Origin of the sequence: Hymenobacter norwichensis DSM 15439 (genome assembly GCF_000420705.1) — a bacterium.
GTDB classification, from domain to species: Bacteria; Bacteroidota; Bacteroidia; order Cytophagales; family Hymenobacteraceae; genus Hymenobacter; species Hymenobacter norwichensis.
Genome location: NZ_ATVL01000008.1, coordinates 115,343 through 173,013, shown reverse-complemented (window position 1 = coordinate 173,013; position 57,671 = coordinate 115,343). Strand labels below are relative to the sequence as shown.

Below are 57,671 nucleotides of genomic sequence, written 5' to 3'. Positions count from 1 at the left end.
TTATTCGGAGTGGCAGCAGGCTTCCAACCTCATTGGCCAGGCCGCCGCCCTCAACGACATTGGCTTAACGCATTTTCAACTGCGCCATTTCAGCCGTGCTTTGTATTACCTGAACCGTGCCCTTACCGAAGCTCGCCAACTATCCGACAGCACCCGCATTAGTGAAGCGCTGGCCAGTACCGGGCGGGTGTATGATGCGCTGGGCAACTATGAAGTAGCTCAAGGATTTTATGGCCAGGCACTGAGCCAGCTACCCCGTGCCACCTCGCCGACCCGCCGGGCCGAAGGACTGCGCGCATTATCGGTGGCCTACGATTCGGTTGGCAACCAGCCGGCGGCTATTGAAGCATTGCGCCGGGCGTTACCGTTGGCTCGGCAGGGCGGCTCAGCCGTTCAAGTCAGCGGCCTGTATCAGCTCTTGACTTCTATTTACAGTCGTACCGGCGACTTCCAGAACGCTTTACGAACTCAAACTCAGTACACCAATCTTCAGGACAGCGCCTTTGTGGAACAGCGGACGGCGCAAGTAGCTGAGCTACGAACCCGCTACGAAACCGAGAAGAAGGAGCGTGAAATCCAGTTGCTCACCAAAGACCGACAGCTCCAGCAAGTGCGGCTGCAACGGCAGCTGCTAGTGCGCAATGTACTGGCAGCAGGGGCACTGGTGCTCTTAATGGTGGTGTTTGCGTTATACCGTGGCCGGCGTCGGCAGCTCTACAACAACCAAGTGCTGCAACAGAAGAATCAGGCTATCGAGCAGCAGAAGGAAGAGTTGGGCCGCCTTAACCGTACCAAGGACACCCTGTTTTCCATCATCTCGCACGACTTGCGTAGTCCGCTCAGCTCCCTATACTCGCTGTTTTCGCTGATGAACATGGGCACGCTGCCCCCGGAGCGGCTGGCTACCCACTCGCAGCGCCTTACCCGCACCCTCGATGTAACGCTACGTCTACTCGATAACCTGCTCAATTGGTCGGCCTCGCAGATGCAGGGCGACAAGGTGCGGCCCGAAAAAGTCCGGCTTCAACCCATCATTGAAGAGGCTATGGGCTTGCTGGCTGGTGATGCCGAACGCAAATGCATTGCCGTGTTCAGCGACATTCCCACGCTGAGCACCGTACGCGCCGACTTGGACATGCTACGTTTGGTGGTACGCAACCTGCTTGGCAATGCCATCAAGTTCACACCCACAAATGGCCAAGTACGCATCAGTGCGCGGCAGCTTGAAGGACAGCAGCTTTGGGAAATAGCCGTGGCGGATAACGGTGTAGGCATTGCCGCCGACGACCTACCGAAAATATTTGGCGAAACTGGCCTCCACAGCACTCTAGGCACCGCGCTGGAAAAAGGGGCTGGCTTGGGGCTGCGGTTGTGCAAGGAATTTGTGGAGCGCAATGGCGGCAGCATCACTTGCGAAAGCCAGCTCGGCCGCGGAACGACGCTCCGCTTCACGCTGCCCGTGGCCGCGCCAGAAATCCGCCCACTGGTTCCCGTAGAGTCTGCTACTGCTGTTGCCGTCTGATTAGCGTGCGGTTCACAATCCGTTCCGTAACCCGTTCCCGATAGGTTTGGCCCAGCGGCAGCGCGTGGCCACCCACTCGCACCTCTAGGTTGCTCACCGATTCAATCAGCTGGACGTTAATCAGATAGGAGCGGTGGGTGCGCACAAACAGGTCCTTGGGTAGCTGCTCTTCCAGGTTTTTCAAGTTCACCAGTGTCAGGTGCGTCCGGCCGTCGGCGGTGTTGATTTTGGTGAAATCCTTGAGTGCCTCGATGTAGAGCACGTCGCGGTAGTGTAGGCGCACGAAATGCGAATCGGTCCGGATAAAGAAAGAGCCCAGGTCCGATGCCGCATTCTGGACTGCGCCAGCTTCCCTAGGGTGCAGCCGAACGAGGTTGGATATTTTATTTATCGCCTTCAGAAACCGGTCGAGCGTAATAGGCTTCAGTAGAAAGTCAATTACGTCCAGATTAAACGCTTCCATAGCGTATTGCGAGTGCGCCGTCATCAGTACCACCAACGGAGGATGTTGCAAGGCGCGCACCAAATCGAGGCCGCTGAGGTGCGGCATGGTTACGTCCGAAAACAGTACTTGTATCTCATTATCAACTAAATACTTGTGAGCCTCCAGCGGATCCGAGAAGGTTGCTTTGATATCGAGTACATCTGTCATGGTTGCGTAGGCCTGCAACAGGTCTAGCACCAGCGGATCATCATCAAGTAGTATACAGGTAATCTTCATGCGTACGATAAGGCAGTATGGGTAGGGCAGAGGCAGTGAATATAGACAGGATGAGGCAGAAAATCGGTTTTTTGCCTCAACTGCTCGGACTGAGCTGAGCACTAACCTGCAGAAACAGTTGGTTACTGCCCGCTGCATCTTGTTCATGCATTACATAGGGCTGCGGTTGAATTGAATCTGAAGTAGCTATCCGGCGTGGCGGGTTATACAAACAAAAACAGCCTTCCTGTAGATAGGAAGGCTGTTTCGGAAATGGTTGTTTCTCTTCTGGCTGGTTAGTTGCCGCCGGTGTGCACAGCATTGGTTTTCTTGCAGCACTCGGGCAAGCGGTTGTAGGCGCGCTCATCGGCCGGCTGGGCGTCGGCGTCGTAGCCGGTTTTTTGCACGGCAGCGCGCAGGGCCTCGGGAGAGGTTTTATCGGCGCGGTACGTAACGGTCAGTACTTGCGTGGGTACGTCGAGCACGGCGGCCTGCACGCCTTTTTCGTAGGCCAAGGACTTTTCGAGGCGCGCTTTGCACATGTCACACACGGCCGATGTTTTCAGCTTTACTTGTTCGGTGCCAGCAGCTTTGTCTTTCGATTTAGCTACCGTTTGGGCTTGAGTGGCCTGAGCGGTCAGCAAAGCGAAAAAAGCCAGTAGGAAGGTTTTGATGAGTTTCATAATGAAAAAAGTTGAGCGCCGAAGCACTGAAAACAAGTTGAAATAAAGAGACGAAAACTGTGCCGCTTTCAGTTGTTCAGCTTGAAAACTTACTGCCCCAACGAAAACGACGGTACAATGCGTTCCGCGGCAGACAAACGCTACTCGATGCGGAAGCGTAGCCCAGAATAGAACAGGCGGCCGTAGGTGGGACCGTACACCATAGCCGCATCAAAGTTCGAGCTGAACGGCATGGCAGCACTCTGGATAGGGTCGTTCTGGCGGTAGTTGGTTAAGTTCTCCACTCCCACGTACACCTCAAGCCGTTTGAAAGCGCGCGTCACCTGGGTGTTGAGCAGCGCAAACCGCGGTGAGTAGGGCAGGGCAGTTTCGCCGGCACCATGCTGGTGCCCCGTTTCGCCTGGGTGTGGGGCTAGAGGCCGCTGCCCATACGCCTGTAGCGTCAGGTCGGCGCGCCACTTGTCGAAGGCGGTGGCGTAGCCCACGTTGAAAAATACGCGGTGGGGCACCGTCATGGGCCGGCGCAGCAATTGGCCGTCGTAGGTGCTTTTCACGTCCAGGTACTTGTAGGCCACTTTGGCGGTCAGGCCTTTCACCGGCTCGGTTTGCAGTTCCGCCTGGAAGCTGCGCGAGAAAGACCGGCCACCGGGTTCCAGATTGCCAATCAACAGCAAGCTAGGGGCGGTGTACATGTCGGCTACCATTTGGTTTTGAAACGCAGTGTGGTAGTAGTCAGCTACAAACGTAGCGGTGCGGCCAGCCAGCTGGAAGTACTGTGTGATGCTGCCGCCCACGTTCCAGGCTTTTTCGGGCCGCAGGTTGGGCGCAATTACGAATTCGCGGGCACTCAGCAATGAGCCGATATTATCAGCAATGGGGTTGGCCACTCGGAAGCCAGTACCCGCCGCTAGCCGCAATACCGAGTTTTTGGTGGCGTCATACTTCAAATTGAAGCGTGGCGTGAGCTGCCAGCCATATAGGTTGTGCCGGTCGAGGCGCAGGCCGCCCACCAGAATCAGGTTGCGCGAGTTCTGGTAGGTGTATTCGGCAAACGCGCCGGGCACGTTTTCGAGGCGGTTGCGGTGCTCCCTGGCGTAACGCATGGGGGGCGTTTCATTGGCGTAGCTGAAACCGTTGCGGAAAACCTCCTGATAATCGTCGTAGAGGTAGCTCAGACCCGTTCGGTAGGTGTGGGCCGTGGTGCCTAGCACGCTCTGAAACAGCAAAGTAGCCTGCGCTGTGCGCTGGGTGCCATTGTACTGCCGCGGCTCAAATGGAGCCGGCTTATAGGAATACGAGGAAGTGAAATCGTGGTGGGTACCGCTCAGTAGCAACCCCAAGCTCTGGTACGGCCGGCCGGGCCAGGTGTACGACGTTTTGGCGAAGCCCGTGTATCGGTCGGTGCGATTAGTGAAACCGTAGTTGCGCGTGTAGGCATCCGTTTTATTGGCGCGGAAACTGGTCTGGCCACCTTCCCGCGTTTCGCGTAGTGCGCCCAGCCCTATTTCACTTACTATACCTTTGCCCGACAGGTACTTCCACTTGTTGAACACGTTGTACTGCGTAGCCAGCGGCAGATCCATAAACCCGTCTTTGTTCCGGTCAACGCGGCGGCCTAGGTGGTCGGAGTGTAGCAGTATTGCCGTGGATACCTTCTTGCTGACCGGGGCGGCTACGTTCAGGTTCAAATCGAATTTGCCGAGGTCGTTGCCGTAAGCGTTGAACAGCAGCCGCTCGGTTTTATCGGGCTCCTTGAGGCGCACGTTCACTTGGCCGGCAATGCTTTCATAGCCATTCACCACCGAACCCATTCCCTTGATGATGTCAATGCTCTCAATCCAGGTACCCGACAGGTAATTGAGGCGATACGGCGTAGAGAGGCCGCGCAACGCCGGCAGGTTGTCGATGGTAAGCAGGGAGTAGGCGCCGTCTAGTCCCAGCAGCTGAATCTGCTTGGCCCCCGACACGGCATCGGTAGTAGAAACCTCCACGGCGGCGTTGGTTTCAAAGCTTTCGGCTAGGTTGCAGCACGCCGACTTAGTTAGGTCGCGGCTGGTGATGACCTGGCTATTGGTGGGCGTGAGCGACGAGTAGGAGGGCGCCCGGCCTTCCACTTTTACTTCGCCCAAGTCAGCACCCGTCCGCAATGCCACTCGCACGTATGGAGTGCCGGTGGTAGCTACGGCAATAGTATCAGCCTTATAGCCAAGCGCATTGATAACCAAATGGCTGGCTTCGGCGCGGGCCGGCCGCGGTAGGGCAAACGTGCCGGTATTGTCAGTGGTGGCGGCATCGGTGGTGCCTAGCCAGCGCACTACGGCGCCTGGTAGCGGCTTGGCCGCCGCAGCGTCGGTTACTTGGCCCCGAACCGGCGCCAGCAAATCAGCGGAAGATTGGGCAGTAGCCGTAACTGAAGCACTCAGCCCAAGACCGAGTGCCGCAGCCCAACGCGGCCCGAAAAGAGGAGACATAGCAATGGTAAGTTAGTGTTCACTCCAAGTAAAATAAGCTACTGCTTATATAGCACAGCTTCTTTCCCAGCCAAGGCTGGCAGAATGAATTCTAAACCACTAATACTCCGATAAATGTAAGAAGAACCCGGCCCGCGCGTGAGGGCGGCGAGCTGTCCGCGGCGTGCCAGACATCAGCTTGCGCAACCAGCAGAACGGGAGGGAGAGTAGGCCACGACGTAGTAGGCCACCACACGGTTATGAAAGGCGCAGGCAACAGCTTCGCCCACGTCATCTCCGGGGTAGGTGCATCCAGCTTATGCAGGTGGGCACTGAATTCGCAGCACGCAGCTTTCAGCTTGGCTTGCTTGAATGGAGTGTGCTGTTCGGAGGCCGGCTTAGGAACCGGGCAGCGGTGCTGCGGCGTAGTGAAAATCACCGAGGCCGTCCGGCTACCACTCTCCCGGCACACGTGTTGCTGCACCGTCATGCCCACCGAGGCGGTGAGTACGAGCAGAGCCAGCCATACGCTGAACAGCCGATGAGAGAGAGGACGCTTCACAAGACAAAGATACGGATTGAACGATTAGCCAGCAGGTATGAAATCCGGCCGCTACCAGTGCAGGATTTGGAGTTACTGATAACCAACTAACGAGTGGAGAAACAGTGAAAAGCACCGGCTACTTGGCATCGGATTCCGAGGCTGACATTTTGGCAAGTTGTCGATTAGTAGGTATTTTGATGTATAAATTTTAAGCTAAAAATCTTGGAAAAAGGCCTTAATAGCTTGGAAATGGCATTTTAGGAGAGTGGTAGAAAATGGTAAATCGTGGTTGCCTTTTCTGAGGCATTACGTACTTTTGCTAGCATCCCTCCCTACTGCCTTTCCCTAACCCATGAACCTGCTCTCCGGCGAATATGAATGCAAGCTGGACCCGAAAGGGAGGCTGGTGCTGCCGGCCAAGGTGAAAGGTAACCTGCCGGAAGCCTCCGGCAACCAGCTAGTACTGGTGCGTGGGTTCGAGCCTTGTCTAGTGCTGTACCCGCGCGAATCGTGGCGCATCATTCACGACAAAGTGATGGCGCTGGACGAGTTTAACGAGGAGTATCGGCAGTTTCAGCGCAACTTCTTCCGGGGCATGACGGAGGTAGAACTGGATACCATTGGGCGGTTTATGCTGCCCCGCACGATGGTGCGCTACTCTGGCATCGAGAAGGAGGCCATTATTGTAGGGCTGGGCAACCGATGCGAAATATGGGACCCCACCCGTTACGATGAGTACCTGATTAAGGACCAGCAGAGCTTCTCGAAGCTGGCCCAGAAATTTCTCACCACTGAAAATGGCCCAAGCGGCCCCCTAGCCGCATGAGCAACCCCACCGACTACCTCAACGACACTGCCTACCACCGCCCGGTGATGCTACGTGAGTGCCTGGAAGCCTTGCAACTCCAGCCCGGCGGCCGCTATGTGGACGTAACCTTCGGCGGTGGTGGCCACTCGGCCCGCATTCTGGAGCACCTCACCACTGGCCACCTATACAGCTTCGACCAGGATGCTGATGCCGAGCGCGAAGCCGCCAAGCTGGCCCGCCCGCAGTTTACCTTCATTCGGGCTAATTTCCGTGACCTGCACGCTGAGTTGCAGGCCGCCGGCGCCTTGCCCGTTGATGGCCTGCTGGCTGATTTGGGCGTATCATCGCACCAGTTTGATACGCCGGAGCGGGGCTTCAGCACCCGCTTCGATGGGCCGCTAGATATGCGCATGAACGCCGAAGACGGTGCTACCGCTGCCGACATTATCAATGAGTATCCGGAAGCGGACTTGCACCGCATTTTCGGGATGTACGGCGAAGTCACCAACGCCCGCACACTGGCCCAAACCGTAGCTTCGGCGCGGCGCGGCCAAACCATCAGCACCATTGCTGAGTTGAAAAAGGCCATTGCTAGCTGTACTCCGCGGGGCAAGGAAAACAAATATCTGGCGCAGGTATTTCAAGCGTTGCGCATCGAGGCCAACGACGAAATGAAAGCCTTACAAGATATGTTGTCGAATACGGCCAAGGTATTGCGACCCGGTGGCCGGCTAGTAGTGATGAGCTACCACTCCCTAGAAGATAGGCTGGTAAAGAACTTCATGGCCAAGGGTAAATTCTTCGGCGAAGCTGAAAAAGACCTGTTCGGCAATACCAACCAGCCATTCGATGTACTGACCCGCAAGCCGGTGGAAGCTTCCGCTGAGGAAGTGGCCACCAACAGCCGTGCCCGCTCGGCCAAGCTGCGGGTTGCAATTAAGAACTAAGCCATGGCTACCAATACAATAAAACCCGTTGCCAAACAGCCCCGTACCAATGCGCCCCGCGCCGTGGTGCCGGAGTTTGTGGTGGCGCCCGAGCCGGTAGTGCCGCCCGCCCCCCGGCCCGAGCCTGCGCCCCGTTCCCGGCCCGAACCGAAAGAGCCACAAGCTGCCCCCCAGCCTGCCGCCCCTCGTAGCTCTTGGAGCGTGTTCACGCTGCTGGACCGGGTGACGCGCATGGACGGTCTGTTCCGGGAGGGGCTGCCGGTGCGCTATCTGCCGCATGTGCTGTTTGTGATGTTCCTGATTCTACTGTACATCGGCAACACGCACTACGCCACCCGCATGAACCGGGCTATCCAGAAGCTGAAGCTGGAAAACGAGGACTTGCGCGCCGACTACACCACGCTGAAATCCGACTACATGGAGGCCAGCAAGCAAAGCGAAGTAGCCCGTAAGGTGGCCGCTTACGGCCTGGTAGAAAGTTCTTCGCCGCCCTTCCGTATCGAAGTGCCTTCCGGCCGCCTCGATGAAGCTTCCCTGGACCTGGTGCCTATCCTGACGGCCGACTCCTTGGCGGCCCGCGCCCTGCGCGACTCGCTCCGGCACGCCGTGCCCGTGGCGCCTATCGACTCGATGAACATTGAAGTGGGCGCGCCGCCCGTGCCCATTGGCACCGATGCTACGGGTGAACCTGCCACTGAACATTCCACCGCTACGCCCCGTCGCAATGAAAGGAAGCGTTAAAAAATCCATTGTCACGCGGGTGCGGCTGGCGTTTCTGGGCGTTTGCCTGTTCTCGGCTGCTATTGTCTGGAAGATATCCAACATCCAGTTCAAGGAAGGCGAGAAATGGCGCGCCCTGGAGCAGGAGCGGCGCGTGGTGTACCAGCCGGTATTTGCTACCCGCGGCTCTATTGTGGCCGACGATGGCAAGAGCATCATGGCTACTTCGTTACCCTTCTTCCGGGTGGCCTGGGACCCGAGCGTAGTGGACAAGGCATTGTTCACTAGTAAGGTGGATTCGCTGGCTGGCTTGCTCTCACAATTCTTCAGCGACAAAAGCAAGCAAGAATACAAACGCAAACTTCAGAACGCATACAGTTCACATGCGCGGTACCTGCGGCTGAACTCGCGGCAGATTAACTTTCAGGAGAAGAAAGAACTGGCCGCTTGGCCGATATTCCGAGCCGGTAAAAACAGAGGCGGCGTCATTTTCGAGAAGGTGGACAAGCGTTTCCGGCCGTTTGGCGGGCTGGCGCAACGTACCATCGGCTTCGTGAATGAAGATAAGAACGGGGCGGGGCTGGAATTTACCTTCAACCGCCACCTGGCCGGCAAAGACGGGGAAGCCCTATTTGAGCGGCTGCCCGGCGGCAACAAGCCCATCTACGACGGTACCGAAATCAAGCCAATTGATGGCTACGACATCCAAACCACGCTCGACATCAATCTGCAAGACGTAGCCGAAAACGCGCTGTACAAGTCGTTGGTGGACAACAATGCCCAATACGGCTGCGTGATTCTGATGGAGGTGCAAACCGGCGCCATCAAGGCCGTGGCCAACCTGGGTAAGGTGGATGAGGGTATCTACCGCGAAGACTACAACTACGCCATTGCCGACCAGGGCCGTACTGAGCCAGGCTCCACGTTCAAGCTGGCGTCTATGATGGCCATTCTGGAAGACAACCCCGAAATGACCCTCGACGACATGGTGGATACCGGCAATGGCCGCAAGTACATTGGTGGCGCCGTGAAAACCGACTCGCACGGCTATGGCAAAATCACCGTGAAGCAGGTGTTCGAGAAGTCCAGCAACATTGGCGTGGCCATGTTGGTAGACGCGCAGTTTAGCAAGAACCCTAGCAAATACACCGACTACCTGAAACGGTTTGGCCTGCACAAGCAGCTAGGCTTCCAGATGGCCGGTGAGGCGCGTCCATACGTGAAAGACCCGCAGGACCGCTCGTGGAGCCGGACTTCACTCACTACCATGAGCATTGGCTACGAGTTGAAGCTAGCGCCGCTGCAAACTCTGGCCTTTTATAATGCGGTGGCCAACGGCGGCGTGAAAATGCAGCCCATGATTGTCAAGGAAATCAAGCAGGTAGATAAGGTGCTGGAGCACTTCGAGCCGGTGGTACTCAACCCTAAAATCTGCTCCGACGAAACGCTGGCCAAGGTGAAAGCCATGATGGAAGGCGTGGTAACGGAAGGCACCGCCCGCAGCATCCGCTCCCCCGATTTCAGTATTGCAGGCAAAACCGGTACCGCCTGGAAATTCAAGAACGGCGCTTATACCCGCACTTATTCCACCAGTTTCTGCGGTTACTTCCCCGCCGATAAGCCCAAGTACTCGTGTATTGTAGTGGTGGATTCGCCCAAGAAAGGTCGCATCTACGGGGCTGACGTGGCTGCGCCAGTGTTCCGCGAAGTGGCCGATAAAGCTATGGCCCGTGACGCCGCCAGCCAGCGCCCGGTGCTAGCCCGCACCACTTTCAACCGCGCCAAAACACCGGTAGTACAAGCCGGTATGCAAGACGAACTGCGGCTGGTATTCGAGAAGATTGGAGTGCGCAACGAAACCACTGCGCCCGATGAAGATTGGGTGCGGGTGCCCGTCACCACTGCTAATGATACCGACGCACTGGCCCTCCAGCCGCTGACCGTACGCCCCGGCCGCGTACCCGACGTGCACGGCCTGACGTTGCGCGACGCCTTGTTCCTGCTGGAAAACCGAGGGCTGCGGGTGCGCGCGCTGGGTACCGGCCGCGTGAAGGCGCAGTCGGTGGCGGCGGGTGCGGCCGCGCGGCGCGGTACGGTAGTAACGCTGGCGCTGGAACCCATCGGGCAGCGCAGCACCGTTGCCCCGATGCCGCTGGTCGCACCAGCTCCCAGTCAGTTGGTTGAAAACAAGCTGCTGACGCCGGTAGATACCGATCTAGAAGCCAAGACTCGTGAACTAGCGGCTAAGGCCAAAATCAGAATGGCAGCGGTTAAGGGCAATGCTACTTCAACGCAGCCTAAAAAAGCAACCAAGAAGCCCGAGCCGCGCAAGGCAGAAAACAAGCCCGCGACTCCTGCTAAACCCAAGCCTGCAGAATCCAAACCTGCTAAAAGACCAACTCAGATAACGCAGCAAACAACGAACGGCAACCCCAAAAAAGCCTAGAACGCCGCTCTGCGTCTTCTGCGTAAACTTCAGCGCCCACCGTGGGCCTCAACCAATCGAACAGCCTTGTCAACCGATAAAGAAATAACGCTCCCCCTGTTCGCCTTGCTGGCCGATGTTACGGTAACATCCCAGCACGGCCCTACCGATGTGCCCGTGCAGGCTCTCACGCTCGATTCACGGCAGGCGGCGCCCGGCTTCGTGTTTTTCGCATTGCGCGGCGCAGCTACCGACGGCCACTTATTCGTGCCGAAAGCGGTGGAGCAGGGGGCGTCCGTTGTTATCTGTGAGGACCTGCCCGCCGATTTACAAGCTGGCACCGCGTATGTGCAGGTGCCCGATTCGGGGGAGGCTATGGCCCACATGGCGGCGGCTTTCTACGGGCATCCGTCGCGGAGCTTGCAGCTGATTGGCGTGACGGGTACCAACGGCAAAACCACTTGCGCCACGTTGCTGCACAAGATGCTGCGCGAGCTAGGCTACCACACCGGCCTGCTAAGCACGGTACAAAACCAGATTGACGAGCAGGTAATTCCGGCCACCCATACCACGCCCGACGCCATCCGGTTGAATGAGCTGCTGGCTCGCATGGTGGAAGCCGGTTGCACCCACGCCTGCATGGAGGTGAGCAGCCATGCCGTGGTGCAGCACCGCATAACGGCACTACGTTTCGTAGGTGGCATCTTCACCAACCTCACCCACGACCACCTCGACTACCACGGCACCTTCGACAACTATTTGAAAGCCAAGAAGGGCTTCTTTGATATGCTGCCGAAGTCGGCCTTTGCCCTCACCAACGCCGACGACAAGCGCGGCATCGTGATGCTGCAAAACACGGCGGCCCGCCGCGAGACCTATTCGTTGCGAAGCGCCGCTACCTTCCGGGGCAAGTTGCTTGAAAATGCGGTGCACGGCCTGCATCTGGAAGTGGATGGGCAGGAAGTACAGTTCCGGCTGATTGGGGTGTTCAATGCCTACAACCTGCTGGCTGTGTATGGCGCGGCCGTGTTGCTAGGCGAGGAGCCGCAAGAAGTTCTCACGATTCTATCGGGGCTGCTGTCGGCACCGGGCCGCTTCGAGCCGGTGTTGTCGGCGCATACCCACGTCACGGGCATCGTCGACTACGCCCACACGCCCGACGCGCTGGAGAACGTGCTCAACACCATTGCTGACATCCGCCAGCCCAGCCAGCAGGTAATTACGGTGGTGGGCTGCGGCGGCAACCGCGACGGGGGCAAGCGGCCCATCATGGCCAACCTCGCCTGCCAGGGCTCCGACCATGTGGTGCTAACGTCCGACAATCCGCGCTTCGAAGACCCGCTGGAGATTCTCAGCCAAATGCAGGCCGGCGTCAAAACCCAGGACCTGCCCAAGGTGGAAACCATTCCCGACCGGCGCGAAGCCATCCGGCGGGCCGTAGAGCTGGCTGGCCCCAACGATATTGTGCTGGTAGCCGGCAAGGGCCACGAAACTTACCAGGAAGTACGCGGCGTCCGCGCTGAGTTTGATGATAAACAGGTGCTCCGGGAAATGTTCGAGTTGCTGGAAAAATGACCATCGTACACCAAAATCTGCAAAAACACAACGCTTGCTGAGCCTTAAAAAACTGGAACCTTTGCAGCTTGCTTAAATTTCTGACTGCAACCTGCTGACCTCGCGCCATGCTGTATTACCTCTTCAACTACCTGTATAAAGTACACCATGTACCCGGCACCGGGGTGTTTCAATACACCACGTTTCGGGCGGCGCTGGCGGTAGTTACTTCGCTCATTATTGCCCAGTTCTTTGGCAAGCCGCTGATTCGGGTGTTGCAGCGGGCCCAGATTGGCGAAACGGTGCGCGACCTGGGGTTGCAGGGGCAGCTAGAGAAGAAGGGCACTCCCACGATGGGCGGCCTGATTATTCTGCTGGCCATTTTGGTGCCTACGTTGCTCTTCGCCAAGCTCGATAATATCTACATCGTGCTTATGCTGCTCAGCACCGTGTGGCTGGGGCTGATTGGCTTTGTAGACGACTATATTAAAGTAGTAAAGAAAGACAAGGAAGGACTGGCTGGCCGCTTCAAGATTATGGGGCAGGTGGGTTTGGGCCTGACGGTAGGCTGGGTGCTGTTCTTCTCCAACGAGGTGACCGTGCGCCAGTACCTGTTACCTAACGGTCAGCTTTCGGCCGTGGACGCTAGCACCGTGTATCAGGATGTGAAGCTGATGATTACCACGGTGCCGTTCCTGAAAAACAACGAGCTGAACTATGGCGACTTGTTCGCCACAGCTGGCGACTTCTTCAACGAGTATTACGCCTTCTTCTACATCCCGATTGTCATCCTCATCATCACAGCCGTCAGCAACGGCGCCAACCTCACCGATGGCCTCGACGGGCTAGCGGCTGGTACTTCGGCCATCATTGGGACAACGTTGGCGGTTTTCTGCTTCGTGAGTGGTAACGCCTTCCTAGCTGACTACCTGGATATTATGTTCATTCCGAACTCCGGGGAGCTGGTTATCTTCTGTACTGCCTTTGTGGGGGCCTGTGTGGGCTTTCTGTGGTACAATTCGTTTCCGGCGCAAGTATTTATGGGTGACACTGGCTCATTGGCCATTGGCGGCATCATTGCGGTGCTGGCCCTCATCGTGCGCAAAGAGCTGCTGATTCCGGTGCTGTGCGGCGTGTTTTTGGTGGAAAGCCTGTCGGTGATGTTGCAGGTGAGCTACTTCAAATACACCCGCAAAAAGTACGGTGAAGGCCGGCGGCTGCTGCGGATGTCGCCGCTGCACCACCACTACCAGAAGCTCGGCTACCACGAATCCAAAATCGTGTCGCGCTTCTGGATTGTGGGCATCATGCTAGCCGTCTTGACCCTAGTAACCTTGAAACTCCGGTAAACTTCAGCGCCAAGAAACAGGCGTTACGCTTGTAGCGCTTTCTTCTGTTGCGTCCTTTTTCTCAGTTCCACTCTTCCACTTCCTTATGTCGCACATCGTAATTCTTGGAGCTGCTGAAAGTGGAGTAGGGGCCGCGCTACTGGCGCAGGCGAAAGGCCACTCCGTGTTCGTGTCTGATAAAAGCCCGATTCAGGAGCGGTACAAGCAGAAACTGACGCAGGCCGGAATCAGCTTTGAGGAAAACCAGCACACGCTGGAAGAAGTGCTAAAGGCCGACGAGGTTATCAAGAGCCCCGGCATCCCCGAGAAAGCGCCCATCATCCAGGCGTTGCGCGAGAAAGGCACGTCGGTTATTTCCGAAATTGAGTTTGCGGGCCGCTACACCAAAGCCAAGTGCATCTGCATCACGGGCACCAACGGCAAAACCACTACCACGCTGCTCACCTACCATCTGCTGAAGTCAGCAGGCTATAGTGTGGGTTTGGCCGGCAATGTAGGCTACAGCCTCGCTGAGCAGCTCATCGAAGACAAGTTCGACTACTACGTGGTGGAGCTGAGCAGCTTCCAGCTCGATGATACCTACGAGTTTCAGCCCTGGGTAGCCGTGCTACTCAACATCACCCCCGACCACCTCGACCGGTACGGTTACTCGATGCAAAACTATGCCCAGGCCAAGCTGCGCATTATGCGCAACCAGGACAGTGCGGGCTACTTCGTCTACAACGCCGACGACGAGAACATTCAGCGTTACTTTCAGTCGGCGCTACGGCCTGTCCGGCAGCTGCCCTTCAGCTTGCACCGCCGCCCCGACTACCACCTAGCGGCGTATTATACTGCTGAGGAAAGTTTGTGCACCAACCTGAATCCGGGTATTAGCCAAGGTGGGGAGGAGGTAAACGTTAGCGCCTCGCCGCTCATCGGGCAGCACAACCGCCAAAACACGTTGGCGGCCGTGCTGTGCGCCCGGGTGGCCGGCCTTTCCATTGAGCAGATTGAAACCGGACTGGCTACCTTCCGCAACGCCGACCACCGCTTACAACCCGTAGGCGAAATCAACGGCGTCCGGTTCATCAACGACTCCAAAGCCACCAACGTAGAAGCCGCTTGGTATGCCCTTGACGGCATCCGGCAGCCGATTGTGTGGATTGCGGGCGGCACCGATAAGGGCAACGACTACACCACGCTGATACCTTTGGCTAAGGCGCGGGCGAAGTCGTTGATTTGCTTAGGAGTTGACAACGAGAAACTGAAGACCAACTTCGGCGGGGTGGTGCCGCATCTAGAGGAAACACGGAGCGTGGAAACTGCCGTGCGCCGCGCCCTGGAACTGGCCGAACCCGGCGACGTAGTGCTTCTCTCGCCAGCCTGCGCCTCCTTCGACTTATTTAAAAACTACGAAGACCGGGGCTGCCAGTTTGTGACGGCCGTGGAGAAACTGATGGAAGAAACCGGACTGAAAAGCTCCTGACATTTCACTGATATTTGAAAATCACCTTTTCACCCTCTCACTAGTTCACAGATGAACGTTATCAAAAACTGGCTGCGGCAGAACCTGAAAGGTGACCCAGTGCTGTGGGGCATCGTGATTTTGTTCTCGCTCATTAGTATTGCCGTAGTGTACTCGGCTACGGGTACGCTGGCCTATAAGCAGAAGGCCGGCAACACTGAATACTTCCTGCTTAAGCACACCGGCCTGATCTTCGTGGGGTTAGCCTTCATGTGGCTCGCCCACCGCATCGACTACCGCTACTATTCGCGGCTGTCATTGTACGCGCTGCTCATTTCGGTGCCGCTGCTGCTGTTCACTTTCTTTATGGGCTCGAACATCAATGAAGCGTCGCGCTGGTTGACCATTCCGGTTATCAACCAAACCTTCCAGCCCTCCGACCTAGCTAAGCTGGCCCTGATTGCGCACGTGGCTTCTATGCTAAGCCGCCGTCAGCAACACGTGCAGGACTTCAAAACCACGCTGCTGCCCGTAATGCTGTGGGTAGGTTTGATTTGTGGTATCATCATTCTGAGTAATGCCTCTACGGCGCTATTGCTGTTTGCTACCTGTCTGCTGCTCATGTTCATTGGGCGCGTGCCACTCAAGCAAATGGCCGTCATGGTGGCTATTGGCGCGGTAGTGGGTGGAGTAGGTCTGGCTACGGGGCAGCGCATGAAGACGGTAATATCCCGCATTGAAAACTTCACAGATAAGAGTAAGCCGGTGCCGTTTCAGCTGGAACACAGCTACATAGCCATTGCCACGGGCGGTGTCACGGGCAAAGGTCCCGGCAACAGCACCGAGCGCAACATCCTGCCCCACCCGTATTCCGACTTCATTTTTGCCGTAATCATTGAAGAATATGGCATGGCGGGGGGCGTGTTTGTGCTGTTCCTCTACCTGGCCTTCCTCTATCGAGGACTATTGACAGTGGTGAATAGCTACGGCGCTTTTGGGGGGCTGTTGGCTGCTGGCCTCACGTTCAGTCTGGTGCTGCAAGCCATGGTGAATATGGGCGTAGCTGTGGGGCTGGGTCCAATTACCGGTCTGCCGCTGCCGCTACTGAGTATGGGTGGTACCTCCCTCATCTTCACCGGAATCAGCATCGGTATTATTCTGGCCGTAAGCCGCGGTGAGCGGGAAATCCGCCCAATGGTGGGGGAACCCGCCGACACAGTCCGTATTCCCAAAGTATCAGCCTACGCCTAGGTCGTTTTTCGTTGTTGTTGGTTGTTGCTCGTGCTTAGGCTGAGTGAAACTGAAGCCAACAACGAAAAACCAACAACGAAAAACGAAATGAAAGTTATCATCAGCGGCGGCGGTACGGGCGGGCATATTTTCCCGGCGGTGGCAATTGCCAACGAGCTGCGCCGCCGGCAGCCCGACGCGGAAATCCTGTTTGTGGGCGCCAACGGCCGCATGGAAATGACGCGTGTGCCCGAGGCCGGCTACCAAATAGTGGGCCTCGACATTACCGGTTTGCAGCGCAGTCTAACGCCGCAGAACCTGCTGTTCCCGATTCGGGTGATGCGGGCGGTACGCAAGGCCGGCAAGCTCATCGAGAAGTTTCGGCCCGATGTGGTGGTGGGCGTGGGCGGTTATGCGTCGGCGCCGGTGTTGCTGGCAGCCACTTCGCGCGGCATTCCCAGCCTCATTCAAGAGCAGAATTCCTATGCTGGCCTCGTCAACAAGCTATTGAGCCGCCGTGTCGATAAAATATGCGTGGCGTATGAAAGCATGGACAAGTTTTTCCCATCCGAGAAGCTTGTACTTACCGGCAACCCCGTCCGCACCGAAATAGCCAGCGGTAACCGCGCAGAGGCCCTGCAATTCTTCGGTTTAAACCCTGATAAGCCTGTTCTGCTGGTGATTGGCGGCAGTTTAGGAGCCCGTACCCTTAACCAAGCCACGGTGGCAGCATTACCACGCCTGAAAGCCGCTGGCGTGCAAGTTCTCTGGCAGACCGGTAAGCTCTACTACCCGGAAGCCGCCCAGCACGCTGCTCCCTTCGCCGCCGATAACCTGAAAGCCCTGGAGTTCGTCCAGCGCATGGACCTAGCCTATGCTGCCGCCGATGTGGTGGTCAGCCGGGCCGGAGCATTGTCGGTGTCGGAATTGTGCCTCACCGCTAAACCGAGCATACTAGTGCCTTCGCCCAATGTGGCCGAAGACCACCAAACCAAAAACGCCATGGCGCTGGTGCGCAAAGAGGCCGCGCTACTTGTCTCGGATGCTGAAGCCCCGGCCAAGCTCTACGACACTGCACTCGCCCTACTACAGAACCCCGCGCAGCAACAGCAGCTAACTGCCAATGTGCAGCAGCTAGCCTACCCGGCCGCCACTACCACCATTGTCGATGAGCTGCTAAAGCTGGTTGATAGTAAGCCCTGAATAGGCCATCAGAAAAGAAATTGCGCTGATAGCTCTGCCAATTCTTAATTGCTAATTCTTAAATTTTACTTGCCTTTGAGCCCCGTCGCCGCATATCCTTACGTCTATTTCCTCGGTATTGGAGGCATTGGTATGTCGGCGCTGGCGCGCTGGTTTCAAGCCAACGGGCACACTGTGTCGGGCTACGACAAAACCAGCACGCCCCTGACCGATGCGCTGGCAGCGGAAGGCATTGCCGTGCATTACGACGACGCAGTAGCTAGTATTCCGGTATCCGTGCGCGAAAACCGGGAACGTACCCTCGTGGTGCTCACACCGGCTATTCCGAAAAACCATCAGGAGTGGGCGTGGCTGCGCGAAAACGGCTATGATATCCGCAAGCGTAGCCAAGTGCTGGGCGTACTCACCCAGGGGCACCGCACAATTGCCGTAGCTGGCACCCATGGCAAGACCACAACCAGTAGCATGGTGGCGCACCTACTCCACCACGCGGGCGTGCCCTGTGCGGCCTTTCTAGGCGGTATCTCCGTGAACTTGGGCTCGAACCTGCTGCTGCCACCCCCCAACCAACCTGATGTACCAATTGTAGTGGAAGCTGACGAGTATGACCGGAGCTTCCTGACGCTGTACCCTACCGTGGCCATCGTCACAAGCACCGACGCCGACCACCTCGACATCTACGGCAATAAAGAAGCCTTGGTGGAGTCGTTTCGGCAGTTTGTGAGCCAGATTCAGCCGGGTGGTACGCTCATCATCAACCACACGGCCGATGCCAGCGTGGCCGCGGCTGTGCCCGCCGGGGTGCGGGTTATCCGCTATGGTCTCACGGCGGAGCAAGGCCCCGAATTATCTGCTTCCGACATCACCGCGCAAGGCAATCAGTTTCGCTTCAACCTGCACAGTCCTCAAGGCACCGTGGCCGACCTAGAGCTAGCAGTGCCGGGCTACCACAATGTGGAAAATATGCTGGCAGCTGCCTGCGTAGCGCAGCTCGAAGGGGTAGCGCCCGAGCCGTTGCAAGCAGCCGTAGCGGCTTATCGGGGAGTGAAGCGCCGCTTCGAGTTTATCGTGACGGCCGGTACCACTGAGCAGCCAAAAGTATATGTGGATGATTATGCCCACCACCCACGCGAAATCGAAGCCTTCTTACGTTCTGTGCGGGCGCTCTACCCAAATCAGCAACTGCGGGTGATATTCCAGCCGCACCTGTTCACGCGCACCCGCGACTTCGCTCCCGGATTTGCGGAGAGCTTGAGCCTCGCCGACGAAGTGGTGCTGATGGACATATACCCAGCGCGGGAGCTACCATTACCAGGCGTAACGTCGGAATTGATTTTATCCCAAATAACGGCCCCGAAAAAGTCGTTGCAGAGCCGGGCAGAAATCCTGAAAAATGCTGCCGATATTTCCAGCTACGACATTTTAGCTACCGTAGGAGCCGGGGATATTGATAAACTAGTACCTGATTTAAAGAATATTTTAGATATTCACTGGAATGAAGCTTAAACGTAAAATTCATAACGTGGTATTTGCTACTGGCAGCTTATTGTTGCTGGGCGGCCTGGCTGTATTTGCCGGGGTGAAGCAGGCGAACCGGCCCGTTGGGCAGGTAATCGTGACCATCAACAATGAATTCAATAATTACTTCATCAGTGAACAGGAAGTAACCAATTTGCTTACCCGTAATGGTGATCGACGCTTGGAAGGCATGCCGCCCGACGAGTTGGATTTGCCCGCACTGGAGGCTCGCCTCAAAGCCCATTCGTTTGTGAAAGACGCTCAAGTCTACCGCGACCTATCCGGCAATATTCACGCGGAAGTACGCCAAAACCGCCCTATCGCGCGCCTGACTCACTCGGATACCCGCCTCGACAGCTACCTCGATGCCGACGGCCACAAGCTGCCGCTGTCCTCGTTGTTTACGGCGCGGGTGGTGCCTGTGGCCCGGCAAGGAGGTGTCCCACTTGCTGCTTCCTTTTTTCAAGACTCCACCGGCCAACGTTACCTTGAACTATTGCGTTACATCGACGAAAAGCCATTCTGGCGAGCCCAAATTGCCGAGGTGTTTATTGGCACCAACGGCAAGGTTTCGTTTACGCAGCAGGTAGGCGACCAACGCGTAGAATTTGGTTTTCCGGAGAATATTTCGGAAAAATTCGCGAAACTGATGGTATTTTACCGCCAAATACCGCCGGCGCTCGGCTGGAATACGTACCACCGCGTCAACGTGGAGTTCAAAGATCAAATCATTTGTGAGTAGATTTTTCTGCTCCTGAGGCTTGAAAAGCCTATTTTTGCCCGTTAACACCGCACTCAACTGCTAGTCCCCCGCCAGCTTTACCCGACCCTTCCCCATGCAACACGATAAGATTGTCGTCGGCCTCGACATAGGAACCACCAAAATTTGTGCCCTAGTGGGCCGCAAAAACGAGTTTGGCAAACTCGAAATACTGGGCATGGGCAAAGCTGTGTCGGAAGGCGTAGTGCGTGGCATTGTGTCCAACATCGACAAAACTGTTGACGCCATCAAGCGCGCCATTCGGCAGGCCGAAGAAATGTCGGGCATCAACATCGGCGTGGTGAACGTGGGTATTGCCGGGCAGCACATCAAGAGCCTGCAACACAACGGCAGCATTACCCGCGCCTCGGCCGACAATGAAATCACGCAGGAAGACGTGGAGCGCCTCACCGGCGACATGTACCGCCTTGTGACCCCGCCCGGCTCCCAGATCATCCACGTAATGCCCCAAGACTACAAGGTGGATTACGAGGAAGGCATCATGGACCCCGTGGGCATGTCGGGGGTGCGTTTGGAAGGCAACTTCCACATCATTACGGCTCAAAGCACGGCCATCAATAACATCAACAAGTGCGTTACGAAAGCCGGCCTGGAAATCGATAATCTGATTCTGGAGCCGCTGTCGTCGTCGATGTCGGTGCTGTCGGATGAGGAGAAGGAAGCAGGGGTGGCGTTGATTGATATTGGGGGCGGTACTACCGACCTGGCTATTTTCAAGGATGGTATCATTCGTCACGCGGCGGTGCTGCCGTTCGGGGGCAACATTGTGACTTCCGACATCAAGCTGGGCTGTCAGGTGATGCAAAACCAGGCTGAGCAGTTGAAGGTGAAGTTTGGTAAGGCCATTGCTGAGGAAGCTTCTGATTATGAAATCGTGAGCATCCCTGGCCTGCGGGACCGGGCACCCAAGGAAATTTCCCTCAAGAACCTGGCCTACATCATCGAGGCCCGGATGGAGGAAATCATCGAGTTGGTGTATGCCGAAATTCAGCGGACCGGCCACGCCGACAAACTGGCCGCTGGCATCGTGCTGACCGGTGGCGGCTCACAGCTTCAGAACCTAGTGCAGCTTACCGAGTACGTAACTGGCTTGGATACGCGCATTGGCTATCCCAACGAGCATTTGGGCAAGAGCAAGATTGAAGCCGTGAAGTCGCCGATGTATGCTACTACTGTTGGTTTAGTGCTGTCGGGCTACCGTTCACTGGATGAGCGCCTGAACCGGGGTTACGAGCAGGAGCAGCAGTATCAGGCACCATCCGTGCCGTACTATCAGGCCCCGGCGCCCGCCCCGGCTCCGGTACCAACGCCGGTTGCCAAGCCTGTAGCGCAGAAGCCGGCTGAACCTAAAGAGCCTAAAAAGCCTTCTGGAGCTGGTAAGTTCTTCCAAGACATCATCAGCCGTACCAAAGGTCTGCTCATCGACGATTTCGACGATACCAAGTATTAAAAGTATCAAGAAGTTAAATGACTGAATTGCTAAATGGTTGTTGTTGAACGACCAACAATTCAGTCATGTAACCATTTAGCAATTCACCTCATGGATTATAAATTCGACATCCCGGCGCAATCCAAGTCCATCATCAAGGTGATTGGTGTGGGTGGGGGCGGCTCTAATGCCGTAAACCACATGTTTGGCCAAGGCATTAAGGACGTGGAATTCGTCATTTGCAATACCGACAAGCAAGCTTTGGCATCTTCGACAGTGCCCAACCGTCTGCAAATCGGGATGGACCTAACCGAGGGCCTTGGAGCCGGTGCCAACCCGGAACGAGGCAAGCAGGCCGCTATTGAAAGCCGCGAACAAATCCGCGAGCTACTCAGCAACGGCACCAAAATGGTGTTTATTACGGCCGGCATGGGTGGCGGTACCGGTACGGGTGCGGCGCCAGTTATTGCCAAAGTAGCCAAAGAGCTAGGCATTCTGACGGTGGGCATCGTGACGGCGCCCTTCATGTTTGAGGGCAAGAAAAAGCGCCAGCAAGCCGAGCACGGCATCAAAGAGCTAAGCGAGAACTGCGACACAGTGTTGGTAATTCTCAACGACAAGCTCCGCGAGATTTACGGTAACCTCCCCATTCGCTCGGCTTTTGCCAAAGCAGATAACGTGCTGAGCACGGCCGCCAAATCCATTGCCGAAATCATTACGGTAACGGCTGATGTGAACGTGGACTTTGAAGACGTGAAAACCGTCATGAAAGACAGTGGCGCCGCCGTAATGGGTAGCAGCATCACTGAGGGGGAGAACCGCGCCAAGCGGGCGGCGGAAGAGGCCTTAGCTTCGCCTCTGCTCAACAACACCGACATTCACGGTGCGCAACGCATCCTTCTCAGCATCATGTCGGGCGACCAGGCTGAGCTGGAAATGGACGAGCTGACGGAAATCACCGAGTGCATCCAAGACAAAGCCGGTCAGAATGCCGAGGTTATCTTCGGGCACGGTATCGACTCTACATTGGGCCAAAGCATCCGAGTGACGGTTATTGCTACAGGGTTTGCCCGCGAAGCGCATACCATTACGGTGACGCCGTCTAGCAGCCGTGAGCCAGAACCGGAAGTTCCTCAGCCCGACCCGCAGATCAATATATTCGACAAAGACCGTCAAGATGCGCCGGTAGTACCGTCGTTCACCAGCAACACTCCACCGCCAGCCCCAGAGCCTCAGCCAGTGAAGTTTGACTTGGAAACTTCGCCTTACACTGGGCCAGTACCACCTGTGGCAGCTCCATCTACACCGGCTCCCGATCCTGTGGTGTATCATGCCCCGCAGCCAGCTGCCCCGCTGCCCGGCCGCCCCGCGCTGGATACCCGTGCCGAGGAGCGTCGTCGCCGCTTGCAGGAACTAAGCAACGGCTTATCAAATGAGGTGATTAAAGACCAACTGGAAACGCCCGCTTATTTACGGCGGCAAGTAAAGTTGGAAAATGTAACGCCTTCTTCGGAGCGTAACATCAGCCGTTTCAACCTTTCCGACGATAACGAGTTGCTCGGCGACAACCGCTTCCTGCACGACAACGTGGATTAAGCAACTGCTCGTAGCAATCAACAAAAAGGGCCTTCAGATATTCTGAAGGCCCTTTTTGTTGATTGCTATTACTCATGTCGCAAGGAGTCTAGTGAGGGAGCAACAGAATCGGAGAGGAGCAGGCCTTGCGGGTTGACTGGTTCTCGGTCGGGGCTAAGCTGGCGTGTAGACGACATAGAGGAGCAAGCCGTTAAGGAAGCTAACAGTGCCAGTAGCAAAGCCCATGTTGGGAAAGGACGCATAGAGCCGAAGAAATGAAGCCAAAACCGGTTCGGCAAGTATGCTGAACAGAACTAGAACGGATTGGAAAAGCGTGGGTCTTTGATGAATGTGGAGTCGGTGAGCGTACGTAGGAAGGCAACTAGCTGCCGCTTTTCAGTGGCCGTAAGCCCTAATGCGCCGAGGCTGCCGTTAATTTGGGGATTCGAGACCAACAAAATGGGGTCGGCTGTATTGGCATCAACATGCTCGTTGTAATGGTCTACTACTTCTTCAAGCGTCTGAAATCGGCCATCGTGCATGTAGGGGGCCGTCAGCGCAATATTGCGTAGCGAAGGTACCCGGAACTTACCCCGGTCGGAGGCAACCCCCGTAACTCCGAAACGACCTAAATCAGAGGATAGCGCCAAGCCGTTGTTGAAATATTGCGTGTTACCACCCGGCGTAGTGAAGCTGGTGGAAGTAAATAAAAACGTGTTGCCATTGTGGCAATGGTCGCAGGAGCCGCCTCGAGCGGATGTGTTGCCTGCCTCACCTGGATGGTTGAAAAACAGTACTTTACCTTTTAGCTCGTCCTGGGTTAGCTTCGGCCCAGTAGGTAATAAGGACTGCTCGTAGCGGGAATTCGAGGAAATAAGTGTCCGCTCGAACTGGGCCAGCGCCTTCAATACGTTTTCCTCAGTGATGGTAGACGACCCGAAAGCCGCCGCAAACAGCGGCGGATATAATGCGGTTTGCTGTAGTTTGGCCACACCGCTGGTTAAGCGCTGGTGCATTTCCACAGGATTTTCGATGGGCACCCGTGCCTGTGTTTCCAAGCCGGTGGCCGCCCCGTCCCAGTTCAGGTTGGGCTCCCACAGCAGGTTCACCAACGACATAGCGTTGCGCTTGTGGGCAATCCCATCAACCCCAATAGCCTTGGCCCGGCCATCAGTGAAGGCCTTGCTCTGCTGGTGGCAGCTACCGCATGACATGGTATTGTTGCTGGAAAGTTTGACTTCGTAGAATAGCTTACGGCCCAAATCCACGCCTTCCACCGTCAGCGGGTTGTTGGTGGGTAGCACAACACTTTGTGGCAACTGCGATGGTAGTTGCAAGTTGTAGGGCGTGGTGGGTGTAACGGCTGGCTCAGAAGGTGGGGGCGTCTTGTCCTCGCAACTTGCTACGCCCAGCATCAGCAGCGCCGAAGCCAATAACGCGCGGTATCTACGGGTAATGCTTAAGGCCATATGGAAAGCAGTGAAAGCGCAGGTTCTAAGATACTGATTCATTGGCACAACAATCACTCCACAATATTCAGTTCTATCTTTCTTACATCCAACTCATTCTTTCAACCTAGGGCTGTTCTTTACTTCAATAGGTAACGGCTCTGCTTAAAGTTGTAGCCCACCGCCAGCACCAAGCGTCCGGCGCTGGCAGGATGGTCGGTGTCGGCGGTATATACCGGGAACTGCACTCTGGTATTCAACGACAGGTTTTTGTAGTATATATCCAGGCCAGGGCCAAGCAGCGCGTTGTTCATGTCGTGTTCCCAGTCAGGTGCTTTCTTCATAGAAAAGCTGTGCCGAAGGGTGTAGCTGACAGTTCTGATTGAGAGGCAGCATGCAACAGATTCGCAAAGGCTGCGGTACCAAGGGCTAGGCTTTCCTCGAAACGGTTGGCTGTCCCTCGCCGGTAGCTGCCATTCACCCTCAGGCCCAAGTCTCGGTAGCTGCCAATGTAGTTGACGTACACGAAGCCATTGGTATTGCCAGTGCCGGGCTGGTTGAGCGCCGGATAGCGCCGCCCCTTGTGTCTCATCGTGCCGGAAGTAGCCGTTGGGTAGCTTAAGGCCACCACCCACAATCAGCGGCTTTGTACCCCAGTCGTTTCAACGCCACTCTAGTTGTCGTAGGGCATAAAGCCCATGAAGCAGCCGCATATGTCGCACGCGCGGCCGCAGCGTTCCGAGCATGAATAAGCTTATCAGTAAAGCTATTTTTCTCACGAATCTCGATTGAAAAAGGGAAGTGTACAGCCTGTAGGCCAACCCAATTGGGCGGCTACCAACCAATAGCCAATACGCCTGTCAATCAAGCTCAAGGCAGCTAGTGTTTGGCTAGCTGCGGGTTGCTCAAAAACTGCTCATCGGTGAGTGTGTGTAGAAAGGCCAGTAAATCCTGCCGTTCCTGTGGGGCCAGCGCAATGCCCGGCTCTAGACCAGAGCGCCGTAATTCCAAATCAAGCGTAGCCGACACAACCATCCCATGATCATAATGGTCGAGTACTGCTTCCAGGGTTGTGAAGCGGCCGTCGTGCATGTAAGGACCTGTGAGAGCTACATTGCGCAAACTTGGCACCTTGAAACGTCCGGCATCTGTACTGCGCCTAGTAATATGTGCTCGGCCTGAGTCCAGCGGAAACTGGCGGTCCAGCCCGTTATTGCGGAACGACTCATCGGTAAATAATTCTCCCGCGTGGCAGGTGCCGCATTTCTGACGCAGTATCGTTAACCCACGCAGCTCACTAGCTGTGAGCGTGCCTCCTGCTTCCTGCCGGACATACCTGTCGTAGCGGGAGTTGCTGGATGTTAGCGCCGCCGTGAACTGCGCTAAGGCCCGCAGAAACTGATACGAATCGATAGGGCCATTGCCGCCGAACACCTGTTTAAAGCGGCGCTGATAGCTGGCATCAGCGTTGAGCTTGCGTAGCACGTTGTCCAATGTTTCATCCATTTCCAACGGGTTGGAAATGGGAGCCCTTGGCATCATTTCAATATGCACAGGGCCTCCATCCCAGAGAAAATTGGGTTTCCAGCGCAGGTTTTGTAAAGCGGGTGTATTGCGTGTTCCTATCCGCGTCTCAACCCCAGTACTCAATTTTTTGCCAGCATCAGCAAAAGCAACGGCCTGCTGATGGCAACTGCCGCATGATATACTGCCGGTACGCGAAAGCCTAGGGTCGTAGAAGAGCGACCGTCCCAGTTCAAAGGCTGCCTGAGTAGGTGGATTTTGTTCTGCTCCATATATCGGAGCGGGAAAGTTTCCCGGCACCTTAGTGCCGGGCACTTCCTGAGTTGATGTAGATTCCATATCGGGCTTGCACGCGAATACAAGCAAGCCCGATAAGAACAGTAGGCATAACTTAAACCAGCGGTAGTTTCTCCACCGAGGCCTTGCCATGCTAGTTGCCCTGAATACGATCGACAACGAACATTCCATTTTCATAGTTCTTGGAAATGTTCACTGCATTCGTTCCTGCTGCCATGAGGTTATTTACTGAGCTAAAACGAATCGGAGTAGAGCCAACAAACATCTTTTGGATGTCGGCCTTAACGTGGATTTCTGGAGTATGGCCCTCATGAACTCGTATTACACTATTGTTCAGCGTTGGGGTTACAGTCCGGACGGCATTCTCACCCTTGCGGAAGCCACCAACATGTAGGATCACGGCACCAGCGCCCGGAGCCTGTGGCGACCGGCCTTCCAGTTTCATGAACACGTACCCAGTATTCCAATCCCAAAACATATTCCCTTTCGATAAAGCGCCTGTTTGAGCGCCTGCAACGTTACGGGCACTATCCACACCAATCGTGAAAGTCAGGCTAGTGTAGTCGCCAGGCGGAACATCAGTTAAGCTGATTTTCTTAGATGCTGGCAGTGCTTGGTCGATCAAATAGTAGCTTTCAGGCTGAGCCCATTCTGTACCGTCAGCTTTTTTGAGCTTGACATTAGAAATAAAATACCGGAAAGCAGTTACCGTAATTTGGTCGCCAGCCCCGGTTGCATAAGGGGTAGCGCTATTTAATTCAAGGGTATTGCTTCCTACCACATTTTCAAACTCGATATTAACCGCAGCAGGATTAGTATTATCGTCGTCGTCACAGGAAGTAACAGTCGCTGATAAACTAAAGAGTGCAAGGAATAAGGCAGTATACTTCAGAAATTTCATGTTCTCGGTTTTTCGAATGAGTAACCAAACCACGTGTATAAACGCACGTGCTAACTGGACGGAACTACCGTCACTTGCTAGTTTAGCAGCGGAGCCACTAAAAGTTAAACTTGAAAAACGGGAGGACGAAAGATGCTTTGCTCCGCTTTAAAGGCGTAGTGTGCTGTTAATGGCTGCGCAAAGCGCAAAGCAGCAAGCTTCATGCTAACAGGAGCTTGCAAGCGCAACATAGTGGGCACTACCACATCATACTTCACTTTCACAAAACCGGCTGCTGGGGACTTGCTTTCCGAATCAGAAGCTTTGCGCAACTGCTTTACTAGGTGGCACTTACCGTTGCAATGCAGGGCTGGATTGGCTTTATTCACGCAAAATAGTTCCGTGATGCGCTCCTTGTGCACTTGGTAGTCAAGCACCACCAGTTCCCGACTGAATGTCTGGAGCAAGAGTAAGCCAACCAAGAAGAATGCTAGAAATCGCGCCACAGGAAGTGAAGAGAGTTGCCTATTACAAATATAGGCCGCTCATCCTGAAAAGATTTAACTGTAACTACATTACGTGCTTTTACTTCTTTATAAACAGCATGTGTAGCTGTTAAAAAAGGAGTAATTGCTGGACTTGCTCTTGTAAAAGCTGCTGGTAAAGCGGGTGGGTTAGTTCACCTGCCTCACTTAAGTGTTTGTCAATAAAAGGCAGCCGGACCCGCGCAGGCATTACGGTGGTTCCTAAGTACATTAACACGTCGGAAAGGTGGCTGAGAGCCAGCAAACCGCCTTGGCCGCCCGAAGAAAGTCCCACCAAAGCGGCTTTCTTGCCTCGTATTCCACCGGGGTAGGGCAGACCATCGATAAACGTTTTAAGGACACCTGGGTATGAACAATTGTATTCTGGCACCACCAATACCAGTTTGTCGGCGGCGGCAGCTAATGCCGCTAACTTGTTGAAATCTTCATCTGAACCCGTATTGTGATACAATGCCGAAACGCTGACGTTGGCTGGCAACAATGCTAGGTCTAGTAATTGACATTCGGCCCCCTGAGCGCGCAACAGCTTTAAGTATAGATCCGCAATGCGGCGGGCGCGTGAATTAGTGCGGTTAGTACCAGCAATGACAGTTATCATGGATGGGTAGAAGAGAGCAGAAATAGATGAGTGAGTAGTATTTGGTTGCTTAACAAACAAAAAAGCGAAACGGCAGGCCGTTTCGCTTTTTTGTATTCCAGATAATTGAGCAGCTAGGCTAGATTGTTGGAAGTAGCCTTAGCCGACAGGAACTCACGGTTCAGGATAGCAATGTTTTCTAGGGAGATACCCACTGGACACTCCGCAGCACAAGAACCGATATTGGAACAAGCCCCAAAACCTTCTTTGTCCATTTGGGCCACCATGTTTTCCACGCGAGTTTTGCGCTCTACGTTACCTTGAGGTAGCAAAGCCAACTGGCTTACCTTGGCACTCACGAACAGCATTGCTGAAGAGTTCTTGCAAGATGCTACGCAGGCTCCACAAGCAATACAAGTAGCAGCTTCAAAGGCACGATCAGCAATTTCTTTCGGAATTGGAATTTCGTTGCCGTCGGGAGCACCACCAGTGTTTACGCTTACGTAACCACCTGCCTGAATAATTCGGTCGAAGGCCGAGCGGTCTACGCTCAAATCCTTGTTTACTGGGAAAGCATTGGCACGCCAAGGTTCGATGGTAATGGTGTCACCGTCAGAGAACTTGCGCATATGCAACTGGCAAGTAGTAGTGCCAGCTTCCGGGCCGTGGGCTCGGCCATTGATAAACAAGTTGCACGATCCACAGATACCTTCCCGGCAGTCGTGGTCGAAGGCCACCGGCTCGTCGCCTTTGCGAAGCAGATCCTCATTAAGAACATCGAGCATCTCCAAAAACGACATGTCCGGAGAAATATCGCGCACTTGGTAGTCTACTATCTGGCCGTTCGTGTTGCGGTTTTTCTGCCGCCACACTTTCAGCGTAAGGTTCATTGGTTTGGCGTTAGGGTTACTTCCGGCCATTGTATTTTCTGAATTATGAATTATGAATTAAAAATTATGAATTGAAAACATGAATTCTCAGCAGGTATCAATAGAGCTGACTCAGAATCCATGTTTTCTAATACATAATTCAGTTTTACTTGTAGCTACGCTGCGTGAGCTTCACGTTCTCGAAGGTCAACTCTTCCTTGTTCAGAATCTCAGGCTGGTCTTCGCCATTAAACTGCCAAGCCGCCACGTACGCATAATTTTCGTCGTCGCGAAGCGCCTCACCTTCTGGCGTCTGGAACTCCTCGCGAAAGTGACCACCGCAGCTTTCATTGCGGTTGTAGGCATCGTCAATCATCAGTTCGCCTAGCTCTAGGAAATCGGCTACGCGGCCTGCTTTCTCCAGTGCCTGGTTCATCTCACCTTCAGTGCCAGCCAGCTTCAAATCACTCCAGAATTCGCGGCGGAGCTTCTGAATTTCTGCTTTTGCGTGCCGCAAGCCCTCCGCACTGCGCGCCATACCGCAGTATTCCCACATAATGTGCCCGAGGTGCTTGTGGAAGTCGTCGGGAGTGCGGGTACCGTTGATGCTCATCAGCTTGTCAATCCGGGCGCGTACCTGTGCTTCGGCCTCAGCAAAGGCTGGGTGCTGCGTGGTAACCGGCGTAGGAGGCGTTTGGGCTAACTGGTCACCAATGGTGTAGGGCAACACAAAGTAGCCGTCGGCCAACCCTTGCATCAGAGCCGAAGCACCTAGACGGTTGGCACCGTGGTCAGAGAAGTTGCACTCACCGGTAGCATACAGCCCTGGTACAGTGGTTTGGAGGTTGTAATCAACCCACAGGCCACCCATGGTATAGTGCACTGCCGGATAGATGCGCATCGGCTGCTTATACGGGTCTTCGCCGGTGATTTTGTCGTACATGGCAAACAGGTTGCCGTACTTCTGGCTCACTGATTCAGCACCGGTGCGCTTGATAATATCGGCGAAGTCGAGGTACACTGCCAGACCCGAAGAGCCCACGCCGCGGCCTTCGTCGCACATCTGCTTAGCGTTGCGCGAAGCCACGTCACGCGGCACAAGGTTACCGAAGGCGGGGTACTTACGCTCCAAGAAATAGTCCCGATCCTCTTCGCCGATGTCGGTAACTTTCACTTCACCCTTGCGCAGACGCTCAGCCAGTTCCACTGTTTTTGGAACCCATACGCGGCCATCGTTCCGCAGCGACTCTGACATCAAAGTCAGCTTCGACTGGTAGTCGCCGGATACGGGAATGCAAGTAGGGTGAATCTGGGTGAAGCAGGGGTTGGCGAAGTAAGCGCCTTTCTTATGAGCGCGCCACGCGGCCGTAGCATTGCAATACTTGGCGTTGGTGCTTAGGTAGAACACGTTACCGTAACCACCGGTAGCCAGCACCACGGCGTGAGCAGCATGTTGCTCAATCTCGCCGGTGATAAGGTTGCGGGTGATGATGCCACGAGCTTTGCCATCAACGATAACCAAGTCCAGCATTTCGGACCGGGTGTACATTTTTACCTTACCATAGGCAATCTGGCGCGAGAGGGCCGAGTAGGCACCCAGTAGCAACTGCTGTCCGGTTTGGCCGCGGGCGTAGAACGTGCGGCTTACTTGAGCACCACCAAATGAGCGGTTGGCCAACAGTCCGCCATATTCGCGGGCGAAAGGCACACCTTGGGCCACACACTGGTCGATGATGTTTACTGATACTTGCGCCAGACGGTACACGTTGGCTTCGCGGGCACGGTAGTCACCCCCTTTAACAGTGTCGTAGAACAAGCGGAATACAGAGTCCCCATCGTTCTGGTAGTTCTTAGCGGCATTAATACCACCCTGCGCTGCAATCGAGTGCGCCCGACGCGGTGAATCGTGGTAAGTAAAGGCTTTTACGTTGTAGCCTAGCTCTGCCAGCGAAGCGGCGGCGGCGCCACCCGCCAAGCCAGTACCTACCACAATGATGTCGTATTTACGCTTGTTGGCAGGGTTAACCAGTTTTACATTGAACTTATGCTTCTCCCACTTTTCGGTTAGTGGGCCTTCGGGAATTTTAGAATCCTGAAACATCAGCTGGGCAGATTAGGACTTGAAGATGAAGAAGTACAGCGGCATAGCAGCAAATCCAGCACAAACGATGATGGAGAAAGCATAGCCAACCGCCTTTATAACAGGCGTGTACTTGCGGTGGTTCAGACCGAGGGTCTGAAATCCACTGGCAAAGCCGTGGAGCAAATGGTAGCACAAAGCTATTTGCGCCAATACGTAGAGAGCCACGTACCACCAAGTCTGGAAGGAGGTCATCACCACCGCGTACAGGTTCTTGTTGTTTTGCGAGTCGAAGGGCAGCGGCTCGTAGTGGTAGCGGTAGTAGAAGTTGTAGAGGTGCACAATCAGAAACACTAGAATTACGGAGCCCAGTATGCCCATGTTCCGTGATTTCCAGTCGCTGTTTTGCTCGATGTGACTAACCACATATTTCTGGTTGCCTCGTGCTGCTTGGTTGCGCCGCGTCAGAACCACTGCTTCGTAGATGTGGAAGGCGAAGCCAGCTACCAGAATGATTTCAGCTACCCGAATCATCGGGTTAGTGCTCATGAAATGCGAGTAGGTATTGAACGCCAACCCTCCGTCGCCCTTGAACAACTGGAAGTTGCCAATCAGGTGTACAACGAGAAAAGAGCAAAGAAAAAGACCTGTAATGGCCATTATAATCTTGCGGCCAATGCTACTGGACAGCGTGTTGTTAATCCAACTCATAGAAGCGCGAATGGGAGTTTAAAAGGGTCATTTGACGCAGCCAAAGGTACATGCCGGTCTACTAGGAAACAATCCAAATAAACTTCGGGGTTCAGTCGTTCATTCTCATGAATCAATCTTTCGGATACACCGTTAGAGATACACTGCATTCTCCTGACTGATACTAACCTGCGGGTCCGATTATTGTTAGGTCAGAAGTAGGTTTCTCTTGCTGCTCCTAGTCTCTTCCTTTTTCGCTGCTCCTATGTTGCGTTCACTACTTCTGGCTTTGGTCCGGCGCGGACCGCTATTACTGTTTCTTGTGGGGCTGCTCAGCCTAACGTTTCAAGCTCAGGCCACTCACCTACGAGCCGGCGACATTCAATCAAGAATTGATGAGAATAACCCTCGCCGGGTATATTTTAGAATGATTTTGTATGCCCGCGACCCGGCCACCTGTGGCGGCTGTCCTGGCCAGGATCAGGTGAACATCTATTTCGGGGATGGTACTTGCGCTATTGAGGCTATTGATGCCAATGTGCTTTACGCGCCCGATATCCGGCGTTATACCTATGATTTCGAGCATACTTATAACGCTAACGGGCGGTATTTAGTCAGCTTTATTGGCGAGAACCGCAACGGGGCAGTGCGCAACATGATTGACCCAGCTAGTCAGTCGTTTTACATTGCTACCAGCATTGTTATCGACCCTGGTCAAGGCGTAAACCGTTCCCCTATTCTTACGCGTCCGGCAGTGGATAACGCAGCCGTTGCTGAGGTGTTTCAGCATAACCCCGGCGCCTACGACCCTGATGGTGACTCACTGGTATTCGTGCTGGCCCCTAGCCGGCAGGCTGGTACAATTGGAGGTGTTTCAAATTGTACGCCTGCCCCGTCGCCAGTACCAGGGTTTCGCTATCCGAACAATCTAGGTACTGGTAATGGAAGCCAAGTAGCCTTCAGTGGACCACCAGTAGGCGTGCCAGGAACCGCTTCTATCTTTGAGATGAACCGACGGACCGGGCAGATTGTGTGGAACTCGCCGGGCACGGTGGGCGAGTACAACTTCGCTTTTGTGGTGCGCTCATACCGGCGCACGGCCTTCGGCTACCGGCTCAACGATTCGGTGATTCGTGATATGCAGATTGTGGTGCGGCCGACCACTAACCGCCGGCCTGAACTCAGCATTCCGCCCGATTTGTGCGTGGTGGCCGGTACGCTCGTCTCAGCTACGGTGACGGCCACCGACCCCGATGCCAACCCCATTACCCTCTCGGCCAACAGCGGCATTCTGCCCCCGGCCACGTTTACGCAGTCGTCGGCAGGGCCGCCCACGGCGCGGGGTACATTCCAGTGGACGCCGGACTGCAACGACATTGGCGTGCAGCCCAAGCTGGTGGTCTTCAACGCCGTGGACCAGCCCGCCGGCGGGGCTAGCGGTGTGGCCCTGACCGACTTGCGGGTATGGTCTATTACTGTCATTGGGCCGGCTCCGCAGAACCTGCGCGTGCGAGCTGGCACCGGCACGCCCCGCACGGCCATCCTGGAGTGGAACAGTTACCTGTGCCGCAAACCCGGCGCCCAGATCCGCATCTACCGCAAAGAAGGGGCGTCGAGCTTTAGCCCAGGGCCGTGCCAGACGGGCATTCCGGCCAGCAGCGGCTTTGTACAGATTCAAGCGCTGACCTATACTGGGACTACAGACATAACCACTTTCACCGACGACAACGGCGGCGCGGGCTTAGACCGGGGTAAGGAGTACTGCTACCGCATCTATGTCGAGTTTCCGCTGCCGGCCGGGGGCCAGAGCATTGCTTCCAATGAGGCCTGCCTCAACTTTACGGGTCGTGCCTTGGTCCTGCGGCGGGTGAGGGTGGACCGCACGGCTGTTAGCAGCGGGCAGATTACGGTGGAATGGACCAAGCCCAAGAGCACCCCACCTTTTGCCGACCCGCAGCAGTTCCGTCTCTCACGGGCTGTGGGGCAGACTACAACGGGCCCGTTCACGCCCATTGCCACCATTCCTTTCAGTAGCTCCACCAGCGACACGACCTACGTCGACCAAGACCCAACGCTCGACACACAGAATCGGTCGTACAGCTACCGGGTGGAGTTCCTGAGCCAGAGCCAAGTGCAGGAAACGGCGACGGCAGCCTCCAGCGTGCGAGTAGAGGGTACGGCACTGCCTTCCACCTTGGCGGGCACCCAGAACGCCATTGCTTTAATCTGGACGTACAACGTGCCTTGGAACAATACGCTGCGCCCGACCACTATCTACCGCAAAGGGCCAAATCCGCTACCTACTGACCCGTTTGTGGCTATTGCCACCGTTACGGGCACGGCCACCGGGGGCAGCTACCGCGACGAAGGCACGGCTACGCAACGGCTGCAGAAAGGCGCCACGTACTGCTACTATGTAGAGACCAACGGCACTTACAACGCTCAAAAGCTGCCGAGTGATTTGCTCAACCGCAGCCAGCAGGTGTGCATTGCCGTGCGCAACATTCCGTGTGCGCCAGTGCTGACGCTCACGCGCCCCAACTGCGACAGTCTGGCCAGCCGCTTGTTCGAGTTGCCGGCCACGCCCATCAGCGGGGCTGTGTACACTAACAACCTGCGTTGGACGCTGGGCACCACGCCCGCCGATTGTAGCCGGGCCATCCGGTTCTACAACATTTACTACGCCCCCAACGACCAGGATTCCTTGCGCTTCCTGACTCAGGTGCCGGCCACGCAAACCAGCTACGCGCACACCAACCTGCGCCAGGAGGCTGGCTGCTACGCCGTGCAAGCGGTGGATTCGAGTGGTACGCTCAGTGCCCGCAGCAACGTGGAGTGCAAAGACGATTGCCAGTTGTTCTTGCTGCCCAACATCTTTACCCCCAATGGTGATGGCAAGAACGACACCTTCCGGCCCAAGGTCTTCACCCCGATCCGGCGCACGCACTTCACGGCCTTCAACCGCTGGGGCGTGAAAATCTACGAGAGCAGCGCCGACCCGCTCATCAACTGGCCGGGCGGGGGCAGCCGCACGGAGGGCAGCGGCGGGGCCTCGGTAGTGGAGGGCATGTACTTCTACCAGGCCGAGGTGGAGTTTGGCGACGTCAACAACACCAAGCGCACCTACAAAGGCTGGGTGCAGATTACCCGCTAGGTAAGTAGAGAAAAGTGCCAATAATGCAGTGGAAAGGATACTTTCAAATAGCTTAGTTAGCAGAACTACAAATAAAAAAGGCCTCCTTAAAAAGAGGCCTTTTTTATTCGAGTTGAAGTTTTTAAGGTGGAGTATGTAGAGGCAAAAAGCCGATGCGCAATTTGGGCAAGGCTGCCTGATGAATTGAATAACGGGTATACCTTGTACGTAGGCGCTTGAGATTAAGGTGAAATTGGCCGTTACATTCGGTTGCTGGCCTCGTTGGCCAGCGTATTGCGAATGGCCGCCACCAAAGACCCGTGGAGGTGTTGCCACTGCACCGGAGTGAGTATATGAGAAGTTGTAAATAGCTCTTCTTCTAGAACACTCAACTGGTGTAGCAACTGAATGCGTTGTGGTAAGGTCAGGTCATCGGGGTAGAGGGCCTGTAAGGCTGTGATAGTTCCAGAGAGTAACTCCCGTAGTAGCCGTTGGTCGGCGTCTATATGCGGTTCAAGTGGTTCAAGCTGCTGCTGAATCTGCTGGAGATGGGCAACTATGGAACTGGGCATTGGCATACAGAAAAGAAAAAACGGCAATATAATAGTAACGTGATGCTTGCGGCCACGTCAGATAGAGGCGAAGCTGTATGCTCTAAAGCTACAAAGTCTTCAAATACACTTTTGAAGGTGATGTTGGGTTGGAATCCACTTAATAAGGAGTGTGATAAAAAAAGTACAGCGTATATAGCTACGCTCTGAACTGCATCCGCACCAGCAACGAGCTGTATTCTAGCTAATACTGAGTCGCGCCCAAACCTAGCATTTAGGGCTCATCATCTGTAATTCAGAAGTATATATCTGTACTAGGTATACGACAATATTTCTGCAATAAAGCAGTTTAGACGCGTATTGTATTAACTAGATTGTGTTGGCCTAAGCAGTTAGTTATGCGCGCTATTTCTTTCAACCCAGTAATGTTGGCTGCCGTCTGGGCGAGCCGCAAAACCGTAACCCGGCGTCGTTTTCCGTTAGACTTGCTTCTTCAGCAAGAACCTGAACGTTACCGGTATGATGGGCTAGCAGAGGAGGGCGCGGTATTTATTGACTTGCGTGCCAATCCCGTGTCTAGGCTGCCACCCGTTCCGTGCCCGTTTGGCCAGCCGGGTGAGCAAGTGTATGTAGTGGAAGATCCGGGCCTTATACTGGAAATACGTAGCATCCGAGCCGAGCAAGTGCAGGACATTACCGAGGAAGATGCTCTGGCAGAAGGCGTGCATCAACAGGAGAAAGATGGCCATCTGCAATGGGGTGGGGTAGTGCCTGATCCAGACAGGGTAGGGCAGTTTCACTGGTCCAGCAGACCACTAGTAGCTTTTCGAGTTTTGCTCGACTCTATTTATCCAACTGCTTGGGAGCAAAACCAGTGGATGTGGGTCGTGACGTTTACACAGGTTTCCGTGTAACTCCTTTCCAACAACTAAATCTAAGGGAAGACAAAATAGCTTGGTTAGCCAGAGCTATTCTCTATTACTGCTCAGGCTACCAGCTAACGGCCTACGCAGCTGGCTCTATATGGACAAGAACGTCATAGACCGACGGCATGGCTTGGATGATGGTGGCTTTTACCTGGTGCGCAATGTCGTGACCGGCACGTACACTGATGTTGCCATCGACGATGACATGCAGGTCGGCAAAGTACTCGAAGCCCATTTTGCGTACAAAGCACTTCTCGGTGGCCAGTACGCCCGGCACGCTTTCGGCCAACGCACGAACATCCTGGGTCCAGGTTCCTTCGGGAGCCTCGTCCATAATCTCGCCAAAGGCCGGCCGGAAGATGTGGTAAGCGTTGTAAACGATAAAGCCGCACGCGACTAGGGCAGCCCAGTCGTCGGCACTTTCGTAGCCCGGTCCTCCAAGCAGAGCAATGCTAATGCCTACGAAGGCCGTGCAGGAAGTAATGGCATCGGCGCGGTGGTGCCAGGCATCGGCCCGCACGGCGGCGCTATCCACTTCCTGGCCGACACGTAGTACACGTCGGTAGAGGTATTCCTTGAGAAAAATAATTACGGCCAGCACGCCCAGCGTGAAGGAGGCCGGTAGTTGGTGGGGCGTCTGAATGCGCAGAATGCTCTCGTGCGCAATGTAACCAGCCGCAGCCAGCAACGCTCCTGCTACAACCAGCGCTGCCAGCGGCTCGGCTTTGCCGTGGCCGTAAGGGTGGTTTTCGTCGGGCTCACGGGCGGCAGTGCGTAGCCCCAGCCACACAATAAAAGAACTGATAATGTCGGTGCCAGACTCGATGGCATCGGCTACCAGAGCGTAGGAGTGACCCAGAATTCCGGCTGTGCCTTTGCCGAGCACCAAGGCCACATTGGCAATGATGCCCATCATGGCCGATTCCTGGCCGCGTTCGGCTCGTTGGCGAGTGGTGGGAGGTGACTCCATAGAGGCAAGCAAGGGAATAGCAGGGCGGGCAAAGGTCGGAAAAAAATGTGGCGACTGAGAGGCTGGGCAAACCTAGAATACCTGAGCGAAATGGGTAAAGGGTGCCGTTGGCTCCTGGATAAGCAAATTTCGTCGGCGCACCTATGCAAACACCTCCACGTAAGGTGGCCAGTGGACAGCTTTCAAATCAAGGATTCCTTCGACTCCGTGAAGCTTGATAGAGCATCGAAGTGGTAAGCTGGCCTACCTAGTAGCACAGCACCTTATACCTTGCATCATGATTCAGATTTACGATGATGGGAAGGGCAAGGCAGATTCTTTCGAGGCAACGCTCATCGACCCGGAGGCTTTAGGAATACAGCCCGTCTACGGCCTTGGTGCTTCCCCTCAAGTAGCGGTTGAAAATCTAAAACAGGCTATTCAGCAGCGGATAGCCTTGTTGCAGGGTATCGACTATAGTGAAAGCAACTGGCTGAACGAAGGATAAGAAAGCTCTGGCTTGCGTTGGAATTGAGGCGGTTCCGGTGCTTGCTGTTACTAACCTGAACAGCCGATTTATCCTTAATTCCGAACTGTATGTTTGGGGCTGCGAAGTGCAAGCACGAGGTTCGTATCTTGCCACGTATTAGCATCTGCCATATTTCCGCGGCTTCTTTTTACATTCCAATAAAGCCGCATGTACTTTTCCGGCGCACTCTTGTTTTTCGAGCAGGTTGTAGTTGGTAGTCACCTTTCCTAATTGGTTCATGATTCGATCTGTCATTGCAGCAACGGGCAGCTGCATTCCGGAAAAGTTACTTCGTAATGAGGAGTTCTTATCCGCCCGTTTTTTCAGCAAAGAAGGTGCGGCCATCGAGCAGGAGCCAGCCCTACTGCTCGACCGGTTTCGCGCCATCACTGGTATTTCGGCGCGGCGCTATGCGCTGCCTGAGCAAACCGCTTCCGATTTAGGGATGCTAGCCGCGCAACAGGCGCTGCACAATTCCGGTATCGACCCGGAAACGCTAGATTACTTGATTGTAGCGCACAATTTTGGCGATGTGCTTGATGGTAGTAACCGGGTCGACCAGGTTCCGTCCTTGGCTTCTCGCATTAAAGCGCGCCTGGAAATTCAGAATCCTAATTGTGTGGCCTATGATATGGCCTTTGGCTGTCCTGGGTGGGTGGAAGCCCTCATTCAAGCCAACTATTACATCCGCTCCGGCGACGCAAAACGGTGCCTCGTGATTGGCACCGAAACCTTGTCGCGCGTAGTAGATCCGCATGACCGGGATACACTCCTCTTCAGCGACGGCAGCGGCGCCGCTGTACTGGAAGCTCGCCACGACGGTACGGCCGGCATCTTGGCTCATCATACCCAAACGCATGCCCACCAGTATGCCGGCCTGCTGCAAATGGACAAGTCGTATAATCCTGCTTACAGTGGGGCCGACCGATTTATGAAAATGGAGGGCCGCAAGCTCTATGAGTTTGCGTTGCAGCACGTTCCGGGCGTAGTGAAAAAGGCGCTCGACAAAGCGCAGGTCCCGCTTACTCAGATTCGGAAAGTACTGATTCATCAGGCCAACGAGAAGATGGACGTGGCTATTTTGGAGCGGCTCTTTCAGCTATGTGGAGAAGGCCGCCCCGACCCGTCACTCATGCCAATGACCATCTCGTGGCTAGGCAACAGTTCCGTGGCCACCGTACCCACTTTGATGGACTTGCTGTTAAAGGGGCAGCTAGATGGGCACCAAGTAGAGCCAGGTGACCATGTGGTACTAGCGTCAGTTGGCGCCGGTATGAATATCAATGCTGTTGTATACCGCTTTTAAGCGCGTTGCTACGAGCTGAAGTTTTGCTAAAACCCCGGTGCTACTGTCACCGGAGAGTTACTAACGGTGACTCTCCGGTGACAGTAGCATCTTGTCTTCCGGCACCGCTACCATTACCGTTCTTGCACGTTGCTTAACCATAAGGAACGAACCTGCTGGTATTGGTGAACCGCTGCCGAGGTTAGGGGCCTGACAAGCTCTTACCAAGGCAAAGGAGCAGTGGAAGAGGAACTCGTGCCGGTGGGGCCATCGGCAGGAAGTAGTGCCAGCCGGATGGCCTCCGCTGCTCCCTGCTCGGGCGTGTCTGTGCCAGCAAAGCCGTTTAAGTCAGTAGCCGTATAGCCGGGGTTAGCCGAGTTTACTTTGATAGCCGTATCCCGTAGTTCGTAGGCGAGCTGTGCCGTGAGCATGTTCAGCGCGGCTTTCGAGGCGGAGTACCCCAGTAGGCCCCAGTCGTTCTGGCCGCTGAGTGTTATCGAGCCTAGCGGACTCGATATATTAACAATTCGCCCCGCCGCAGACTGTTTCACAAGTGGTAGAAACGTTTGAGTGACGGCCAGCGTGCCCAAGAAATTGGTCTGAAGTACTTGCTCTACACTATGTACGTCGGCGGTGCTCGGCGAACCGTCGCCGGCTACGTTGATGCCCGCATTATTCACCAGAATATCGAGGTGTCCTTCTTCGCGTTGCAGCTGTGCCGCTGCTGTATTGAGCGTTGCTTGGTTGCGTAAATCCAATTCGAGGAAGTGGACAGCGCCAAGGGCCGCTAACTGCGCTACAGCTTGCTGGCCCTTGGTAGCCTCGCGGGCTCCCAGATACACCCGGCAGCCTGCCTGTAGCAGCCCCCGTACAATCTCAAAGCCGATGCCTTTGTTGGCGCCAGAAACCAGCGCAATTTTCTTGTTTGCCATGTGTTGCCATTGGGTTTGATCTCCCTACTTAGGGAGGTGATTACGTGTGCCCAAAGGTCAGGGAGATAGGCAGGCACCAGACTTCGCCAATCAACCCATCTGTTTTAGATTTCAAACATATCAGGCTCCGAATACAGCCAAATGCCGAAAGTCTCCTGGCGTTTGGCCGGTGTACCGCTTGAAAAATGTGCAGAAATGGGCAACGTCGGCAAAACCTAGGCTATCGGCAATTTCTGAAATACTCCAAGCTGTTTGCTTCAGCAAGATCTTGGCTTCCTGTGTCAAGCGCTGGCCAATGAAAGCGGTGGTGGTGTAACCCGTTGTTTCCTTCAATACCCGGTTGAGGTGATTGACGTGCACAGCTAGTTGGTTGGCATAGTCGGTGGCGCTGCGTAGGCGTAGCGGCGGTTGCGGGCTCTGGCGCGGAAACTGTTGCTCTAGCAACTCCATGAATTGGGTGGCCACTCGTTCAGAAGCACTGTGCGTAGCCAGCGGGGCAGGAACTGGTTGCAGCTTCTGCACCACATGAATCAGCTCCCAGAGGTAAGTGCGTAGCAGGTCGTGCTTATAGGCGTAGCCCGACACGAGTTCGTGCGCCATCTTCTGAAAAATAGCTTCCATGGTCGCGCAGTCAGCTTCGGCCACTTCCCACACCGGGTAAGCTCCGGCTTGAAAAATTGGTAGTTCTGCCAGTACTACTCCAGTCCGGGCAGGAAGTAGAAACGCATCGTCGAAGAGGCAGCAATATCCCGCGGGCGTTTCGGTGAGGGGCAGCCACCGGTAGGGCAAGCGCGGCGTCACCAGAAACAGGGTAGTATTGCCGAGGTGTGGCGCTTGGTCGGCATACTCCACTTGACTGCGTCCCCGGCAGAGCGTTATTTTATAATAGGCTCGCCGTTCAAACGTCATCGGGGGAGCCAAAGGAATATCTGCCAACGAGAAGACATTGAAATGCCCCACGCCCTGCGCCATACCCGGTGGCGGCAGCACTCCACCAACCGACTCAGCACCCGGAGCACACGCATCGTAAAAGGCAGCTAAGGATTTCGGTTTCATATGGATACTTGTACGAATCCTGCGCAACATATAGGTAGCGGTGCTTGCTGCTATATATCAGTGCAAACAAGGGGGGCGGTCTAGTTGATAAAAACCATCTTTGGTAGAAGTTCTACTACGTTTTCAAGGAGAATGTCGTCGGAAGCGGAGCCTACCATGAGGTTAAATTTGTCGGGCTCGGCTTTCCATTCCTGCTTGCTGTTGTAGAAAGCTAGCTTATTTTAGTCGATGGTGAAGGTGAGCGTCTGGGTTTTGCCGGGCTTGAGGCTGATTTTCTGGAAGTCCTTTGGCTCTTTGAGTGGTACGAAAGAGTTGGAGTAGGCACGCCATAAGGATTTAAGTTGGTCGGAGGGATAGTCTGTAGGACCACAGGACAGGCATAGCAATGCCTTAGCAGGTAATAGCGCACATTTCATGATGATCTTTATCAAGCCAGCGCCGCTGCCCAGTGCGCCTTACTCTGAGGTAGTGCGCTTAACTGAAAGGAAATGGATAAGCTCAAAAGAGCTGCTCAGAAGCAGAGCTACTAACAAGTAGCGCTTATTTGACAGCGAAAGCCAACAGGATGTAAGTCTCTTGCTCAAGTACAAGGTGGCCAACCACTTCTAACCCGAGCTTTTGGGTGTGTAAATGGAGAGAAGTGACATTGCGTTCTGCAATAAAAGCAACTCCAACTTCATAGTGGCTAGCGAGCATTCGTTGCGTAGCGTGGAATAGCTCTTGTAACAAGCCCTGACCCCGATACGGCGGTAGCACCAGTATTGGGCCATAAAAAAACCAGCGGTAGGTAGTTATGGCTTGCTGCTGGAAAAATAGCCCTGGCAGTAAAGCAATAATTTCCTGGATAAACGGGGGATACTGCTCGGCGGGTAGGTGAGAGTTGACCACGAAGCCAGCTACTTCTTCTTGGTACATGGCAATTATGCCCGGTGCTGAGGCAATTCTCTCTGCTAGCGTAGCGGCTGTGAATCTGCCGGTAAGAAAGCCGCTTTGCCGAGCTGCTTCGTCGAGTTGCTCATACGTATGTTGATTGGCTAACGCTGCCAGTTGCGGTGCGTCGGCTATACGAGCCTGCCGAAGGGTGAACGTATGCATAGGTAAAATCAAACGGGAACATGGCCTCTGCTGTTGAACCAAACTTATACGAGTGCTTTCGTTCGCTCTACAGTAAGCCGTTTGCTTTTCAGGGAGTAACTACTTGCAGGCTTCAGAGCCTACTTCTTGGTGGTTCTAATACACTAGCTATTCGAGTAGGGGCTAGGCCGGTTCGTGCTGTAGTAGCATAAGCTATTTAGCTCACTATTTACTATAGTAAAAGTAAGCGTGTAAATAACTTGATAGGTCTCTGTCTGAGCTTCTTAGCTTCCTTCTTCGAAACGAGAAATAGCCAGTTTGTGCCACTTATATAATACCTGCTAGAAACGACGAATGCACTGTGTTTATGCAAGTTGAGCGAGCGTCCGATGGATAATTAGGCCTGTGCTAATATACATCAAAAGCCATATTTTATCATTGACAATCAATATTTTAAGCGAACAAAATACGCGTGTCTACCGTCTTTATCTAGGCCTCCTGAGTTCAGGGGCTTTCGAGTTAGTTCCCACTAGGTGAACCTTGCCACCCTCTTCCTTTCTTTCCTACCTATGAAAAACATTCTTCTACCGCTTTCCCTGCTTGCCAGCATTACCGCTGCGCAAGCCCAATCCGCCAACGGAGGCGGCACCCGCTTCGGCCTTAAAGTAGGGGTAGTAGCCGCTACGTTAGCCGGCGACAACAAAGACTTCGAAGGTAATGTGCAAAACCGCTTTGGCTTCCAGGCCGGCGTTACAACCACAACGACTTTAGGCGTGGGTGGGCTGTTTGAGTTGCACCCGGAGTTGCTGTATTCTCAGCGCGGCTATCAGATTGAGGATGTGTCCAAGACAACGTATCATAACATTGATTTGCCCCTCTTGGCCCGCATCAACGCTGCTGGTTTAGTGTTTGAAGCCGGTCCGCAAATAGGATACTTATTCGCGCGGAAAACAAAGTTTGAAAATTCGTCCATGGCTGACGTTACCACTCGAGGCCAACTCAATAAGCTGCAGTTCGGCTACATTGTAGGGGTGGGCTACCAGCTAGAAAGCGGCCCGAATGTTGGTATCCGCTATAATGGGGGCATCACCAAACTTTATGACGGAGATGCCGCGTTGGCAGGAGGAAATAGTATCCGCAACTCGGTGTTTCAATTTCAGTTGGGCTTCGCCTTCCCAGGCAGCAACTAATCCGCTACGCTTTCATATGAAAAGCCCCACCTAAATTATTTAGGTGGGGCTTTTTTGTTTTCATAGCAGCGTGTGTATTCAATGGCGTTGTGCAGGTAGCCGGATATGATGCGCGGACGTACTTGCGCAAACGGTATTAACCTAAATCTGGCTTACACTCATAAGGCCGCTAAGCTTCCGGCAATTAGCATTAGTAACAGCAGCTACGCCCGGCGGATGCTCTTTAAGAGGGTATATAGTGTGGAGCCAAACTTATCGAGCGGCGTGCTGGTGGGCGGCGCTTACGTAGCGCTGAAAGCAGACACAAGCCGGATCTGTACACTGATACCAATGCTGATGCGGAGCCGCAACCAGCTTGCGAAAGGAAATGCACTGCGCATCTAGGCAGCGGTGCCAGTGCAGGGCTGCCGACGGCACAGCATGCCCAATAGTGGAGGATAGATAATCCAGGCGCATCACAAGATGGAAAAGCTTGGGAGAAGATAGCAGGAAGTTGCAGTAGCAAACATAGAATAATTTGTAATATATATCATTGTAATTTTATAAAAAAATTAAATAATACAATTGATTATCCACTCTAACTATCCAGCGAAAGAGCAAGTGTTTATTAGCTGGCAAAATGTTTTACTAGTTTTCTATGTACAATCACACATGTATGTAGGGATAGGCAAATGCTTCATCCTTTATTCAGATAAGGCGCTGGTTTGACGCTACACGGCGTATTCTTATGGAATACTAACGGTTTTTGTAGGTGTGCAATAGTTTTTTCATGCCAGTTGCTAGCTGGTCAAGTTGCGCCAGCATCTGGGTGGCTTGTTGGTGATGGTTTGTATTGGGGGTAGTCCAGGCCAGAAACTGCTTTATCTCGGTTCGAGAGTAATGCAGCATAGTTGTGGCATTCTGGATAAATTCTTCTTCTGGGTCCATCATATAAAACGCTATGTCTGCAGGGGCGGATAGGCACAGACCAGCGTGTGAGTGAGCGTATTTCTACGCGAAATTCAGGCAAGTGATACCTCTTGGCGCAAGAAAATAAACCTTACGTGGTAGCAGAGCAAGCTTTTACCACAACGATAGTAAGGCCTACAGGCCTGCCTTGGTAGCCGACCCCTTCTCCTGCTCCACACAGAGAGTAAACGCAGCAATTTCGGGCTGCATAGAGGCATCCTGACTCGAAGTAAATTTGCTTATAGAAAAGTATAGGCCGCAGCAAGTAGCTGAGCACTAAAACCATATATGCTCTATCTGTGGTGGAGAAGCCTTACAAGTAAAAGGCAGTTCGTTACTGCTTGTTCTGCGCTTGGCGTAACCACGCCTGGGCTTCTTCAATAGCCGAAAACTGGCGTATCTGCAATTGGTTGCCTATACCTACATGCATTGCCTCGCCGGAAGTAGCAGCTAGTGCTTCAGGGCTGATAACCTGCGCAAAATGCGTGAGGCCCTGCGCACTAGCCCTCGGAGCCCAGTCCTTAGCAATCCATTCCACCGCATGGTCCCATGGGCCTAGTACGTGGCGGTTATCATTAAGCAAATAAGCGCACTGATGTTCGCGCAGTGGGTGTAAGCAGGCATCGGCTCCGGCAATGATGCCAATATAGGTCTGGATGCCAAGCCAATTATTGTAGACCCAGTGGTTGGCCGCATCATACTCAATGGTGAGGTACACGTGACCGAAGCCGTTAACTAATTCAAGAGGCATGTGGGAGAAACGAAAGACAGGTTACGCCAGCTGATAAATAAAAAAAGCGTGCAAAGAGCTGAGCCGTAGGCGCACAAAAAGAGAATAGTACGTAGCATAACCGATTTAGATTACGGCATTGACTATCAAATGCGGATTATTCTATGTGGGCATGGCTGCATCCTATAAGGCAGCGGCCTCGTTACGTTAACTTTCCAACTACAGCAACCGGCCCCACCATGATGCTAGTAAGCCAGCTCATTAAATCAGTGCGCTCCGGCTTGAATCAGACGTCCGACGATTGCATGCATAACAAATACTCTCTGCTAGGATCTGCGAGTAAGAAGCAAATCGGTAAAGACTCATGGGGAATAAACAGAAGCTTTGTATAAAGCGCTTCTTTCAGGCTTACTTATGCAACCTGTATAATACTTTGAGCCTCTTACTTGTACACCTCTTACATTCTGCTAATTATGAAAAACGCACTCCTGTTGTTCCTTTCGATAGCTACATTAGGTTCCTGCCAAAAAGATGAGGTAGTAGAAACTCAGACTACAACCTATCCTCAAACGTGGCAGCTAGTTAAGTCTACATCTGGTTGGACAAATACCATCCTCACGGGCGCGGCCTTGCCTTGGCAGGAGACGTATGTTTTTCAGGCTGATAGCACTTTCACCAAAACGCGCATCCAAAACGGACAAGCTGTAGATGCGCACGGTACGTTCTCCGTGCGTACTTCCACGTCTGGCCAGTACTCCATTCTCACGTACAACGCGACTAACAGTTTAATTGGCACTTGCACGCCAAGCCAGTTGAAGGAGTACCTGTTTGTCAAACCAAACGATACGCTGGTTAATTCGTGGGAAGCTTGTGATGGTCCCCGCCTCGAATACGAGAAGGTTGCGCAATAAGTACTGCGTATGCATGCGCCTTTTGTTGCCAGTTAGGGGCTATTTAGGCCGGGGCGGTTATAAGGAAGGCACTGCTTATACCAATTGTCTATAGCCGCAGGTAGTGCCTCTGACATCCAGAAAATAACCCCGCAAGGTGTCGCTGATAACAAAATCAAGTTATTGTATTCCAGAGTAGTACACTCCTTCGGGTGCCAGTGATTATGGCTAAGAGGTGAGTGTAAAAGGGCTGTATATAGAGTAAGAAGCGGGAAATGAGTAGAAAGATGAATGGTGCTTACTATTTTGGGCTGTTCCTGCCCAGGCGCTACGTTAGCTAGTTTGGATACAGCTATAAATATCAGAATACCAGTCAGCTAGCTGCTTCAATGAGTAGTAGATCCGCTTGCTAGACGAACTAATCCTAAAAGTAAAAGCCCCGCAACTGCTAGGTTCCGGGGCTTTTCATAAGCTCATCTTCTAAGCAACGCTTTAGTAGCAAACCTGCACTTTCTGTTGAATAGATCCGGTAGGGCTAGTTACTTCTACTACATATAGGCCAGCGCGGTGTGTGCTTAAGTCTAGCGCCAGCGGGTTCGTTCCCGGCCAGGTGTGTTGGGCAACCACTCGGCCTGTTGCGTCGAACACCCGTACTTGGGCGGGAGCACTGAAAACGCGCGCTGTGCGCAGTATGGTCTGCCCGTTCTCGGTTGGGTTTGGCGCCAATGTCAGGCCAGCTTGCAACGCGGCCTTTGTGCCGCGTGCGCTCAGTACTTGGCTAGTAAATTTATTGACGCCATCACCTCGCAGGCCAATCAGGCTAGGGGCAAAGCCTCCAGACCAGCCCACCGTCGAGCTCAAGAATTCCACCGGAGCATGGCTAAGAGTACTTTCCAAGGCTACCCAGGTTTGGCCGTTGTTGCTGGTATAGGATGAACCCTGGTCGTTGTTGCCCAAGTTGCCGCCCACCGACACATACTGATTGGTGCCTGGCACAGCCGAAAGACTATTGCCGTGCAAGGGGCCAGCGTAGGTTACCGGCGTCCAGGTCGCGCCCCCATCCGTGGTGCGGTAAAGCAAGTGGTTGGTGCCGTTGTCGTCGAGGAAGGACATAAGTCCATTTTGTGCATCACGGAAGGCTAGGCCCGTAGGATCTTGCCCTGTAGGGGTGGCACTGACCGTCCAGGTAGCACCCCGATCCGTAGAGCGGTACACGCGGCCCTTAGTAGTAGCTAGCCAGATCGTATTACCCACAACGGCCGGCCGGATGCCCACGGGATACTCATTGAGCAAGGCTTGGGGTAGCGTCACGGGCGACCAGGTTGCACCGCCATCCGTGGTGCGATACACCTCGGGACCGGACGATTGAGTGAGCGGGGCTCCAACCACCACACCATCCGTAGCGGAAAAGAAATGCACGACTTCGGCGTAGCTATCAGCATTGAAGAAAGCAGTGCCCCGGCCCTGCACAGTCCAAGTCTGACCACCGTTGGTGGTGTGCAGAATACGGCTGCCGGCGCTATCTACAGGCACAGTAACCACCCAGGCTGAGGTAGCCGAGAGAGCACTCAGCCCTGTAATGGTTTCGCGCTGGTTAGTGCGGACGGGCACATTGCGCACCGTCCAGGTCTGGCCACCATCGGTGGTGAGGCCTAGCTGCGGAGCCACATATTGCGTCAGACCATCTGTTGCCGTCCAAACAGTGGTAGCATCTACTACATCGAGGTAGGCAGGGATGGAGCCTGTATTGGCGAAGGCAATGGGTTGATTTACCCATTGGGCCTGGGCGGTGAGGCCACTCAAACTTAGCCCCAGCAAGGAAAGGAGAGCTGATTTCATAGAATGTGATAGGAATAAAAGAGTTGTGTTGGCGGCCGGTTGACCGTCGGGAAATAAGAGGGCGGCATAGCGCAAAGGGTTGTATAGCCAAAAACAAATACAGGCTTACGAGAGAGTTATAAGCAATAACTCTCTCGTAAGCCTGATTGCTAAGGGGAATCCCCACGCATTGTAGTCTAGCTCATTTAGGTACCACCGGCTCAGCGGCCTTGATGGAAGATGGGGCAGCAAAAACCAGCCAGTTGGATTGCCGGTGCGTTTCTGTCCGTCGGTGGCCGAGCTTTACCGTTTGCTTGCCGGTTTTATACCAGCCTTCATCCCAATCACCCATGTCCAGATATAGCGCATTATAAGCGCCAAGCTCCCGTAGGTCTTCTGCAAATTGGTGCATAGTAAGCAAGTCCGACGCGCTTTCGGCCACGGCAAACCGATGATCTGTTAATTCAACTATGGCCCGGCGTTGGAAAAGGCTGCCTCCAACTGCTCTTTGATTTCTCCCGCGAAAGACCAACAACTCCTGAAGGAGCACGGTGCCTCGGCGCGCACTTACCTGCTCCAATTCGTGAAGCGGAGGACACTGACCTTGGGATACTTGAGAAATTCGGCAAGAATCTCCTGCAAGGGTGAGCACGCCGTCCAGAAAGCCTACTGTAGCTTTTGCTTGCCGGATAACGCCATTGTAGACCAATAGGTCCAGCGGCTCGCCGGTTTGCAAATTCGTGTACGCCGCCGCCACACTAAGTTGGTTGACTTGGGTTGCCGGATTAGGACGAGTGGTTACAATATCTAGGGCAAGATGCTGCGGAAAAAACAACGAATACACCGCACCCTTGCGGGTTATGAGGCGCTCAGCGCGTACCTGTTGGGGTGCCGGCTCGCTACAGGCCACAACGACAAGTGCCAAGCCAAGCAGCAGGCAATTTTTTAGGTGGAGCATTATCGAAGAAAAGCTAACTACTCAGGCGTAATTAATATCAGATACTTGGCAAGCGTCCTGTGCTGAGTGCGACAAGAAAAGGTCTCCCTAGTTCAGAAGGCGTGTTCTTGTAGTAGAAGCGAGAGTTGAATTGGTTGCTACGAAATGCTACAAAGCCAAAGGCCGTTTCTGCGCAGCAGAAGCATATTTACTTCAAAAGCGGGGCTGTGCATAATCAAACTGTAAAAGAAATCCGGCCGGTTGCTCACTGCCAGCTTGAATGTCTTGTAAGCAGTGAACAACCGGCCGTGGGGTGAGTCTGCTTTTTTACGAAGATGGCTACGTAGCCTGGTGGCTGAGTAGCCACTGCTGGGCGGCCGACAGTTCATAAAAAGCCCGCAACTGCAAACCCTCCCGCATACTCAGCCGCATGGCCTCTTCGTACACGGCGGCCAGTGATTCGGGATAGAGGACCGTGGCCATGTGGGTTAGGCCTAGCTGCATGGCCCGGGGGCCCCAATCGGCTACCACCCACTCAACGACCTCATCACTCCAAAAGCCATATACCTGGCGGTTATCATTAAGCAGACAGCAGCAGAGATGTTGCTCAAGCAGCAGCAAGCAGGCGGTGCAGCCCGCAACTACGCTGGCGTAGGTTTGTTCGCCCTGCCAGACGCAGTGCACCCAGTTGTTATCGGCATCATAAGCGAGCGAAAGATAGGGTTGACCCTGAGTGTTGCGTAAGGTAGTTACCAAAGGCGTGGGGCTATTACCCCGTGCAGTAGTTGGCGCACGGTATCGTAGGATTCCTGCACCATAAAATTTGGATATTCCTTCTCTAGAAAGCCGTTGAAGCTGAGCAGCGTATGCTCTCCAGCGGGCGCAATGCGCACCACGTAATCGGTGTTGATAAGCTGTGGCTGGCCGCCTTCTAGGTGAGTTACTTCAATAAATCGGGTCATGGTGAGGTGGGAAGTGGCTGAGAGGGGAGCGAGGCAGATGGAGCGTAAGATACTATAAGTTGCCAAATGACACGCAGGTCTTTGCGGAGGCGCAAGCCGCGGATAATGGGCCCCAACCATACGCGGGCCAGCAGTAGCAGATGGTCTTACGGTGGAGCTAGCGCAGTTCCTACGGCGTCCGGCGCTTGAGCAGGTAGCACCAGGTATTGCTGTTTTAGAACCTTGTTGGGTAGCTCGCATCGACAGCATCTACAGGCACTTAGTCATGGTAGGAGAGTTGGGTTTTGACAATGATTACTACGGCCCATCCTTGCAGAACCATAGCAATCAGCGGTAGAATTACTTTGCTTATCGGTTCTTTGAGAGAAGCTACATCCTTCAAACCGAAAAAGATAGTTGGGACTGTCAAGAGAACGAACAGGATTCGGACCCAGCTATAGCCCGATCGTATTCCGAAGGCTAATACCACGTTAAGAGTTATGGTTCCTGTGAGGCCAAACAATAGCCATAGAATACTTTTAGGCTCACTGAGATGAGTAATAGGCCAATAGATCAGCCTTTGAACCACGTAAAGGGCGATGCTAACGAAGATCAGATTCGACGCCTTAACGTCATGCTCACGAATAGTAACTGGCATGTCTAGTTTAGGCGGTTATGATTGGCCTGAGCATGTGCTGCTTGCTTGGTATGAATGGACTTGGGTACCCAAAGACTCAGTAGGATGAGCACACCAGCTCCAAGTTGTAAGATGTGCTGCGAAAAGAAGTCGAAGGTCTTGAGGGTGGCATCGGTAGGGATGGAGTCGATATTGCTAAGTAGGAACTGCACTAACGACAGCCCATATAAGGCTAAGAATAGATTTTTTACTGCTCGCACTCCCTTCCGGATGTAGTAATACATCACTAGTATGAGGGGGCTGAAAAGGCAGAGGATGAAGTAATCTTTCGTTTGCAAGCCACTGGCGAAATAGCCTTTGTGAAGCAGAAAGTTCATCTGCAGACTAAGCCCAAAGCCAAGAAAAAGCAGGTTGGAGGCCCAGATATCGTATTTGTGCTGCTGACGAGTTTCCATCAAAATCTAATTCGGCCGATTATGTTCCACACGGAGCAACAGGTAGGTGCTACCGAGTGTAATGCTCTTCGGCATCCGTGTAGGGCGTATTGGGCGCGCTCTTGTTGATGTTTTTGAAGCGTAGGGTGAGGGTGTGTTCGCTCAACTCCGTGATGGTGCATTTGACCTGCGTAGTACCATAGGTAATCTGGTCGCCTTGCCGCACGTAGGTATGCTCACCCCAGGAGCTGCCATCACGGCGCCCGTAGTAATTAAGCGAATCGGCCGTGATGACCATGTAGTAGGTCATGTCGGGGCGGTTCACTTGCGAAATGAGTTGCCCGGTAGCCGAGTATTCAAAGTCGTTGGACTGTTGGGATTCCCAGCGGCCTAGTAAACTGGGGTCGGCTTGTGGGTCCTCTTTCTTGCAGGCAACAATAAGCAGCGATAGGCCAAGTAAGAGAAGTCGTGACATAGAATAAGGGGCATCCGTTGCTGCCCGCGTAGGTAAATGGTTGATTTAAATCTAGTTCGGTCGGTTATGCCTCACCCGCCGCAGCTCAGCCACTGGAGCGGCTGAGCTGCGGCGGGTGAGCAGGTCTTTGACGATAACGAATATGGCTCCAAATCTGAATGCCATAACTAGTACCAGAAGTAGTATATGGAGCGGCGCAAGCTCGGTTCTATTGATCTGAAGCGTGACTATCGTTACACTATTAATCAGCAAGATAAAGAAGAGCGAACACAAGTAAAGTTGCCCGTAGGAGCACGCCACCCACTTCACCGATACTGTGGATCTGCAATGCCTCTACGTCGGGACCCACGTGGTAATAATCCAACCCGACTTCAATCAGTTAATCGTGGGGTAGTGAATAGGGTGAAAAGCCTCCGGTGTTACTGCGGCACCCAGGGGTGAACTATTGCGCCAGGCGGCCGACTACTACAGCGAGCGGCTCAGCGAAAATGTCAAGCAGGGACTGCCCCGCAAGAAAGCCTAGGCCGCGGCGAAAAGGGAGGCATACGTGCACGGCCGTAGGTTCCTCGTGCCGGTAGTGGTAGAGGAAATTCGAGCTTGCAGGTTGATGGGCTGAGTGTGCGCAAGATTAGCGCGGCAGCTGGAGTGCCGGTCGGTACCGTACACAAATACTTGGTTAAGCTGGTGAAGGCCGTAGTATAGGAATTTTATGTTCTTTCGGGGCGCTGTTGGTGAGGTGAGCTTCGAATTATTTAACTCCATATTTAATTCATTATCAGTTCCATAAAACTCTATATAAGTAGGCGTCCGCCTGGCGTCTGCTCTTTTACTCCAGACTCAGGTGATGGCCCAGGCTCCTCCCGACCTCACGGTGGAAGTGATGACGAGAAGCACCGGTGTAGGGCATGTAAATTGGGAGGCATCCACCTTACGCAGCTCGGCGGCCACACACGGGTTCCCGGGAGGGAACTTCCTGCTTGACCAAGTAGTTGAGCGAGGCGCTCAGGCTGTTGCGGTAACTGTTGTAGGTCTAAGCCTCGATGCCCCGCTTGCTCGGTGCGTCGAGAAATGCTGTAATGTGCGCCAGCGAGAGGTATTTGAGCGGCAGAGTGGCAAACGCTTGTTTTCGCAGATTTTGCCCAGGGGCACTTGGTAAAACGCGTTACTTACGCCGGCGGCTACCTTGCGCGTCACTACTCACTCCACGGCCTCAAGCAGGGTGATGCTCAGATGTACAGCGGGCGTCTCGCCAGCTATGTAGCCCTCGTCGAGCAGCCGCTAGATTTTCGTCATTTTTTCCGCTCCCGTAGCGTGGTGTACTTGTTCATGCCCGTATACTGCTTGCGCACAAAAGCATTCTTGTCGGTATACCAGATCCGCTAGTCGATTTACCACTGTTTGCTCATGTCGCCATCGGCGTCAAAAAGCCGGTTTTAGTACTCAGGCGAAAACATGTTGTTGTGATAAAACAGTTGCTAACAATAAAAAACGGCCTCTCCGCAATGGAGAGGCCGTTTTTGCAAGTAGCGGGGACGAGAGTTGAACTCGTGACCTCAGGGTTATGAATCCTGTGCTCTAACCAACTGAGCTACCCCGCCGGGTTTTTGGTGCCGCAAAGGTAGTAACTATATTTGTTCTGGTGCAAGTACTGCCTTGAAAAAAACCCGTGTATATTGGCTGCATTCTGACAGTTTTTATCTGTTAGAGAGTGCCTATTCTAGTTCGTACAGCTTATGTCCCTCTCCGCTACCCGTCGCAAACACCGGTTTACGGTGGAATTTCCAGTCAATGCGTCGCCTAAAATTCTGTATCCCTACTTGGCATCGGCTTCTGGCCTGTCGCAGTGGTTTTGCCAGGATGTAAAAATCGACGAAGATCACCGCTTCAATTTCATCTGGGACAACCAGCCCCACTACGCCGAAATGAACTCGCACCGCACCAACCGCTCGGTGCGCTTTGTTTTTCTCGACGCCAACAAACGCCACACACCCGACGCCAATTTCCTTGATTTCAGCCTCGAAGAGTCGCAATTAACCCAAGAGGTTTATGTGCGCGTGATGGACTACTCCGAGGAAACCGATGAGGAAGAGTTGCAGGAAATGTGGGACAGTCTTGCGCAAAAACTCCGGGAACAGGTAGGCGGCTAATTTCGTTTTCCGCTACAGGCAGGGAACACACGCGAAACACAGTGTACCTTCGTTTCTTGGTTGGCGTCTGCTCCGATGGCTCGCCCTGCCGGATAGGGCAGTTTGTAGCGTAACATGAAAAAACTCGATAAGCTGATTTTGCAGGCCTTTGCGGGCCCGTTTCTGCTCACGTTTGCGGTGGTGCAGTTTATTCTGCTCACTCAATACATGCTCAAATACCTCGACGACCTAGTCGGGAAGGATTTGGGCTTCGATATTATTGGGCAGCTGTTGTTCTACTTCAGCGTGCTGATGGTGCCCGTTTCGATGCCCTTGGCGGTGCTGCTTTCGTCGCTGATGACGTTTGGCACCCTAGGCGAGCACCATGAACTAACGGCCATTAAAACCTCGGGTATTTCCCTGACGCGCATTCTGCGGCCAGTCTTGATAACAAGTATGCTGCTGGCCGTTTTCGCGTTCTGGTTCAACAATAATATTGTGCCCAAGGCCAACCTGCGTGCGTATAGCCTGCTCTGGGATTTGCGCCAGCAAAAGCTCGCTCTCGACATTCGGCCTGGGGTCTTCTACAATGGTATTCCCGGCTACACCATCAAGGTGAACGATAAGCTAGGAGAGGATGGGGACATTTTGATGGGCATCATGATTTACGACCACACCCAGGGCTCCGGCAATATGCGCGTGATTCTGGCCGATTCGGGTCGGATGTTCACCCGGTTTGGGGGGCAGTATCTTGGGCTAGAACTGTTTCGGGGGCAGAGCTACGTAGAGCAGCCCGATGCCAACAGCCGTGCTGGCGCCAGCTTTATCCGGCAGGCATTCAGCCGCAATATGATTACGTTCTCGCTGGCTTCCTTCGACCTAAACCGGACTAAGGAGGAGCTGTTTGAGGACAACAAGATGATGAAAAATGTGGGCCAGCTGCATCATTTCATCGATTCGCTTCAAATCCGCTTGCGTACTGAGCAGCACCAGGTACCTCGGATGGTGTCGCCGTATTATACATACCTGCGTTTTGATACCACCGGCCGTACCGCTAACCACCGGGTAGAGCAATGGCAGGTGCCTTCTAGTAAGCTGCCGGTGGTGAGTGTGAGTACTGTGGAACAGGCTGCTAACCGGGCGCGCAACGTGCGTGCCTTCGCTGGTACTACTGGAGAACGGCTGGCCAATCTGCAAAAGGAAACCGGTAACTACCGCATCGAAGTGTACCGCAAATACGTGCAGTCAGCGGCTATTTTGCTGATGTTTCTAATAGGGGCACCGCTGGGCGCCATCATCAAAAAAGGCGGCTTAGGCGTACCTATCCTAGTGTCCATTTTGTTTTTTATCATCTACTATATCTTCTCCATCATCGGCGAGAAATATGGCCGGGAAGGGGTGATGCCTGTTGACTTTGGCATGTGGATGTCCACTATCATTCTGTTGCCGTTTGGCTTATTTTTCCTCTACCAGGCCCGTAACGATTCGGGTCTGTGGGAATGGAATCTGTGGGGCAAGCTGCCAGCCAAGGTGCGTTGGCCGTTTCGTGGGTATAAGCGGAGCGTGTGAATTGTGAATTGCCGGTTGCCAATGGTTGCCCAAGCTGGCAACCGGCAACTCACAACCGATAAGTGAAACTTGCAACTAATTTTGTACCTTTGCGGCCACCTCGAGGTGCGGGGTGAAATTTCTTTTCATTTTTATATCTAAGACGGGGGAAACCTATCTGCCGATGAAACTTACCACCGAAGCAAAACAGGCTATTTTCGAGAAAAACAGCCTGCAAAAAGTGGCCACCGATACTGGTTCGGCCGAAGCACAAATTGCGTTGTTCACGCACCGCATCACGCACCTCACGGAGCACCTGAAAGTTAACAAGAAGGACTTCTCAACCCGCTTGGGTTTGTTGAAACTTGTTGGTAAGCGCCGTCGGATGCTGGACTACCTCCAGCACCGCGAAATCAACCGCTACCGTGCCATCATCAAGGAGTTGGGTATCCGCAAGTAACCCGCCCCATTGGAGCAGGGAGCCTTTCCTCACCGGAAGGTTCCCTGCTCTTTTTTTGCCGGTTCGGGTACCTTTCCCAGTACTCAACTGTTATATTCCAGAGATTAAGTTTCAGAGCAAAGCGGGGCCGTTATAGGCCCTGTTTTTTCGGCTGCTCGCCCGCTGTCGCTTCCAAGCAAATAGAAGATGTCCAACTACAACGCGGTTACTAAACACATTACCCTGCCGGATGGCCGGCAGATTTCCATTGAAACCGGCAAACTGGCCAAATTTGCCGATGGCGCCGTAGTAGTGCGCCTCGGCGACGCTATGCTGCTAGCCACAGTGGTATCGCAGCCAAGTTCGCGCGGCGACGTGGATTTCTTGCCGCTATCGGTTGACTACCAGGAGAAGTTTGGTGGTGCTGGTAAGATTCCCGGCTCATTCCAACGCCGCGAAGGTCGCCTGTCCGACCACGAAATTTTGGTATGCCGCATTGTGGACCGCATTCTGCGCCCGATGTTCCCCAAGGATTATCACTACGAGGTGCAGGTGCTGATTTCGTTGATTTCGGCCGATAAGGATGTGCAGCCTGACGCATTGGCCGCACTGGCTGCGTCCGCTGCCATTACTATTTCTGATATTCCGTTTGCTGGCCCGATTTCCGAAGTACGGGTGGCCCGCATCGACGGCAAACTGCAAATCAACCCCAAAACAGCTGACATTGCCCGCGCCGACATCGACCTGATTGTAGGTGCCACGGCCGATTCAGTGGCCATGGTGGAAGGGGAGATGAACGAGGTAAGCGAAGAGGAAATGGTGGAAGCCATTGCCTACGCCCACGAAGCCATCAAAGAGCAGTGCCGTGTACAAAGCGAGTTGGCTGCTGCCGTGGAGAAAGCGCAAATCAAGCGCGAGTACCCAAAATACGAGGAAAACGAAGACCTCAAATCCCGCGTTACGCAGGGCATCTACGACTTAGCTTACAAAGTGGCTCAGCTGGGTGATACTAGCAAAGCTGGCCGTAAGAAAGGCTTTGGCGGCGTGAAGGAGCAGTTCCTGCAACAGCTGATTGCTGAGCAGCCTGAATTGGATATGAAGCAGTTCGGCCGTTACTACTCATCAGCTGAGAAGAAAGCTATCCGCGACATGATGATCAAAGAGCGCACGCGCCTTGATGGTCGTAAGCTCACTGAAATCCGCCCAATCTGGTCGGAAATTAACTATCTGCCCGGTGCGCACGGTTCGGCTTTGTTCACTCGCGGCGAAACCCAGTCGTTGACTACGGTGGCGCTAGGTACCAAGCTCGATGAGCAAATCATCGATTCGGCCATGCAGTCGGGCTACAGCAAGTTCATGCTGCACTACAACTTCCCGGCCTTCTCGACTGGTGAAGTGAAACCGAACCGTGGCCCTGGCCGCCGCGAGATTGGCCACGGTAACCTGGCCCTGCGCTCTTTGAAGCGCGTTCTGCCCTCCGACGAAGAAAATCCTTACACCATCCGTATTGTGTCAGACATTCTGGAGTCGAACGGCTCTAGCTCGATGGCCACAGTATGTGCCGGTTCGCTGGCGCTGATGGATGCCGGCGTGAAAGTGCGGGCGGCCGTAGCAGGTATTGCCATGGGCTTGGTGCAGGACAAGGAAACCGGTGAATACGCCGTATTGAGCGATATTCTCGGCGACGAAGACCACCTCGGCGACATGGACTTCAAAGTAACCGGCACCGAAAAGGGTATCGTAGCTTGCCAGATGGACATCAAAATCCAGGGCCTGAGCAACGAAATCCTGACGGCGGCGCTACACCAGGCACGTGAAGGCCGTCTGCATATCCTGCGTGAGATGGCCAAAACCATCAACGCACCGGCTGCTGACCTCAAGCCGCATACGCCCCGCTCGCACAAGATGCTCATCGATAAAGAGTACATCGGTGCTGTTATCGGGCCCGGCGGCAAGGTGATTCAGCAGATTCAGAAGGACACTAATGCCACGGTTATCATCGAGGAGAAGGACGAGAAAGGCCACGTGAGCATCTACGCTTCCAACAAGGAAGACATGCAAGCGGCCATCAGCCGGATTCAGGCTATTGCCGCTACACCAGAAGTAGGCGAAACCTACAAAGGTAAAGTGCGCAGCATTCAGCCGTACGGTGCTTTCGTGGAAATTATGCCGGGCAAAGACGGCCTGCTGCACATCTCGGAAGTGTCGCATGAGCGCCTCTCGGCGCTGGAAGGCGTGCTGGAAGTAGGGCAGGAAATTGACGTAAAACTGCTCGATATCGACAAGAAAACGGGTAAATACCGTTTGTCGCGCAAGGTGCTTTTGCCG

At 54.1% G+C, this 57,671-nt stretch carries 53 protein-coding genes and 1 tRNA gene (2 of these 54 running past the window's edge); 25 read left to right on the top strand and 29 right to left on the bottom strand.

Translation table 11 applies throughout. The annotated features are described in order from the left end of the window. Positions 1–1,522 carry the 3' portion of an ATP-binding protein gene (locus G536_RS0111820; RefSeq protein ID WP_169515083.1) on the top strand. The gene continues 353 nt to the left of window position 1, outside the view, so the window shows 1,522 of its 1,875 coding nt (coding positions 354–1,875); the start codon falls outside the window, past its left edge; its stop codon occupies positions 1,520–1,522. Here G536_RS0111820 and G536_RS0111815 read toward each other — a convergent pair. From G536_RS0111815 to G536_RS0111800, 4 genes are all read right to left on the bottom strand, one after another. Continuing rightward, a complete protein-coding gene (locus tag G536_RS0111815; RefSeq protein WP_022823807.1) occupies positions 1,503–2,243 on the bottom strand; it encodes a LytR/AlgR family response regulator transcription factor in 741 nt (246 codons plus the stop codon). The two genes, G536_RS0111820 and G536_RS0111815, sit on opposite strands and share 20 nt — an antisense overlap. Positions 2,244–2,518: 275 nt before the next feature. Then, complete coding sequence (locus tag G536_RS0111810; protein ID WP_022823806.1) at positions 2,519–2,905, bottom strand: heavy-metal-associated domain-containing protein; 387 nt, start codon at positions 2,903–2,905, stop codon at positions 2,519–2,521. 140 nt (positions 2,906–3,045) lie between these two features. Then, positions 3,046–5,376 (bottom strand): TonB-dependent receptor, encoded by a 2,331-nt coding sequence (locus G536_RS0111805; RefSeq protein WP_033370100.1) that lies wholly within the window; start codon positions 5,374–5,376, stop codon positions 3,046–3,048. 91 nt (positions 5,377–5,467) lie between these two features. Next, positions 5,468–5,917, bottom strand: coding sequence for an HYC_CC_PP family protein (locus G536_RS0111800; protein WP_157530588.1), 450 nt, complete (start codon positions 5,915–5,917; stop codon positions 5,468–5,470). 334 nt (positions 5,918–6,251) lie between these two features. Here G536_RS0111800 and mraZ point away from each other — a divergent pair, with 334 nt between their 5' ends. The 13 genes from mraZ to ftsZ all read left to right on the top strand — a co-directional run bounded on the left by mraZ (position 6,252) and on the right by ftsZ (position 22,906). Beyond that, entirely contained in the window at positions 6,252–6,725 is a 474-nt protein-coding gene (gene mraZ / locus G536_RS27555; RefSeq protein WP_022823803.1) for a division/cell wall cluster transcriptional repressor MraZ, read from the top strand. After that, positions 6,722–7,654 (top strand): 16S rRNA (cytosine(1402)-N(4))-methyltransferase RsmH, encoded by a 933-nt coding sequence (gene rsmH, locus G536_RS0111790; protein WP_022823802.1) that lies wholly within the window; start codon positions 6,722–6,724, stop codon positions 7,652–7,654. Before mraZ ends, rsmH begins: the two co-directional genes overlap by 4 nt. Positions 7,655–7,657: 3 nt before the next feature. Continuing rightward, positions 7,658–8,395, top strand: coding sequence for an FtsL-like putative cell division protein (locus G536_RS32750; protein ID WP_022823801.1), 738 nt, complete (start codon positions 7,658–7,660; stop codon positions 8,393–8,395). After that, complete coding sequence (locus tag G536_RS27545; RefSeq protein ID WP_022823800.1) at positions 8,379–10,820, top strand: penicillin-binding transpeptidase domain-containing protein; 2,442 nt, start codon at positions 8,379–8,381, stop codon at positions 10,818–10,820. Before G536_RS32750 ends, G536_RS27545 begins: the two co-directional genes overlap by 17 nt. Positions 10,821–10,886: 66 nt before the next feature. Then, the gene (locus G536_RS0111775; protein ID WP_022823799.1) at positions 10,887–12,374 is read left to right on the top strand and encodes a UDP-N-acetylmuramoyl-L-alanyl-D-glutamate--2,6-diaminopimelate ligase; all 1,488 of its coding nucleotides are present in this window, start codon (positions 10,887–10,889) and stop codon (positions 12,372–12,374) included. A gap of 107 nt (positions 12,375–12,481) precedes the next feature. Further along, the gene (gene mraY, locus G536_RS0111770) at positions 12,482–13,702 is read left to right on the top strand and encodes a phospho-N-acetylmuramoyl-pentapeptide-transferase (RefSeq protein ID WP_022823798.1); all 1,221 of its coding nucleotides are present in this window, start codon (positions 12,482–12,484) and stop codon (positions 13,700–13,702) included. Positions 13,703–13,787: 85 nt separating this feature from the next. After that, positions 13,788–15,170, top strand: a complete 1,383-nt coding sequence (murD, locus tag G536_RS0111765; RefSeq protein WP_022823797.1) for a UDP-N-acetylmuramoyl-L-alanine--D-glutamate ligase — start codon at positions 13,788–13,790, stop codon at positions 15,168–15,170. Positions 15,171–15,221: 51 nt separating this feature from the next. Continuing rightward, entirely contained in the window at positions 15,222–16,400 is a 1,179-nt protein-coding gene (locus tag G536_RS0111760) for an FtsW/RodA/SpoVE family cell cycle protein (RefSeq protein WP_022823796.1), read from the top strand. An 87-nt stretch (positions 16,401–16,487) separates the two neighbouring features. Further along, on the top strand, positions 16,488–17,582 hold the full coding sequence (gene murG / locus G536_RS0111755) for an undecaprenyldiphospho-muramoylpentapeptide beta-N-acetylglucosaminyltransferase (RefSeq protein ID WP_026880084.1): 1,095 nt from the start codon (positions 16,488–16,490) through the stop codon (positions 17,580–17,582). Positions 17,583–17,657: 75 nt separating this feature from the next. After that, complete coding sequence (gene murC / locus G536_RS0111750) at positions 17,658–19,088, top strand: UDP-N-acetylmuramate--L-alanine ligase (protein ID WP_033370166.1); 1,431 nt, start codon at positions 17,658–17,660, stop codon at positions 19,086–19,088. Then, positions 19,078–19,842 carry a cell division protein FtsQ/DivIB gene (locus G536_RS0111745; RefSeq protein WP_022823793.1) on the top strand — a complete coding sequence of 255 codons (765 nt, stop codon included), beginning with the start codon at positions 19,078–19,080 and terminating at the stop codon, positions 19,840–19,842. Before murC ends, G536_RS0111745 begins: the two co-directional genes overlap by 11 nt. Before the next feature lie 94 nt (positions 19,843–19,936). Beyond that, complete coding sequence (ftsA, locus tag G536_RS0111740; RefSeq protein ID WP_022823792.1) at positions 19,937–21,331, top strand: cell division protein FtsA; 1,395 nt, start codon at positions 19,937–19,939, stop codon at positions 21,329–21,331. Between the two features lie 90 nt (positions 21,332–21,421). Then, positions 21,422–22,906, top strand: a complete 1,485-nt coding sequence (ftsZ, locus tag G536_RS0111735) for a cell division protein FtsZ (RefSeq protein ID WP_022823791.1) — start codon at positions 21,422–21,424, stop codon at positions 22,904–22,906. Positions 22,907–23,199: 293 nt separating this feature from the next. On the opposite strand, the gene G536_RS0111730 is transcribed toward ftsZ, so the two are convergent. The 10 genes from G536_RS0111730 to G536_RS0111685 form a co-directional block, all read right to left on the bottom strand. After that, positions 23,200–24,354 (bottom strand): cytochrome-c peroxidase, encoded by a 1,155-nt coding sequence (locus tag G536_RS0111730; protein ID WP_022823790.1) that lies wholly within the window; start codon positions 24,352–24,354, stop codon positions 23,200–23,202. 119 nt (positions 24,355–24,473) lie between these two features. Beyond that, positions 24,474–24,677 carry a hypothetical protein gene (locus tag G536_RS0111725; protein ID WP_022823789.1) on the bottom strand — a complete coding sequence of 68 codons (204 nt, stop codon included), beginning with the start codon at positions 24,675–24,677 and terminating at the stop codon, positions 24,474–24,476. Continuing rightward, entirely contained in the window at positions 24,674–24,925 is a 252-nt protein-coding gene (locus G536_RS0111720) for a hypothetical protein (RefSeq protein WP_022823788.1), read from the bottom strand. The genes G536_RS0111725 and G536_RS0111720 overlap by 4 nt, the downstream gene beginning before the upstream one ends. Before the next feature lie 287 nt (positions 24,926–25,212). Further along, a complete protein-coding gene (locus tag G536_RS0111715; protein ID WP_022823787.1) occupies positions 25,213–26,196 on the bottom strand; it encodes a cytochrome-c peroxidase in 984 nt (327 codons plus the stop codon). Positions 26,197–26,287: 91 nt separating this feature from the next. After that, on the bottom strand, positions 26,288–27,055 hold the full coding sequence (locus G536_RS27540; RefSeq protein WP_022823786.1) for an MbnP family protein: 768 nt from the start codon (positions 27,053–27,055) through the stop codon (positions 26,288–26,290). A gap of 104 nt (positions 27,056–27,159) precedes the next feature. After that, positions 27,160–27,501, bottom strand: a complete 342-nt coding sequence (locus G536_RS27535) for a hypothetical protein (RefSeq protein ID WP_022823785.1) — start codon at positions 27,499–27,501, stop codon at positions 27,160–27,162. Positions 27,502–27,649: 148 nt separating this feature from the next. Next, on the bottom strand, positions 27,650–28,177 hold the full coding sequence (locus G536_RS0111700) for an NADPH-dependent FMN reductase (protein ID WP_022823784.1): 528 nt from the start codon (positions 28,175–28,177) through the stop codon (positions 27,650–27,652). 113 nt (positions 28,178–28,290) lie between these two features. Continuing rightward, positions 28,291–29,046: a succinate dehydrogenase/fumarate reductase iron-sulfur subunit gene (locus G536_RS0111695; protein ID WP_022823783.1), complete on the bottom strand. Its 756-nt coding sequence runs from the start codon at positions 29,044–29,046 to the stop codon at positions 28,291–28,293. A gap of 145 nt (positions 29,047–29,191) precedes the next feature. Next, positions 29,192–31,126 (bottom strand): fumarate reductase/succinate dehydrogenase flavoprotein subunit, encoded by a 1,935-nt coding sequence (locus tag G536_RS0111690; protein ID WP_022823782.1) that lies wholly within the window; start codon positions 31,124–31,126, stop codon positions 29,192–29,194. A gap of 12 nt (positions 31,127–31,138) precedes the next feature. Beyond that, entirely contained in the window at positions 31,139–31,816 is a 678-nt protein-coding gene (locus G536_RS0111685; RefSeq protein WP_022823781.1) for a succinate dehydrogenase cytochrome b subunit, read from the bottom strand. Between the two features lie 244 nt (positions 31,817–32,060). Here G536_RS0111685 and G536_RS0111680 point away from each other — a divergent pair, with 244 nt between their 5' ends. Beyond that, positions 32,061–34,949 (top strand): T9SS type B sorting domain-containing protein, encoded by a 2,889-nt coding sequence (locus tag G536_RS0111680; protein WP_084708590.1) that lies wholly within the window; start codon positions 32,061–32,063, stop codon positions 34,947–34,949. A 239-nt stretch (positions 34,950–35,188) separates the two neighbouring features. Here the strand turns inward: G536_RS0111680 and G536_RS0111675 are convergent, their stop codons facing one another. Further along, complete coding sequence (locus G536_RS0111675; protein ID WP_022823779.1) at positions 35,189–35,500, bottom strand: hypothetical protein; 312 nt, start codon at positions 35,498–35,500, stop codon at positions 35,189–35,191. A 377-nt stretch (positions 35,501–35,877) separates the two neighbouring features. Here G536_RS0111675 and G536_RS0111670 point away from each other — a divergent pair, with 377 nt between their 5' ends. Next, positions 35,878–36,393, top strand: a complete 516-nt coding sequence (locus G536_RS0111670; protein ID WP_022823778.1) for an ASCH domain-containing protein — start codon at positions 35,878–35,880, stop codon at positions 36,391–36,393. A gap of 91 nt (positions 36,394–36,484) precedes the next feature. On the opposite strand, the gene G536_RS0111665 is transcribed toward G536_RS0111670, so the two are convergent. Beyond that, positions 36,485–37,375 carry a cation diffusion facilitator family transporter gene (locus tag G536_RS0111665; protein WP_022823777.1) on the bottom strand — a complete coding sequence of 297 codons (891 nt, stop codon included), beginning with the start codon at positions 37,373–37,375 and terminating at the stop codon, positions 36,485–36,487. Positions 37,376–37,652: 277 nt separating this feature from the next. Here G536_RS0111665 and G536_RS0111660 point away from each other — a divergent pair, with 277 nt between their 5' ends. Next, a complete protein-coding gene (locus G536_RS0111660; protein ID WP_157530583.1) occupies positions 37,653–37,862 on the top strand; it encodes a hypothetical protein in 210 nt (69 codons plus the stop codon). A gap of 259 nt (positions 37,863–38,121) precedes the next feature. Continuing rightward, positions 38,122–39,189, top strand: coding sequence for a 3-oxoacyl-ACP synthase III family protein (locus G536_RS0111655; RefSeq protein WP_022823775.1), 1,068 nt, complete (start codon positions 38,122–38,124; stop codon positions 39,187–39,189). A gap of 200 nt (positions 39,190–39,389) precedes the next feature. On the opposite strand, the gene G536_RS0111650 is transcribed toward G536_RS0111655, so the two are convergent. The 4 genes from G536_RS0111650 to G536_RS0111635 form a co-directional block, all read right to left on the bottom strand. Further along, complete coding sequence (locus G536_RS0111650; RefSeq protein WP_022823774.1) at positions 39,390–40,100, bottom strand: SDR family oxidoreductase; 711 nt, start codon at positions 40,098–40,100, stop codon at positions 39,390–39,392. Positions 40,101–40,220: 120 nt separating this feature from the next. Beyond that, complete coding sequence (locus G536_RS0111645; protein WP_022823773.1) at positions 40,221–41,156, bottom strand: helix-turn-helix domain-containing protein; 936 nt, start codon at positions 41,154–41,156, stop codon at positions 40,221–40,223. Between the two features lie 221 nt (positions 41,157–41,377). Further along, entirely contained in the window at positions 41,378–41,542 is a 165-nt protein-coding gene (locus G536_RS0111640) for a fibronectin type III-like domain-contianing protein (RefSeq protein WP_157530582.1), read from the bottom strand. 154 nt (positions 41,543–41,696) lie between these two features. After that, entirely contained in the window at positions 41,697–42,251 is a 555-nt protein-coding gene (locus G536_RS0111635; RefSeq protein ID WP_022823771.1) for a GNAT family N-acetyltransferase, read from the bottom strand. A 548-nt stretch (positions 42,252–42,799) separates the two neighbouring features. Here G536_RS0111635 and G536_RS0111630 point away from each other — a divergent pair. Further along, positions 42,800–43,420: a porin family protein gene (locus G536_RS0111630; protein WP_022823770.1), complete on the top strand. Its 621-nt coding sequence runs from the start codon at positions 42,800–42,802 to the stop codon at positions 43,418–43,420. Between the two features lie 735 nt (positions 43,421–44,155). Here G536_RS0111630 and G536_RS0111620 read toward each other — a convergent pair. Beyond that, positions 44,156–44,350 (bottom strand): hypothetical protein, encoded by a 195-nt coding sequence (locus G536_RS0111620; RefSeq protein ID WP_022823768.1) that lies wholly within the window; start codon positions 44,348–44,350, stop codon positions 44,156–44,158. Positions 44,351–44,702: 352 nt separating this feature from the next. Continuing rightward, positions 44,703–45,119 carry a hypothetical protein gene (locus G536_RS0111615; RefSeq protein ID WP_022823767.1) on the bottom strand — a complete coding sequence of 139 codons (417 nt, stop codon included), beginning with the start codon at positions 45,117–45,119 and terminating at the stop codon, positions 44,703–44,705. 452 nt (positions 45,120–45,571) lie between these two features. Here G536_RS0111615 and G536_RS0111610 point away from each other — a divergent pair, with 452 nt between their 5' ends. Continuing rightward, a complete protein-coding gene (locus G536_RS0111610; protein WP_022823766.1) occupies positions 45,572–46,009 on the top strand; it encodes a hypothetical protein in 438 nt (145 codons plus the stop codon). A gap of 471 nt (positions 46,010–46,480) precedes the next feature. Here G536_RS0111610 and G536_RS0111605 read toward each other — a convergent pair whose 3' ends face one another. The 6 genes from G536_RS0111605 to G536_RS0111575 all read right to left on the bottom strand — a co-directional run bounded on the left by G536_RS0111605 (position 46,481) and on the right by G536_RS0111575 (position 51,230). Further along, positions 46,481–47,827 (bottom strand): YCF48-related protein, encoded by a 1,347-nt coding sequence (locus G536_RS0111605; protein WP_084708589.1) that lies wholly within the window; start codon positions 47,825–47,827, stop codon positions 46,481–46,483. Between the two features lie 181 nt (positions 47,828–48,008). Further along, a complete protein-coding gene (locus G536_RS0111600; protein WP_022823764.1) occupies positions 48,009–48,764 on the bottom strand; it encodes a hypothetical protein in 756 nt (251 codons plus the stop codon). A 318-nt stretch (positions 48,765–49,082) separates the two neighbouring features. After that, positions 49,083–49,499: a hypothetical protein gene (locus tag G536_RS30615; RefSeq protein WP_022823763.1), complete on the bottom strand. Its 417-nt coding sequence runs from the start codon at positions 49,497–49,499 to the stop codon at positions 49,083–49,085. After that, positions 49,493–49,705 carry a hypothetical protein gene (locus G536_RS0111590; protein WP_022823762.1) on the bottom strand — a complete coding sequence of 71 codons (213 nt, stop codon included), beginning with the start codon at positions 49,703–49,705 and terminating at the stop codon, positions 49,493–49,495. Before G536_RS0111590 ends, G536_RS30615 begins: the two co-directional genes overlap by 7 nt. A 639-nt stretch (positions 49,706–50,344) precedes the next feature. Beyond that, positions 50,345–50,698 carry a hypothetical protein gene (locus G536_RS0111580; RefSeq protein ID WP_157530578.1) on the bottom strand — a complete coding sequence of 118 codons (354 nt, stop codon included), beginning with the start codon at positions 50,696–50,698 and terminating at the stop codon, positions 50,345–50,347. A gap of 127 nt (positions 50,699–50,825) precedes the next feature. Further along, positions 50,826–51,230: a hypothetical protein gene (locus tag G536_RS0111575; RefSeq protein ID WP_022823759.1), complete on the bottom strand. Its 405-nt coding sequence runs from the start codon at positions 51,228–51,230 to the stop codon at positions 50,826–50,828. Between the two features lie 1,149 nt (positions 51,231–52,379). Between G536_RS0111575 and G536_RS0111565 the strand changes: the two genes are divergently transcribed. Further along, positions 52,380–52,613, top strand: coding sequence for a hypothetical protein (locus G536_RS0111565; protein ID WP_022823757.1), 234 nt, complete (start codon positions 52,380–52,382; stop codon positions 52,611–52,613). Positions 52,614–52,754: 141 nt separating this feature from the next. On the opposite strand, the gene G536_RS0111560 is transcribed toward G536_RS0111565, so the two are convergent. Then, positions 52,755–52,828, bottom strand: a tRNA-Met gene (locus tag G536_RS0111560). Positions 52,829–52,963: 135 nt separating this feature from the next. Here G536_RS0111560 and G536_RS0111555 point away from each other — a divergent pair. The 4 genes from G536_RS0111555 to G536_RS0111540 all read left to right on the top strand — a co-directional run. Further along, complete coding sequence (locus tag G536_RS0111555) at positions 52,964–53,377, top strand: START-like domain-containing protein (protein WP_022823756.1); 414 nt, start codon at positions 52,964–52,966, stop codon at positions 53,375–53,377. A gap of 114 nt (positions 53,378–53,491) precedes the next feature. Next, positions 53,492–54,925: an LptF/LptG family permease gene (locus G536_RS0111550; RefSeq protein WP_022823755.1), complete on the top strand. Its 1,434-nt coding sequence runs from the start codon at positions 53,492–53,494 to the stop codon at positions 54,923–54,925. 163 nt (positions 54,926–55,088) lie between these two features. Continuing rightward, on the top strand, positions 55,089–55,364 hold the full coding sequence (gene rpsO, locus G536_RS0111545) for a 30S ribosomal protein S15 (RefSeq protein WP_022823754.1): 276 nt from the start codon (positions 55,089–55,091) through the stop codon (positions 55,362–55,364). 186 nt (positions 55,365–55,550) lie between these two features. After that, positions 55,551–57,671, top strand: the 5' portion of a protein-coding gene (locus tag G536_RS0111540; RefSeq protein ID WP_022823753.1) for a polyribonucleotide nucleotidyltransferase. It continues 42 nt past the right edge of the window; 2,121 of the gene's 2,163 nt are visible here — the first part of the coding sequence; the start codon lies at positions 55,551–55,553; its stop codon lies beyond the right edge, outside the window.

Coding starts and splice junctions, on each gene's coding strand:
- G536_RS0111635 (WP_022823771.1), bottom strand. CDS start 42,251: ATGCATACGTTCACCCTTCGGCAGGCTCGTATAGCCGACGCACCGCAA.
- G536_RS0111590 (WP_022823762.1), bottom strand. CDS start 49,705: ATGACCCGATTTATTGAAGTAACTCACCTAGAAGGCGGCCAGCCACAG.
- G536_RS0111675 (WP_022823779.1), bottom strand. CDS start 35,500: ATGCCCAGTTCCATAGTTGCCCATCTCCAGCAGATTCAGCAGCAGCTT.
- G536_RS0111645 (WP_022823773.1), bottom strand. CDS start 41,156: ATGAAACCGAAATCCTTAGCTGCCTTTTACGATGCGTGTGCTCCGGGT.
- G536_RS0111680 (WP_084708590.1), top strand. CDS start 32,061: ATGTTGCGTTCACTACTTCTGGCTTTGGTCCGGCGCGGACCGCTATTA.
- G536_RS27545 (WP_022823800.1), top strand. CDS start 8,379: ATGAAAGGAAGCGTTAAAAAATCCATTGTCACGCGGGTGCGGCTGGCG.
- G536_RS0111555 (WP_022823756.1), top strand. CDS start 52,964: ATGTCCCTCTCCGCTACCCGTCGCAAACACCGGTTTACGGTGGAATTT.
- G536_RS0111745 (WP_022823793.1), top strand. CDS start 19,078: ATGAAGCTTAAACGTAAAATTCATAACGTGGTATTTGCTACTGGCAGC.
- G536_RS0111630 (WP_022823770.1), top strand. CDS start 42,800: ATGAAAAACATTCTTCTACCGCTTTCCCTGCTTGCCAGCATTACCGCT.
- murD (WP_022823797.1), top strand. CDS start 13,788: ATGTCGCACATCGTAATTCTTGGAGCTGCTGAAAGTGGAGTAGGGGCC.
- G536_RS0111575 (WP_022823759.1), bottom strand. CDS start 51,230: ATGTCACGACTTCTCTTACTTGGCCTATCGCTGCTTATTGTTGCCTGC.
- G536_RS0111580 (WP_157530578.1), bottom strand. CDS start 50,698: ATGAACTTTCTGCTTCACAAAGGCTATTTCGCCAGTGGCTTGCAAACG.
- G536_RS0111805 (WP_033370100.1), bottom strand. CDS start 5,376: ATGTCTCCTCTTTTCGGGCCGCGTTGGGCTGCGGCACTCGGTCTTGGG.
- G536_RS32750 (WP_022823801.1), top strand. CDS start 7,658: ATGGCTACCAATACAATAAAACCCGTTGCCAAACAGCCCCGTACCAAT.
- mraZ (WP_022823803.1), top strand. CDS start 6,252: ATGAACCTGCTCTCCGGCGAATATGAATGCAAGCTGGACCCGAAAGGG.
- murG (WP_026880084.1), top strand. CDS start 16,488: ATGAAAGTTATCATCAGCGGCGGCGGTACGGGCGGGCATATTTTCCCG.
- G536_RS0111720 (WP_022823788.1), bottom strand. CDS start 24,925: ATGAGACACAAGGGGCGGCGCTATCCGGCGCTCAACCAGCCCGGCACT.
- G536_RS0111620 (WP_022823768.1), bottom strand. CDS start 44,350: ATGATGGACCCAGAAGAAGAATTTATCCAGAATGCCACAACTATGCTG.
- G536_RS0111685 (WP_022823781.1), bottom strand. CDS start 31,816: ATGAGTTGGATTAACAACACGCTGTCCAGTAGCATTGGCCGCAAGATT.
- rsmH (WP_022823802.1), top strand. CDS start 6,722: ATGAGCAACCCCACCGACTACCTCAACGACACTGCCTACCACCGCCCG.
- G536_RS0111655 (WP_022823775.1), top strand. CDS start 38,122: ATGATTCGATCTGTCATTGCAGCAACGGGCAGCTGCATTCCGGAAAAG.
- G536_RS0111695 (WP_022823783.1), bottom strand. CDS start 29,046: ATGAACCTTACGCTGAAAGTGTGGCGGCAGAAAAACCGCAACACGAAC.
- G536_RS0111665 (WP_022823777.1), bottom strand. CDS start 37,375: ATGGAGTCACCTCCCACCACTCGCCAACGAGCCGAACGCGGCCAGGAA.
- G536_RS0111810 (WP_022823806.1), bottom strand. CDS start 2,905: ATGAAACTCATCAAAACCTTCCTACTGGCTTTTTTCGCTTTGCTGACC.
- rpsO (WP_022823754.1), top strand. CDS start 55,089: ATGAAACTTACCACCGAAGCAAAACAGGCTATTTTCGAGAAAAACAGC.
- G536_RS27540 (WP_022823786.1), bottom strand. CDS start 27,055: ATGAAATTTCTGAAGTATACTGCCTTATTCCTTGCACTCTTTAGTTTA.
- G536_RS0111715 (WP_022823787.1), bottom strand. CDS start 26,196: ATGGAATCTACATCAACTCAGGAAGTGCCCGGCACTAAGGTGCCGGGA.
- ftsZ (WP_022823791.1), top strand. CDS start 21,422: ATGGATTATAAATTCGACATCCCGGCGCAATCCAAGTCCATCATCAAG.
- G536_RS0111605 (WP_084708589.1), bottom strand. CDS start 47,827: ATGAAATCAGCTCTCCTTTCCTTGCTGGGGCTAAGTTTGAGTGGCCTC.
- G536_RS0111600 (WP_022823764.1), bottom strand. CDS start 48,764: ATGCTCCACCTAAAAAATTGCCTGCTGCTTGGCTTGGCACTTGTCGTT.
- G536_RS0111730 (WP_022823790.1), bottom strand. CDS start 24,354: ATGGCCTTAAGCATTACCCGTAGATACCGCGCGTTATTGGCTTCGGCG.
- G536_RS0111650 (WP_022823774.1), bottom strand. CDS start 40,100: ATGGCAAACAAGAAAATTGCGCTGGTTTCTGGCGCCAACAAAGGCATC.
- G536_RS0111815 (WP_022823807.1), bottom strand. CDS start 2,243: ATGAAGATTACCTGTATACTACTTGATGATGATCCGCTGGTGCTAGAC.
- mraY (WP_022823798.1), top strand. CDS start 12,482: ATGCTGTATTACCTCTTCAACTACCTGTATAAAGTACACCATGTACCC.
- G536_RS0111700 (WP_022823784.1), bottom strand. CDS start 28,177: ATGATAACTGTCATTGCTGGTACTAACCGCACTAATTCACGCGCCCGC.
- G536_RS0111550 (WP_022823755.1), top strand. CDS start 53,492: ATGAAAAAACTCGATAAGCTGATTTTGCAGGCCTTTGCGGGCCCGTTT.
- G536_RS0111610 (WP_022823766.1), top strand. CDS start 45,572: ATGAAAAACGCACTCCTGTTGTTCCTTTCGATAGCTACATTAGGTTCC.
- G536_RS0111615 (WP_022823767.1), bottom strand. CDS start 45,119: ATGCCTCTTGAATTAGTTAACGGCTTCGGTCACGTGTACCTCACCATT.
- G536_RS0111660 (WP_157530583.1), top strand. CDS start 37,653: ATGATTCAGATTTACGATGATGGGAAGGGCAAGGCAGATTCTTTCGAG.
- G536_RS0111670 (WP_022823778.1), top strand. CDS start 35,878: ATGCGCGCTATTTCTTTCAACCCAGTAATGTTGGCTGCCGTCTGGGCG.
- G536_RS0111690 (WP_022823782.1), bottom strand. CDS start 31,126: ATGTTTCAGGATTCTAAAATTCCCGAAGGCCCACTAACCGAAAAGTGG.
- G536_RS0111760 (WP_022823796.1), top strand. CDS start 15,222: ATGAACGTTATCAAAAACTGGCTGCGGCAGAACCTGAAAGGTGACCCA.
- G536_RS0111725 (WP_022823789.1), bottom strand. CDS start 24,677: ATGAAGAAAGCACCTGACTGGGAACACGACATGAACAACGCGCTGCTT.
- ftsA (WP_022823792.1), top strand. CDS start 19,937: ATGCAACACGATAAGATTGTCGTCGGCCTCGACATAGGAACCACCAAA.